General features: G+C 49.5%; 69 protein-coding genes and 1 tRNA gene (2 of these 70 cut by a window edge). 14 read left to right on the top strand and 56 right to left on the bottom strand.

The annotated features are described in order from the left end of the window. The 5 genes from gyrB to dnaA all read right to left on the bottom strand — a co-directional run. Positions 1-1,452: the 5' portion of a DNA topoisomerase (ATP-hydrolyzing) subunit B gene (gene gyrB / locus B5F29_RS10960; protein ID WP_087154668.1), read on the bottom strand. 465 nt of this gene lie to the left of the window's left edge; the window shows 1,452 of its 1,917 coding nt (coding positions 1-1,452); it begins with the start codon at positions 1,450-1,452; its stop codon lies off the left edge, out of view. Continuing rightward, on the bottom strand, positions 1,449-2,552 hold the full coding sequence (recF, locus tag B5F29_RS10955) for a DNA replication/repair protein RecF (protein ID WP_087154667.1): 1,104 nt from the start codon (positions 2,550-2,552) through the stop codon (positions 1,449-1,451). The genes gyrB and recF overlap by 4 nt, the downstream gene beginning before the upstream one ends. A 15-nt stretch (positions 2,553-2,567) precedes the next feature. Continuing rightward, a complete protein-coding gene (locus B5F29_RS10950) occupies positions 2,568-2,777 on the bottom strand; it encodes an RNA-binding S4 domain-containing protein (RefSeq protein WP_087154666.1) in 210 nt (69 codons plus the stop codon). Between the two features lie 12 nt (positions 2,778-2,789). Continuing rightward, positions 2,790-3,902: a DNA polymerase III subunit beta gene (gene dnaN, locus B5F29_RS10945; protein WP_087154665.1), complete on the bottom strand. Its 1,113-nt coding sequence runs from the start codon at positions 3,900-3,902 to the stop codon at positions 2,790-2,792. 280 nt (positions 3,903-4,182) lie between these two features. Further along, positions 4,183-5,547, bottom strand: a complete 1,365-nt coding sequence (gene dnaA / locus B5F29_RS10940; protein ID WP_087154684.1) for a chromosomal replication initiator protein DnaA — start codon at positions 5,545-5,547, stop codon at positions 4,183-4,185. A gap of 315 nt (positions 5,548-5,862) precedes the next feature. On the opposite strand from dnaA, the gene rpmH reads away from it, so the two are divergent. From rpmH to rsmG, 8 genes are read left to right on the top strand one after another with little or no spacing between them, the layout of a single operon-like run. Further along, positions 5,863-5,997 (top strand): 50S ribosomal protein L34, encoded by a 135-nt coding sequence (gene rpmH, locus B5F29_RS10935; RefSeq protein ID WP_087154664.1) that lies wholly within the window; start codon positions 5,863-5,865, stop codon positions 5,995-5,997. Positions 5,998-6,047: 50 nt separating this feature from the next. Beyond that, positions 6,048-6,383 carry a ribonuclease P protein component gene (gene rnpA, locus B5F29_RS10930; RefSeq protein WP_087154663.1) on the top strand — a complete coding sequence of 112 codons (336 nt, stop codon included), beginning with the start codon at positions 6,048-6,050 and terminating at the stop codon, positions 6,381-6,383. Further along, positions 6,380-6,589, top strand: a complete 210-nt coding sequence (gene yidD / locus B5F29_RS10925) for a membrane protein insertion efficiency factor YidD (protein ID WP_087154662.1) — start codon at positions 6,380-6,382, stop codon at positions 6,587-6,589. The genes rnpA and yidD overlap by 4 nt, the downstream gene beginning before the upstream one ends. 43 nt (positions 6,590-6,632) lie before the next feature. Then, positions 6,633-7,895: a YidC/Oxa1 family membrane protein insertase gene (locus B5F29_RS10920; RefSeq protein WP_242955647.1), complete on the top strand. Its 1,263-nt coding sequence runs from the start codon at positions 6,633-6,635 to the stop codon at positions 7,893-7,895. Positions 7,896-7,907: 12 nt separating this feature from the next. After that, complete coding sequence (gene jag / locus B5F29_RS10915) at positions 7,908-8,627, top strand: RNA-binding cell elongation regulator Jag/EloR (RefSeq protein WP_087154660.1); 720 nt, start codon at positions 7,908-7,910, stop codon at positions 8,625-8,627. 31 nt (positions 8,628-8,658) lie between these two features. Further along, complete coding sequence (gene mnmE / locus B5F29_RS10910) at positions 8,659-10,044, top strand: tRNA uridine-5-carboxymethylaminomethyl(34) synthesis GTPase MnmE (protein WP_087154659.1); 1,386 nt, start codon at positions 8,659-8,661, stop codon at positions 10,042-10,044. Positions 10,045-10,054: 10 nt separating this feature from the next. Beyond that, positions 10,055-11,950 carry a tRNA uridine-5-carboxymethylaminomethyl(34) synthesis enzyme MnmG gene (gene mnmG, locus B5F29_RS10905; protein ID WP_087154658.1) on the top strand — a complete coding sequence of 632 codons (1,896 nt, stop codon included), beginning with the start codon at positions 10,055-10,057 and terminating at the stop codon, positions 11,948-11,950. 2 nt (positions 11,951-11,952) lie between these two features. Next, a complete protein-coding gene (gene rsmG / locus B5F29_RS10900; RefSeq protein WP_087154657.1) occupies positions 11,953-12,675 on the top strand; it encodes a 16S rRNA (guanine(527)-N(7))-methyltransferase RsmG in 723 nt (240 codons plus the stop codon). Positions 12,676-12,714: 39 nt separating this feature from the next. Here rsmG and B5F29_RS10895 read toward each other — a convergent pair whose 3' ends face one another. After that, on the bottom strand, positions 12,715-13,677 hold the full coding sequence (locus tag B5F29_RS10895) for a hypothetical protein (RefSeq protein WP_087154656.1): 963 nt from the start codon (positions 13,675-13,677) through the stop codon (positions 12,715-12,717). A 496-nt stretch (positions 13,678-14,173) separates the two neighbouring features. Here B5F29_RS10895 and B5F29_RS10890 point away from each other — a divergent pair, with 496 nt between their 5' ends. The 6 genes from B5F29_RS10890 (at position 14,174) to B5F29_RS10865 (ending at position 18,740) form a co-directional block, all read left to right on the top strand. Further along, positions 14,174-14,950, top strand: a complete 777-nt coding sequence (locus B5F29_RS10890) for a ParA family protein (RefSeq protein WP_087154683.1) — start codon at positions 14,174-14,176, stop codon at positions 14,948-14,950. Further along, positions 14,941-15,813, top strand: coding sequence for a ParB/RepB/Spo0J family partition protein (locus B5F29_RS10885; protein WP_087154655.1), 873 nt, complete (start codon positions 14,941-14,943; stop codon positions 15,811-15,813). The genes B5F29_RS10890 and B5F29_RS10885 overlap by 10 nt, the downstream gene beginning before the upstream one ends. Before the next feature lie 26 nt (positions 15,814-15,839). Next, positions 15,840-16,364, top strand: a complete 525-nt coding sequence (locus B5F29_RS10880) for a DUF4446 family protein (protein WP_087154654.1) — start codon at positions 15,840-15,842, stop codon at positions 16,362-16,364. A gap of 84 nt (positions 16,365-16,448) precedes the next feature. After that, positions 16,449-17,726 carry a serine--tRNA ligase gene (gene serS, locus B5F29_RS10875; protein WP_087154653.1) on the top strand — a complete coding sequence of 426 codons (1,278 nt, stop codon included), beginning with the start codon at positions 16,449-16,451 and terminating at the stop codon, positions 17,724-17,726. A 10-nt stretch (positions 17,727-17,736) separates the two neighbouring features. Continuing rightward, complete coding sequence (locus tag B5F29_RS10870; RefSeq protein ID WP_087154652.1) at positions 17,737-18,621, top strand: DUF3881 family protein; 885 nt, start codon at positions 17,737-17,739, stop codon at positions 18,619-18,621. Between the two features lie 42 nt (positions 18,622-18,663). Further along, a tRNA-Arg gene (locus B5F29_RS10865) sits at positions 18,664-18,740 on the top strand. Positions 18,741-18,767: 27 nt separating this feature from the next. On the opposite strand, the gene B5F29_RS10860 is transcribed toward B5F29_RS10865, so the two are convergent. From B5F29_RS10860 to B5F29_RS10615, 50 genes are all read right to left on the bottom strand, one after another. Then, positions 18,768-19,841 (bottom strand): helix-turn-helix transcriptional regulator, encoded by a 1,074-nt coding sequence (locus B5F29_RS10860; protein WP_242955645.1) that lies wholly within the window; start codon positions 19,839-19,841, stop codon positions 18,768-18,770. 33 nt (positions 19,842-19,874) lie between these two features. Continuing rightward, on the bottom strand, positions 19,875-20,753 hold the full coding sequence (locus B5F29_RS10855; protein ID WP_087154651.1) for a DUF4261 domain-containing protein: 879 nt from the start codon (positions 20,751-20,753) through the stop codon (positions 19,875-19,877). Next, a complete protein-coding gene (locus B5F29_RS10850) occupies positions 20,750-21,625 on the bottom strand; it encodes a spondin (RefSeq protein ID WP_087154650.1) in 876 nt (291 codons plus the stop codon). Before B5F29_RS10850 ends, B5F29_RS10855 begins: the two co-directional genes overlap by 4 nt. Positions 21,626-21,642: 17 nt before the next feature. Then, complete coding sequence (locus tag B5F29_RS10845; protein WP_087154649.1) at positions 21,643-22,356, bottom strand: YjfB family protein; 714 nt, start codon at positions 22,354-22,356, stop codon at positions 21,643-21,645. Between the two features lie 11 nt (positions 22,357-22,367). Further along, a complete protein-coding gene (locus B5F29_RS10840; protein ID WP_087154648.1) occupies positions 22,368-23,147 on the bottom strand; it encodes a hypothetical protein in 780 nt (259 codons plus the stop codon). Between the two features lie 24 nt (positions 23,148-23,171). After that, positions 23,172-23,477, bottom strand: a complete 306-nt coding sequence (locus tag B5F29_RS10835; RefSeq protein WP_015544508.1) for a barstar family protein — start codon at positions 23,475-23,477, stop codon at positions 23,172-23,174. Then, positions 23,468-23,824, bottom strand: coding sequence for a hypothetical protein (locus B5F29_RS10830; protein ID WP_087154647.1), 357 nt, complete (start codon positions 23,822-23,824; stop codon positions 23,468-23,470). The genes B5F29_RS10835 and B5F29_RS10830 overlap by 10 nt, the downstream gene beginning before the upstream one ends. A gap of 51 nt (positions 23,825-23,875) precedes the next feature. Beyond that, positions 23,876-24,235, bottom strand: a complete 360-nt coding sequence (locus B5F29_RS10825; RefSeq protein WP_087154646.1) for a hypothetical protein — start codon at positions 24,233-24,235, stop codon at positions 23,876-23,878. Positions 24,236-24,253: 18 nt separating this feature from the next. Further along, entirely contained in the window at positions 24,254-24,766 is a 513-nt protein-coding gene (locus tag B5F29_RS10820) for an SF0329 family protein (protein ID WP_087154645.1), read from the bottom strand. A 74-nt stretch (positions 24,767-24,840) separates the two neighbouring features. Next, positions 24,841-25,326 (bottom strand): DUF2262 domain-containing protein, encoded by a 486-nt coding sequence (locus tag B5F29_RS10815; protein WP_206414207.1) that lies wholly within the window; start codon positions 25,324-25,326, stop codon positions 24,841-24,843. 51 nt (positions 25,327-25,377) lie between these two features. Then, positions 25,378-25,929: a DUF4304 domain-containing protein gene (locus B5F29_RS10810; protein WP_087154644.1), complete on the bottom strand. Its 552-nt coding sequence runs from the start codon at positions 25,927-25,929 to the stop codon at positions 25,378-25,380. A 54-nt stretch (positions 25,930-25,983) separates the two neighbouring features. After that, complete coding sequence (locus B5F29_RS10805) at positions 25,984-26,733, bottom strand: SMI1/KNR4 family protein (RefSeq protein ID WP_087154643.1); 750 nt, start codon at positions 26,731-26,733, stop codon at positions 25,984-25,986. Positions 26,734-26,758: 25 nt separating this feature from the next. Further along, positions 26,759-27,193 (bottom strand): hypothetical protein, encoded by a 435-nt coding sequence (locus B5F29_RS10800; RefSeq protein ID WP_087154642.1) that lies wholly within the window; start codon positions 27,191-27,193, stop codon positions 26,759-26,761. Positions 27,194-27,209: 16 nt separating this feature from the next. Then, a complete protein-coding gene (locus tag B5F29_RS10795; protein WP_087154641.1) occupies positions 27,210-28,319 on the bottom strand; it encodes a hypothetical protein in 1,110 nt (369 codons plus the stop codon). A 19-nt stretch (positions 28,320-28,338) separates the two neighbouring features. Further along, the gene (locus tag B5F29_RS10790) at positions 28,339-29,202 is read right to left on the bottom strand and encodes a CbrC family protein (protein WP_087154640.1); all 864 of its coding nucleotides are present in this window, start codon (positions 29,200-29,202) and stop codon (positions 28,339-28,341) included. A gap of 15 nt (positions 29,203-29,217) precedes the next feature. Next, complete coding sequence (locus tag B5F29_RS10785) at positions 29,218-34,803, bottom strand: immunity protein Imm33 domain-containing protein (RefSeq protein ID WP_087154639.1); 5,586 nt, start codon at positions 34,801-34,803, stop codon at positions 29,218-29,220. 15 nt (positions 34,804-34,818) lie between these two features. After that, positions 34,819-35,169, bottom strand: a complete 351-nt coding sequence (locus tag B5F29_RS10780; protein ID WP_087154638.1) for a DUF6547 family protein — start codon at positions 35,167-35,169, stop codon at positions 34,819-34,821. Between the two features lie 25 nt (positions 35,170-35,194). After that, the gene (locus B5F29_RS10775) at positions 35,195-36,088 is read right to left on the bottom strand and encodes a hypothetical protein (protein ID WP_242955644.1); all 894 of its coding nucleotides are present in this window, start codon (positions 36,086-36,088) and stop codon (positions 35,195-35,197) included. Positions 36,089-36,269: 181 nt separating this feature from the next. After that, on the bottom strand, positions 36,270-36,680 hold the full coding sequence (locus B5F29_RS10770; protein ID WP_087154636.1) for a DUF5071 domain-containing protein: 411 nt from the start codon (positions 36,678-36,680) through the stop codon (positions 36,270-36,272). 120 nt (positions 36,681-36,800) lie between these two features. Then, positions 36,801-37,355: an RNA 2'-phosphotransferase gene (locus B5F29_RS10765; protein ID WP_087154635.1), complete on the bottom strand. Its 555-nt coding sequence runs from the start codon at positions 37,353-37,355 to the stop codon at positions 36,801-36,803. Positions 37,356-37,371: 16 nt separating this feature from the next. Then, positions 37,372-38,343 (bottom strand): hypothetical protein, encoded by a 972-nt coding sequence (locus tag B5F29_RS10760; protein ID WP_087154634.1) that lies wholly within the window; start codon positions 38,341-38,343, stop codon positions 37,372-37,374. Positions 38,344-38,354: 11 nt separating this feature from the next. Beyond that, positions 38,355-38,765, bottom strand: a complete 411-nt coding sequence (locus tag B5F29_RS10755; protein ID WP_055270441.1) for a DUF6966 domain-containing protein — start codon at positions 38,763-38,765, stop codon at positions 38,355-38,357. Between the two features lie 14 nt (positions 38,766-38,779). Continuing rightward, the gene (locus B5F29_RS10750) at positions 38,780-39,466 is read right to left on the bottom strand and encodes a hypothetical protein (protein WP_242955643.1); all 687 of its coding nucleotides are present in this window, start codon (positions 39,464-39,466) and stop codon (positions 38,780-38,782) included. A gap of 2 nt (positions 39,467-39,468) precedes the next feature. Beyond that, positions 39,469-40,419, bottom strand: a complete 951-nt coding sequence (locus B5F29_RS10745) for a hypothetical protein (RefSeq protein ID WP_087154632.1) — start codon at positions 40,417-40,419, stop codon at positions 39,469-39,471. A gap of 21 nt (positions 40,420-40,440) precedes the next feature. Further along, entirely contained in the window at positions 40,441-40,734 is a 294-nt protein-coding gene (locus B5F29_RS10740; protein ID WP_087154631.1) for a DUF6881 domain-containing protein, read from the bottom strand. A 10-nt stretch (positions 40,735-40,744) separates the two neighbouring features. Continuing rightward, positions 40,745-41,008 carry a S6 modification enzyme RimK gene (locus tag B5F29_RS10735; protein WP_087154630.1) on the bottom strand — a complete coding sequence of 88 codons (264 nt, stop codon included), beginning with the start codon at positions 41,006-41,008 and terminating at the stop codon, positions 40,745-40,747. Then, the gene (locus B5F29_RS10730) at positions 41,005-41,445 is read right to left on the bottom strand and encodes an immunity 51 family protein (protein WP_087154681.1); all 441 of its coding nucleotides are present in this window, start codon (positions 41,443-41,445) and stop codon (positions 41,005-41,007) included. The genes B5F29_RS10735 and B5F29_RS10730 overlap by 4 nt, the downstream gene beginning before the upstream one ends. Positions 41,446-41,468: 23 nt before the next feature. Then, the gene (locus tag B5F29_RS10725) at positions 41,469-41,927 is read right to left on the bottom strand and encodes a C-GCAxxG-C-C family protein (protein ID WP_242955642.1); all 459 of its coding nucleotides are present in this window, start codon (positions 41,925-41,927) and stop codon (positions 41,469-41,471) included. Beyond that, positions 41,915-42,784: an NADAR family protein gene (locus tag B5F29_RS10720; RefSeq protein ID WP_087154628.1), complete on the bottom strand. Its 870-nt coding sequence runs from the start codon at positions 42,782-42,784 to the stop codon at positions 41,915-41,917. The genes B5F29_RS10725 and B5F29_RS10720 overlap by 13 nt, the downstream gene beginning before the upstream one ends. A gap of 10 nt (positions 42,785-42,794) precedes the next feature. Further along, the gene (locus tag B5F29_RS10715; protein WP_087154627.1) at positions 42,795-43,394 is read right to left on the bottom strand and encodes a hypothetical protein; all 600 of its coding nucleotides are present in this window, start codon (positions 43,392-43,394) and stop codon (positions 42,795-42,797) included. 31 nt (positions 43,395-43,425) lie between these two features. Continuing rightward, positions 43,426-44,025: a hypothetical protein gene (locus B5F29_RS10710; protein WP_087154626.1), complete on the bottom strand. Its 600-nt coding sequence runs from the start codon at positions 44,023-44,025 to the stop codon at positions 43,426-43,428. A gap of 12 nt (positions 44,026-44,037) precedes the next feature. Beyond that, positions 44,038-45,519 (bottom strand): hypothetical protein, encoded by a 1,482-nt coding sequence (locus tag B5F29_RS10705; protein WP_087154625.1) that lies wholly within the window; start codon positions 45,517-45,519, stop codon positions 44,038-44,040. Between the two features lie 15 nt (positions 45,520-45,534). Beyond that, on the bottom strand, positions 45,535-45,771 hold the full coding sequence (locus tag B5F29_RS10700; protein ID WP_071435111.1) for a hypothetical protein: 237 nt from the start codon (positions 45,769-45,771) through the stop codon (positions 45,535-45,537). A gap of 44 nt (positions 45,772-45,815) precedes the next feature. Further along, a complete protein-coding gene (locus B5F29_RS10695) occupies positions 45,816-46,271 on the bottom strand; it encodes a DUF4259 domain-containing protein (RefSeq protein WP_087154624.1) in 456 nt (151 codons plus the stop codon). Positions 46,272-46,304: 33 nt separating this feature from the next. Continuing rightward, entirely contained in the window at positions 46,305-47,264 is a 960-nt protein-coding gene (locus B5F29_RS10690) for an NTF2 fold immunity protein (RefSeq protein WP_087154623.1), read from the bottom strand. Between the two features lie 14 nt (positions 47,265-47,278). Next, on the bottom strand, positions 47,279-48,010 hold the full coding sequence (locus B5F29_RS10685) for a DUF4241 domain-containing protein (RefSeq protein WP_330397588.1): 732 nt from the start codon (positions 48,008-48,010) through the stop codon (positions 47,279-47,281). Between the two features lie 36 nt (positions 48,011-48,046). After that, positions 48,047-48,394 carry a hypothetical protein gene (locus B5F29_RS10680; RefSeq protein WP_087154621.1) on the bottom strand — a complete coding sequence of 116 codons (348 nt, stop codon included), beginning with the start codon at positions 48,392-48,394 and terminating at the stop codon, positions 48,047-48,049. A gap of 5 nt (positions 48,395-48,399) precedes the next feature. After that, positions 48,400-48,726, bottom strand: coding sequence for a DUF5713 family protein (locus B5F29_RS10675; RefSeq protein ID WP_087154620.1), 327 nt, complete (start codon positions 48,724-48,726; stop codon positions 48,400-48,402). Between the two features lie 16 nt (positions 48,727-48,742). Then, a complete protein-coding gene (locus tag B5F29_RS10670; protein WP_087154619.1) occupies positions 48,743-49,288 on the bottom strand; it encodes a hypothetical protein in 546 nt (181 codons plus the stop codon). A 36-nt stretch (positions 49,289-49,324) separates the two neighbouring features. After that, complete coding sequence (locus tag B5F29_RS10665) at positions 49,325-49,879, bottom strand: SUKH-3 domain-containing protein (RefSeq protein WP_087154618.1); 555 nt, start codon at positions 49,877-49,879, stop codon at positions 49,325-49,327. An 11-nt stretch (positions 49,880-49,890) separates the two neighbouring features. Next, positions 49,891-50,394, bottom strand: a complete 504-nt coding sequence (locus tag B5F29_RS10660; RefSeq protein WP_087154617.1) for a DUF2004 domain-containing protein — start codon at positions 50,392-50,394, stop codon at positions 49,891-49,893. 12 nt (positions 50,395-50,406) lie between these two features. Then, positions 50,407-51,027: a hypothetical protein gene (locus B5F29_RS10655; protein WP_087154616.1), complete on the bottom strand. Its 621-nt coding sequence runs from the start codon at positions 51,025-51,027 to the stop codon at positions 50,407-50,409. Positions 51,028-51,038: 11 nt separating this feature from the next. Continuing rightward, positions 51,039-51,524, bottom strand: a complete 486-nt coding sequence (locus tag B5F29_RS10650) for an SMI1/KNR4 family protein (RefSeq protein ID WP_087154615.1) — start codon at positions 51,522-51,524, stop codon at positions 51,039-51,041. A 10-nt stretch (positions 51,525-51,534) separates the two neighbouring features. Further along, complete coding sequence (locus B5F29_RS10645) at positions 51,535-52,500, bottom strand: ankyrin repeat domain-containing protein (protein ID WP_087154680.1); 966 nt, start codon at positions 52,498-52,500, stop codon at positions 51,535-51,537. A gap of 16 nt (positions 52,501-52,516) precedes the next feature. After that, entirely contained in the window at positions 52,517-53,104 is a 588-nt protein-coding gene (locus B5F29_RS10640) for a hypothetical protein (protein ID WP_087154614.1), read from the bottom strand. A gap of 37 nt (positions 53,105-53,141) precedes the next feature. Next, the gene (locus tag B5F29_RS10635) at positions 53,142-53,783 is read right to left on the bottom strand and encodes a hypothetical protein (protein ID WP_087154613.1); all 642 of its coding nucleotides are present in this window, start codon (positions 53,781-53,783) and stop codon (positions 53,142-53,144) included. Further along, entirely contained in the window at positions 53,780-54,169 is a 390-nt protein-coding gene (locus B5F29_RS10630) for a hypothetical protein (protein WP_087154612.1), read from the bottom strand. The genes B5F29_RS10635 and B5F29_RS10630 overlap by 4 nt, the downstream gene beginning before the upstream one ends. A 5-nt stretch (positions 54,170-54,174) precedes the next feature. Then, the gene (locus tag B5F29_RS10625) at positions 54,175-54,378 is read right to left on the bottom strand and encodes a hypothetical protein (protein ID WP_087154611.1); all 204 of its coding nucleotides are present in this window, start codon (positions 54,376-54,378) and stop codon (positions 54,175-54,177) included. 41 nt (positions 54,379-54,419) lie between these two features. Continuing rightward, positions 54,420-54,959 (bottom strand): hypothetical protein, encoded by a 540-nt coding sequence (locus B5F29_RS10620; RefSeq protein ID WP_087154610.1) that lies wholly within the window; start codon positions 54,957-54,959, stop codon positions 54,420-54,422. A gap of 13 nt (positions 54,960-54,972) precedes the next feature. Beyond that, positions 54,973-55,187: the 3' portion of an Imm17 family immunity protein gene (locus B5F29_RS10615; RefSeq protein ID WP_087154609.1), read on the bottom strand. Its footprint extends 10 nt past the window's final position; only the last 215 of its 225 coding nucleotides appear in the window; its start codon lies beyond the right edge, outside the window; its stop codon occupies positions 54,973-54,975.

Genomic DNA, 55,187 nt, shown 5'->3' with positions numbered 1-55,187 from the left:
AAAATCCTCATGGATTCCTGTACCAAACGCGGTGATCATGGATCTGATTTCTTCATTGGAGTAGATACGATCCAGTCTTGCTTTTTCTACATTCAGAATTTTTCCGCGCAGAGGAAGGATTGCCTGGGTATTCCTGTTTCTTGCAGTCTTCGCGGAACCTCCTGCAGAATCGCCCTCTACAAGATAAATCTCACACTTGGCCGGATCTTTGTCCGAACAGTCTGCCAGTTTTCCGGGCAAAGCAAGACCATCCAGAGCAGATTTTCTTCTGGTAAGATCTCTTGCTTTTCTGGCTGCTTCTCTTGCTCTCTGAGCTAAAATCGATTTTTCCAGAATCAGTTTTGCTACCTGAGGATTCTGTTCCAGGTAAATAGTCAGTTTTTCACTGACGATTCCATCTACCGCTCCTCTTGCTTCAGAATTTCCCAGTTTTTGCTTTGTCTGACCTTCAAACTGAGGCTCTTCCAGTTTGATGCTTATGATAGCGGTCAGTCCTTCCCTGATATCTTCACCGGTCAGATTGACATCACTGTCTTTTAAAAGTTTATTTTTTCTGGCATAATCATTGAAAGTTTTGGTAATCGCATTTTTAAAACCTGCCAGATGGGTGCCGCCCTCCGGCGTGTTGATATTATTTACAAAGCTGTAGCAGTTTTCCGAATAAGAATCATTATGCTGAAAAGCGACCTCTACATATACATGATCCTTAAAGCCTTCGCAATATATAATATCGTCATAGATAGGGGTCGTACTTTTATTCAGATACTGCACAAATTCTTTGATGCCGCCCTCATAGTGATAAGTTTTCTGGCGAAGAGGATCTTCTCTCTCATCAGTCAGAGTAATCCGCAGACCCTTAGTCAGAAAAGCCATCTCTCTTAAACGGGTCTGAAGCGTCCGAAAATCAAAAACTGTTTCCTCAAAAATATCTTTATCCGGCATAAAAGTTACCATAGTACCTGTACGATTAGGCTGACAGGTGCCGATAACTTCCAGAGGATAACATACTTTCCCTCTTTCATAGCGCTGGCGATATAACTTGCCCTCACTGCAGATCGTCACTTCCAGCCATTCCGACAGGGCATTGACCACAGAAGCGCCTACCCCATGCAGGCCTCCCGACACTTTATATCCCCCGCCGCCAAATTTGCCGCCTGCATGCAAGATCGTAAATACAACTTCTACCGCAGGCTTTCCTGCTTTATGATTGATTCCGGTAGGAATTCCCCTTCCGTCATCTTCTACAGTCACAGAATTGTCCTGGTGAATCGTAACCTGGATGTGTTTGCAGAATCCGGCAAGCGCTTCATCGATGGAATTATCCACGATTTCATATACCAGGTGATGGAGTCCTCTTGAAGAAGTACTCCCGATATACATACCGGGTCTTTTTCTGACTGCTTCCAGTCCCTCCAAAATCTGAATCTGATCTGCTCCATATTCTACGCTCATTCATCTGCCTCCTGTCCATTTTCCACTGTTACCATGCCCCCGGATACTCTATAGATCCTGTCTACAGAAAACCGGTTATTTATAAATTCATCCAATCCCGTACAGGTGATCAGGGTCTGGATATTGTGAATATAGTTCAATAAATAGTTTTGACGGCTGCCATCCAGTTCAGACAACACATCATCCAAAAGAAGAACCGGAGTATCATGAATTCTCTTTTTGACCAGCTCTATCTCGGACAACTTCAAAGACAGCGCGGAAGTACGCTGCTGCCCCTGGGAACCATACTTACGAATATCAATTCCATTCACCAGAAATGATATATCATCCCGATGAGGACCGATACTTGTCGTTTTTAATTTCAGATCTCTTTCTCTTCCCCTGGCCAGTTCTTTTTCAAACTCCGCTTCGCTGACATTATATTCATACCCAAGAGCCATCTTTTCCCGGCCTCCGGATAATTTGTCGTGAATGCGAACCATCAATCCATCCAGCTCTTCTACAAAATGTTTCCGTATGCGAATGATCTGTCTGCCGTATTTTACCAGCTGAAGATCCAAAACATCCAAAACTCCCTTATCATCCGGACGATATGCCAGATCTTTCAGCAGGCGGTTTCTTTGAAGCAATATTTTGTTATAATTGGAAAGTTGATGAAGATAAACTCTATCCAGTTGACATAATTCCATATCTATAAATCTTCTTCTTTCAGAAGGTCCGTTTTTTATAATACCAAGATCTTCCGGCGAAAAGAAGACAAAATAGATGATGCCGAACAGTTCCCCGGCTTTTTTTATAGGAATCCCGTCTATGGCAATCCCCTTTGTTTTATTCTTTCGAAGATGTATATCAATCTTATGTATAATACCGTTCTTTTCAATCCTGGTACAGATATGAGCTTCTTCTTTGTCAAAAGAGATCATCTCTCTATCTTTGGCGCCTCTGTGGGATTTTGTCGTGCCGCTTACATAGGCCGCTTCCAGAATATTCGTTTTTCCCTGAGCATTATCGCCGTAAAAAATATTAGTATTTTCATCAAACTGCAGATTCAGGCTTTCATAATTGCGAAAATTCTGAAGGCTCATGGATTTTATGATCATAACCGCATCAATTCATCACTTCACGATCTGGACTGTTTCTCCATGATATGTAAACTGATCTCCGTCGTAAAGCTTTTTTCCTCTCTGATATTCCGTCTCTCCGTTTACAGCCACAGCCCCGTCCTGAATCATTATCTTTGCTTCCACTCCGGAACCTACGAGACCGGCCGCTTTCATGGCCTGGCCCAATTTGATATATTCTTCTCTTAATTTTACTGTTATCATTCTGACTCCCTTTTAATTTACCGCCGCATTGAAATTTACCGGAAGGATCAGGTAAATATATCTGCCTTCCTCATCCTTGATATAACAGGGCGCTTTCGGATTGACCATATAAATATAAATAATCTCATCATCGATCACACGAAGAGCATCGATCAGGAATTTCGGATTAAAACCAATCATAATATCCCTACCTTCTTTCTGGATATCGATTTCCTCTTTCATGGATCCTAATTGAGAATTAATATTTATCTCCATATTTTGATCCGTGATACGGAAAATAATCGGCTTTTTATCTCCTTCTTTGATCAATAGAGTAGCCCTGTCTATACAGCTCAGAAATTCTTTCTTGTTAATCGTAAATTTCGTTTCATAATCGCTGGAGAGCATCTGGTTGATTTTAAAATACTCTCCTTCAATTAAACGGGATACTACGGTAGTTTCATCAAATTCAAATACGATATGATTGGCAGTGAAGAAAATACGCACTTCGTCTTCCATCTCGCCGGAAAGTATTTTACTTACTTCCTGCAATGATTTTCCAGGAACTACCACCTTTTTATCTTCATAGCTGTCCTTCAGTTCCACTTTACGTATGGAGATTCTGTGCCCGTCCAGAGATACTACTTTCAGTTCATTTTCATGAACTTCAAAAAGTTCTCCCGTCATCAGCTTATTGCTTTCATTATCCGCGATTGAAAAGATTGTCTGACGAATAATTTCTTTCAAAGTAAACTGGGAAAGAGCAATAAAGTCTTTCTTTTCAATATAGGGAAGATAGGAAAAATCTTCTCCTGATTTTCCCGAAATATGAAAATTTGCTTTTTCACACTGAATGGAAATCTGATAGTTATTGTCTGTTTCTATGGTAACATCATTGTCCGGCAGTTTCCTTACAATTTCAGAAAATACTTTTGCATCTACGGCAATAATTCCTTTTTGAAGAATTTCTCCTTCAATTCTGGTTTCGATACCAAGTTCCATGTCATTTGCCGTTAATTTTATCTCGTTTGTAGAAGCATCGATCAGGATACATTCCAAGATAGACATGGTGGTTTTAGATGGAACCGCTTTGGATACAATGGTTACTCCTTTAAGCAGATTGGATTTAGAACAAATCAATTTCATGTGTATAACTCCTTTCGCCTGTCACATCTATGTTATTATTTTGTAGATTCGTCTTCATAGTCGTAGGGGCTGTGGATTTGTGAATAAGCCGTACAAGCCCTGAAAATAAAGGAAAAAAAGCATTAAAAAATATGTGGAAATCTCCCCGGAAGCAGGTTCAAAAAAGAGGAGTTATAAACATCCTCAGAAAAATCATAAACTTTTCCACAAAAAGTCTACATGATATTCACATGAAGGTGTGAATAAAAATGAACATGAACTGTTTCCTATTATATAGAAGTCAGCTTGAACTCAGTTTTTTCCTGATAATATCAATATTATGCTTTAATTTGGTGTCATTGGCCTGCAATTTTTCCCGCACTTTGTTATCCCCACTGATAATCGTGGAGTGATCCCTGTTTCCAAGAAGGATACCAATGGCTTTATAAGGGGTGTCCGTGATTTCACGGCAAAGGTACATGGTAACCTGTCTGGGAGTGACAATATCAGCATTACGTTTGCTGCCTATAATATCGCTGGCAGAAACGCCATAATGTTCTGCCACCACATCCAGAATTACCTGAGGAGTTACTTCTCTTTTGCTGTTCGGAGATATAATATCTTTTAAAACTTCCTCTGCCATAGAGATATTGATTTCTCTTTTTTCCAGATTGGAAAGAGCGACCAGTTTGTTCAGCGCTCCCTCCAGTTCCCGTATGTTTGATTTTATATTCGTGGCAATATACCGGATTACTTCGTCGTCGATATTGTAGCCGTCAATTTCTTCTTTTTTACGAAGAATCGCCATCCTGGTCTCATAATCAGGGGATGAAATATCAGCGATCAGTCCCCATTCGAAACGTGACTGAAGTCTGGCTTCCAATGTTTCCATATCTTTAGGAGGACGGTCGCTGGAAATTATAATTTGCTTATTTGCTCCATGAAGAGCATTGAATGTATGGAAAAATTCTTCCTGGGTACTTTCCTTGCCTATGATGAACTGTACGTCATCGATCAGAAGAACATCAATATTCCGGTATTTTTCACGGAATTTAGTCATGCTGTTGTTGTTTCCGTTTCTGATGGAGTCGATCAGTTCATTGGTAAATACTTCAGAAGTTACATAAAGCACTTTTTTGGAAGGATCCTTCTGAAGAATATAATGTGCAACAGAATGCATCAGATGGGTTTTTCCAAGACCTACCCCTCCGTACAAAAATAGAGGATTGTATTCTTTTCCCGGGGATTCTGCCACAGCCACGGAAGCTGCGTGAGCAAACCGGTTGTTGCTGCCGATGACAAAAGTATCGAAGGTGTATTTAGGATTCAGATTAGTTTGTTGATCTTCCAGTTCCCGGGATACAGGAGAAGGTTTTTTTGGCTGGGATACAACAGGTTTTTCTTTGGATGCTTCTTCTTCCGTGATAATACGGATGTCATATTCTTCACCCATAGCCTCTGCCACAGCTACATACAGGATTGTTTTATATTTATTTTCTATGTAAGTGACGGCCTGTTCAAATGGAGCTGTAATTTTCAGAACATGGTCTTCAATGCGGAATACTTTTAACGGAAGCAGCCATGTCTTGAAGGCTACGTCAGAAAGTCCGTTATCCTGACGGATTGATTGAAGTATCCCGTCCCATTTTTCTTTTAACAGTTCCAGTTGTGTATCCATGATCTCTTATCTCCCAAAATAAATTGTTGATATGTTAGGCTGTAAGACAGCGAATATTGACATATATGGCTAATCTCTCATCCTAAATAATACAATAAAAAAGAAAATATATCAATGATTATCTGCTGTTTTTGAAGGTAAATGATGGACATATACACAAATTATCCACATGTTATCCACAAAAATGTGAATAACTTTTTTCTTGACTTACAAGAAGCTTATGTATATAATTGGAATAGTGCTTTTTGACAATTTGGAAAGTAGTAATTGATAATATTGAGAAGGTAAGGAGGTGCCTGATTTATGAAAATGACATTTCAGCCTAAGAAACGTTCAAGATCCAAGGTACATGGTTTCAGAGCAAGAATGAGTACCAAAGGCGGCAGAAAAGTGCTTGCAGCCAGAAGATTAAAAGGAAGAAAGAAATTATCAGCGTAGGCCGCATATATGTGGCCTTTTCTTCTATACATTTTTATTAAGGAGATCAAATGAGATTTTCAGAATCCTTGAAGAAAAATGCTGATTTTCAAAGGGTATACAGAGAGGGTGTATCGTTCGCAAACAGGTATCTGGTCATGTATGTGGCAGAAAATAAGACAGGCCGGAACCGTCTGGGGATTTCAGTCAGCAAAAAGGTTGGCAACAGTGTGGTGAGGCACAGAGTAACCCGTTTAATCAGGGAAAGTTACAGACTACGCGAAGACATGTTCAATAGTGGTTTGGATATGGTAGTTATTGCAAGGAAGGGCGCAAAGGGTAAAACCTGCCGGGAAATTGAAAGTGCGCTTCTTCACTTGGGAAAACTTCATGGGATATTAATATGAAAAATATTTTGATTTATTTGATCAGAGTTTATCAGAAGTATTTATCACCGTTAAAGAGCACGAAATGTCCGTATATTCCAAGCTGTTCTCAGTATGGTCTGGAGGCGATCCAGAAATACGGAGCAATAAAAGGCAGCCTGTTGGCGCTGTGGAGAATAATAAGATGCAATCCTTTTTCAAAGGGTGGATATGATCCTGTTCCATGAAGGTATGATTGCAGAAGATTGAAGGAGGTCTATTTTGGCAGGCGTGTTATTGACACAGAACAATGCGTTTATTATCGGAGATGTGGCTAGAATCCTTGGATGGATCATGAACGTGTTGTTTAATTTCTTGGATAGTGTATTTGGAATACAGAATATTGGCGTATGTATTATTTTATTTACGGTTATCGTTTATATGCTGCTTTTGCCGTTGACGATCAAACAGCAGAAGTTTTCCAAATTGTCCGCAAAAATGAATCCTGAAATTCAGGCGATTCAGAAGAAATACGCAAATAAAAAAGATAACGACTCTATGATGGCCATGAACGAGGAGACAAAAGCGATATATGCGAAGTATGGAGTGTCTCCTACGGGAAGCTGCGTACAGCTTCTGATCCAGTTTCCAATACTGCTGGCCATGTATTCAGTTATTCAGAAAATACCCGCTTATGTGGACGGAGTAAGAGCTATTTTTACGGAACTGGCAAATTCTATTCTGGCAGCGCCCGGCGGTTCTGAGTTCATGCAGGAACTGAGTACTACAGGAAATATGTATGGTGTGGGTACTGACTTTACTCAGGCAAATACTATTATTGATGTACTGTATAAGCTGCAGGAGACAGGAAACGCCACCTGGCAGATGCTGATCGACCGTTTTCCGGATATGGAGAGCCTGATCTTAAATACGCAGAATTCGATTAACCATGTCAATGATTTTGGTATTAATATCGCGAATTCTCCATGGAATATAGCAAGATCTGCTCTTGCTACCGGTTCTGTGCTTCTGCTGATCGGAGCGATCGCTGTTCCGGTGCTTGCCGCTCTGACACAGTGGTTAAATGTAAAAATGATGCCTCAGACGTCCAGCGCTTCTCAGGACGGAGAGAATACCATGGCTTCTACCATGAAGACTATGAATCTGATGATGCCTCTCATGTCTGCATGGTTCTGTCTGACGCTTCCTGCAGGTATGGGTCTGTACTGGATCGTCGGTGCGGTGATCAGAGGAATTCAGCAGTTTGCTATCAACAAACATCTGAATAAGATTGATCTGGATGAACTGGTAAAGAAAAACATTGAAAAGAATAATCACCTTCGCGAGAAGAAAGGTCTTCCGCCTCAGAAGGTTAATGAGATTGCCAGAACAAACGTGAAAGCAATCGATCATCCTAAAAAAGGAATGACAGAGGAGGAAAGAAAAGCTGCGATGGCGGCTTCTACGGAATATTACAAGAACGCGGATAAACCGGGAAGTCTGGCATCTAAAGCTGCGATGGTGGCAAAATACAACGAAAAGACAAAAAAATAAAGGAGAATGGGGATGGAATACAGAGAGTATACCGGTAAGACTGTAGAAGATGCCGTCATGGAAGCTGCGATTCAGCTGGAAACCTCTTCTGATAAACTGGAATATGAAGTTCTGGATAAAGGAAGCAGCGGTTTTCTGGGAATCGGAAGCAGACCTGCGAAGATCCGTGCCTGCAAAGTTCTGGACAGAAAAGGAATAGTAGAAGAGTTTCTGAAACAGGTCTTTGGAGCGATGAATATGGTTGTGCAGATTACCATAGAAGAAGATCAGGAAGAAAATACTCTGAATATTGATCTTGCCGGAGACGATATGGGCACGCTGATCGGTAAAAGAGGACAGACACTGGATTCTCTGCAGTATCTGGTAAGCCTGGTGGCAAACAAGGGGGAAGAAGAATATATCCGCGTAAAGGTAGATACAGAAAATTACCGCCAGAGAAGAAAAGATACTTTGGAAAACCTTGCGAAAAATATTGCCTCTAAAGCGAAAAGAACAGGAAAACCCGTTGTTCTTGAGCCTATGAATCCATATGAGAGAAGGGTGATTCACTCTGCTCTTCAGAACGATAAATATGTGGAGACACATAGTGAAGGAGAAGAACCTTTCCGCCGTGTAGTGGTTACCCTGAAAGAAGGCGTTCAGGTACGGCCTCACAATAACAACCGCAACCGCCGCTACGGAAACAACAATCGGAGAGGCAACTGGAAAAGTAAAAGTGGAGGACGCGAATAAGCGTCCTCTTTTTACATTAAAGGAGTTTAAGATGGAATTATATAAAAACGATACGATTGCGGCGATATCTACGGCTATGACCGGTTCCGGTATTGGTATCATCAGAATCAGCGGCGAGAAATCCGTATCGATAGCGGAAAAAATATTTCATCCGGGAAAAAAAGGAAAGAAATTATCGGAACAGGCTGCATATACGGCACATTATGGAATGATTAAAGATGGTGAGGAGATCATAGACGAGGTTCTTGTTCTTCTTATGAAGAAGCCTCATAGTTATACAGCGGAAGATACTGTAGAAATTCATTGTCATGGCGGCGTATATGTGATGAAAAGGATACTGGATCTGGTAATCAGGAATGGTGCGAGGCCGGCGGATCCCGGAGAATTTACGAAGAGAGCATTCCTGAACGGCAGGATCGATCTTAGCCAGGCAGAGGCGGTCATGGATGTGATTCAGGCAAAAAATGAATACGCGCTGAAGAGTTCTGTTTCCCAGCTGAAAGGTTCAGTGATGAAAAAGATCCGTGCCTTGAGAGAACAGGTTCTCTACGAGATTGCCTATATAGAATCGGCGCTTGACGACCCTGAACATATCAGTCTGGAAGGTTATCCACAAAAATTATGTGTAAAAGTGGATAACTTTCTGAAAGAGTCAGAAGAATTGTTGACAGGAGCGGAAGAAGGAAGAGTTTTGAGGGAAGGAATCCGTACGGTTATCGTAGGTAAGCCTAATGTGGGAAAGTCTTCGCTGCTGAATGTGCTGGCCGGAGATGAAAGGGCAATTGTGACGGAAATCGCCGGAACTACCAGAGACGCACTGGAAGAACAGATCCGGATCAGGGGACTTACGTTAAATCTGGTGGATACGGCAGGCATTCGTGAGACAGAGGATGTGGTGGAACGGATCGGTGTGGACCGCGCGAAAAATATGGTGAATGAGGCGGATCTGGTATTATATGTAGTTGACAGTTCTTCGGTTTTGGATGAAAATGATGAAGAAATCATATCGTTTTTGAAAGATCAGAATGTTATTGTTCTGTTAAACAAATCTGATTTGCCGTCGGCGGTCAATTCGGAAATGATTCAGGAGAGGCTTTCCAAACCGGTTATATCCGTTTCCGCCAGAGAAGAGACGGGAATTGAAGAATTTGCTGATCTTCTGGAAAAGATGTTTCTGGAGGGAAGAGTATCGTTTAATGACGAAGTATATCTGACCAATGTCAGACAGAAAAACGCCATGGAAGAAGCGAAGCGGAGCTTTGAAAGAGTAAAAGAGAGTATTGAAGCAGGTATGCCGGAAGACTTTTTTTCTATTGACTTGATGGCTGCCTATGATTCTTTAGGACAGATATTAGGCGAATCAGTCGGAGAAGATCTGGTAAACGAGATATTCAGTAAATTCTGTATGGGAAAATGAGGAATAGAAGATGCCATTTTTAGAAGAATATGTGGATGTAGCAGTGGTAGGCGCCGGGCATGCCGGATGTGAGGCGTCTCTTGCCTGTGCCAGACTGGGACTTGAAACAGCGGTTTTTACAGTAAGTGTGGACAGTATTGCTCTTATGCCATGCAATCCCAATATCGGCGGCAGTTCCAAGGGACATCTGGTGAGAGAAGTAGACGCGCTGGGCGGTGAGATGGGAAAAGTAATAGACCGTACTTTTATCCAGTCGAAAATGTTGAATGTGTCTAAAGGTCCGGCAGTCCATTCTCTGAGGGCGCAGGCGGATAAAGCAGAATACAGCCGTGCCATGAGACAGGTTCTGGAGAATACGGATCATCTTCAGATCGTACAGGCAGAGGTGTCGGAAATATTGACGGAAGAAGGCCATGTATCCGGCGTGCGTCTGTATTCGGGCGCGGTTTATCACGCGAAAGCCGTGATCCTCTGTACGGGCACTTATCTGAGAGCCCGCTGTATCTATGGAGATGTCAGCAATTATACAGGACCAAACGGTCTGCAGGCTGCCAATCATCTGACTGATTCTCTGAAAAGCCTGGGTATTGAAATATACCGTTTCAAAACAGGAACTCCGGCCAGAATCGATGGAAGAACTATCGATTATTCCAAGATGGAAGAACAGTTTGGAGATTCCAGAGTAATACCTTTTTCTTTTACGACAGATCCGGAATCCGTTCAGATAGACCAGGTATCCTGCTGGCTGACTTATACGAATGAAAAAACGCATGAAATTATACGCGCAAATCTGGATCGTTCTCCTTTATATTCCGGTGTGATAGAAGGAACGGGTCCCAGGTATTGTCCTTCCATCGAAGACAAGGTAGTGAGATTTTCGGATAAAAACAGACATCAGGTATTCATAGAGCCGGAAGGACGGTATACGACAGAAATGTATGTGGGCGGTATGTCCAGTTCTCTGCCTGAGGATGTACAGCATGCCATGTATCATTCGGTTCCGGGACTGGAGCATGCAAAAATCGTCAGAAACGCATACGCAATCGAGTATGATTGCATCAATCCGCAGCAGCTCTATCCGACTCTGGAATTTAAAAACATCAAAGGCCTTTTCAGCGGCGGACAGTTTAATGGAAGTTCAGGTTATGAAGAAGCCGCTGCTCAGGGATTGATTGCCGGCATCAACGCGGCTATGGAGGTGCTTGGAAGAGATCAGATCGTCATCGATCGTTCGCAGGGATATATCGGCGTTCTGATCGATGACCTGGTGACAAAGGAAAATCATGAACCGTACCGTATGATGACTTCCCGTTCTGAATACCGTCTGCTTTTGCGTCAGGATAACGCAGATCAAAGACTGACGCCTATTGGATATCAGGTGGGATTGATATCTGAAGAACGTTATCAGGCGTTAAAGGAAAAGATACGAAGAATTGATGAAGAAAAGAACAGGCTTGAAAGCCGGATGGTGGGAGCGTCCAGAGAAGTACAGGAACTTCTGACGGCCTGCGGCAGTACGCCTCTTAAGACGGCAGTCTCCCTGGCAGAGATTCTGAAACGTCCGGAAATTCATTATAAGGATCTGGCTCCCATCGATCCGTCCCGGCCGGAACTTCCTCAGGATATTATAGAGCAGGTGGAGATCGATATTAAATATGACGGTTATATAAAAAGACAGATGAAACAGGTAGAACAGTTTAAAAAGCTGGAAGGGCGCAGAATACCCGAGGATCTGGATTATGATCAGATAAAAAGTCTTCGGATAGAAGCAGTTCAAAAATTAAAATTATGTAAACCCATATCTCTTGGTCAGGCTTCCCGCATTTCCGGTGTTTCACCGGCAGATATTTCGGTATTGCTGGTCTATCTGGAACAGCGGCAGACAAAAAAACATGTGGATGAATAAATATGAAAGATCAAATAACATATATAAAGAATAAAATAGCAGAAATCGGGCTGGAAATTACAGACAGACAGGCGGAACAGTTTTTCAAATATTATGAACTGCTGGCGGAGTGGAATCAGTTTATGAATCTTACCGGTATTACGGAGTTTGAGGAAGTAGTACAAAAACATTTCGTGGACAGTTTGTCGATAATTTCCTATTTAAATCTGGAAGATGTAGATAACCTGATTGATATTGGTACCGGAGCCGGTTTTCCGGGTCTTCCATTAAAAATTGCGTTCCCTCGATTAAAAGTAACTCTTCTGGATTCACTGAATAAACGTATTCGCTTTTTGGATCAGGTAATACAGGAAACTTGTCTGCAAGATGTCGAGACGATTCACGGACGTGCGGAGGATTTCGCAAAAGAAGGCGTGAAAAGGGAGATTTATGACATATGTGTTTCCAGAGCAGTAGCAAATCTCGCGACTTTGTGTGAATATTGCCTTCCGTATGTGAAAGTAGGAGGAAGATTTGTATCTTATAAATCCGGCGATATAGAAGAGGAATTGCGGAATGCCTGTAAATCGGTTTCTATTCTGGGAGGCGAAACAGAGAAGTGTGAAAAATTCTATCTTCCGGGAACAGATATTGGAAGGTCTATGGTTATAATCCGAAAAATAAAAAAAACTCCCAAAAAATATCCGAGAAAATCAGGACTTCCCTCCAGAAGCCCACTTTCATAAAAGAAAGGATTGCTGTTTCTGTCACAGCAATCCTTATTTTTAATTATAAAGATATATATTCAGATATTTCATTATTTCTTTTGGGGCTTCCAGTTGAGGCAGTTCTCTGGTATAGTCGATGTACTCTGCTTCAATGGACGGATTATAATACTGATATTCCTTTATAATTCCTTTAATATCTGTAATTTCACGTCCTGCCAGAATGTGTATATTTTTGTTGGTTTCTTTCAGTACACGCGTTATATCAGTATTGAGATATCTGCCTGCAAGACTCCGGAAAAGATTTTTCGCGTTTCCATTGCCAAGATGTGCTGATTCGTAGTAAAAGTCAATACAGGTGTCGGATATTTTTTCTGTATCGTAATAGTATCGTCTTTCAAATGTTTCTCGAATTTTCTTTTTACTGGTAGCAATATGATATATAAAATTACCAATAATGGGCAGTTTGATAAAGAATTCCGCGGTTTTTGTTCTTTTCGCAGGTCTTTTACGCAATGTTCTTAAATTCTCCGGATTGATCAGAACAATATCTTCAAAAAGATTTTCGTTGATGCTGCACGCGTCAAGTACGATAGCGGCTGATTTACCTGTTGCGACTACATGGGTTTTTCTTCGGATCACATTTTGAATAAAGTCAATGATCAGCTGTGTGTACATGTAGCTGGTATAGGTGATATTGGAATGTTCGGAAAGACCGCAACCAAGCATATCGACTGCATAGACAGTATTTGTTCTAGAAAGTTCCGGTATAATAGAAGACCATTCTACAGAAGAACTGCCTGTTTTTAAATTGTGTATTAATAGAACCGGTTTTCCTTCTCCACAGACATTGTAGCATATATCTCCGAATCTCCAGTGATAAGTTTCTTTTTTCCTTTCGTCCAGAAGCCCTTTGGATGTAGCTAATTTGTCAATGGTTTTGTTAATAGCAAATATACCGCTCAACGCCGTTCCGGTCAACGTGAGAAGAGACACGGTCAGAGTGATTTTATTTGTTTTCATACAAATACCTCTTTTCGCTTGACAGTTTATTCTTGTGTCTATTTTATACTATATCATTCGAACCTTCAACAGGAAAATTCCGCAGTATGTTTCACGTGAAACATCTTAAAATGATTAAAAAAATAAAATCTCAATGTTTCACGTGAAACACTTTTATGATATAATGTCCCCGTAAGCAATGAGCAGTGCGGAATCCGCTAAAAACAGATTCTTCATGCTCGCATGAAAGGATCTGTTTTTAGCGGATTCCATAGGGCGAAGCCCGGGAGCGAGTCGAAGAGAAGCGGAGACGAGCGCGCACTGCGGGGTAAAACCGCGGAAGACAGCAAAACAGCCGCATCATGCTTGCATGAAAGGATCTGTTTTTAGCGGATTCCATAGGGCGAAGCCCGGGAGCGAGTCGAAGAGAAACGGAGACGAACGCGCACTGCGGGGTAAAACCGCGGAAGACAGCTACACTGCGGAAAACGTCATATTATATCAAAGGAGAAATATTGTGGGAAGAATTATAGCGATCGCAAACCAGAAGGGCGGCGTCGGGAAAACAACAACAGCGATCAATCTCTCCGCATGTCTTGCGGAAATAGGTCAGAAAGTGTTGACTATCGATATTGACCCACAGGGAAATACCACCAGCGGTCTTGGCGTTGATAAAAATGCGACAGAAAATAACGTATATGATTTATTGCTGGGGGAATGTGAGATAAAGGAATGTATTATAAAAACAGAGATAGACAACCAATATCTGGTGGCATCAAATGTAAATCTGGCCGGAGCCGAGATAGAGCTGATCGGTATTGAGGAGAAAGAGTACATATTAAGAAAACAAGTATCCAAAGTGGCGGATCAGTATGATTTTATTATTATAGATTGTCCGCCGTCATTGAATATGCTTACAGTAAATGCATTAACAGCTGCCAATACGGTTCTTGTACCTATTCAATGTGAATATTATGCGCTAGAAGGGTTAAGCCAGCTGATACATACGATAGAATTAGTACAGGAAAGATTAAATCCGGATCTGGAAATAGAAGGCGTTGTATTTACCATGTATGATGCCAGAACAAATCTTTCTCTTCAGGTAGTGGAAAATGTAAAGGGTTATCTTCATCAGAATATTTATAAAACAATTATTCCAAGAAATGTCCGTCTGGCAGAAGCTCCGAGTCACGGCCTTCCGATTAATCTGTACGATCCCCGTTCGGCAGGCGCGGAAAGCTATCGTTTGCTGGCACAGGAAGTATTGCATAAAGGAGAAACAGAATGGCAGTAAAAAGAGGAGGTCTTGGGAAAGGCCTGGACAGTCTGATACCTGATACCGGAAAGGTACCGGAAAAGGTTAAAGTGGTTGAAAAACCGGCAGAGATAAGATTAAAAATCAATCAAATCGAACCAAACAGAGATCAGCCCAGAAAAAAATTTGATGAAGAATCATTGCAGGAATTGACAGATTCTGTAAAACAGTTTGGAATTCTGCAGCCGCTGATTGTGCAGAAAAGAGACGATTACTACGAAATAATAGCAGGAGAACGAAGATGGAGAGCAGCAAAAGCAGCCGGATTAAAAGAAGTTCCTGTTGTAATTCGTGATATGTCGGATCAGGAAATAGTAGAGATATCTCTGATCGAAAATATTCAGAGGGAAGATCTGAATCCTATAGAAGAAGCCATTGCCTATAAGCGTTTGCTCACTGAATTTCATTTAAAACAGGAAGAGGTAGCGGAAAGAGTGGCAAAAAGCAGGACAGCAGTGACAAATTCTATGCGTCTTTTAAAGCTGGATGAAAGGGTTCAGCAAATGGTAGTGGATGGTATGCTGACAACCGGACACGCGAGAGCGCTCCTGGCAATAGAAGATCCCAAGCTGCAGATTCAGGCAGCGCAAAAGATCTTTAATGAGAAAATGAGCGTGAGAGAGGTGGAAAAGTTTGTAAAGAATATAGGAAAAGAAAAACCGCCAAAGAAAGCAGAGGATCCCGGACAGACTGCAGTCTATGAAAGTTTGGAAGAGAAAATGAAAGCGGCTCTCGGAACAAAAGTTTCCATAAATCGAAAAAATGAGCAGAGAGGCAAAATAGAGATTGAATACTATTCAGTGGAAGAATTAGAGCGTCTGATGGATATTCTGACAAAATAGCGAAATATTACAAAGGAGAAAATAGCATGAACAGTCCGATTTTAGAATATCTGGCATCTTATGGAATTGACCCGGCCTATATTATGATTGGCCTTTTAGTGATCACGCTGATATTGATTATTCTGTATATTGTAAATTTATGTAAAATGAAAAAACTGTATCGTAAGTATGATAGGTTTATGAGAGGAAAAGATATGGAATCCATGGAAGATACAATCCTAAACCAGTTTGATCGTCTTGATAAACTGGAGAATTCCAGTGAAGAAAATAAAAAGCAGATTCTGGATATCAACGACAATCTTCAAAGCGTTTACCAAAAAACGGGTCTGGTAAAATATGACGCGTTTCGTGAAATGAGCGGAAAATTAAGTTATTCTCTGGCACTTCTTGATAAAGAAAATAACGGAATATTGATCAATTCTATGTACAGCAGAGAAGGATGTTACTCTTATGTGAAAGAGATCATCAAAGGAGAATCATATATTAATCTGTCAGAAGAGGAAGCAGAGGCACTGAAACTGGCCGTTAACGGCGGAATTGCAGAAGAATGATATGGGAATACTTGCAAATTAAAGGATACTATTATATGATGAAAGAATGAGTTCAGATGTTTAGAGTGAAACAGGAGGATATGTATGTTAGATTTGAAATTTGTCAGGGAAAATCCCGAAGTTGTAAAGCAGAATATTAGAAATAAATTCCAGGATCAGAAGCTTCCTCTGGTAGATGAAGTGATTCAGTTGGATGCGGAGAGAAGAGCTTCTCAGCAGGAAGCAGACCAGCTGCGCGCGGAGAGAAATAAACTGTCTAAACAGATCGGTGCTCTGATGGGACAGGGAAAGAAAGAAGAAGCGGAAGAAGTGAAAAAACAGGTGGCTGCCCAGGCTGCCCGCCTGGAAGAACTTTCTGCGAAAGAGACAGAATTAAATGAAAAAGTAACAAAGATCATGATGACTCTTCCCAATATCATTGATCCAAGCGTACCCATCGGAAAAGATGACGGTGAGAATGTGGAAGTTACCAAATATGGAGATCCGGTGGTTCCAGATTTTGAAATTCCGTACCACACGGAGATTATGGAGCGCTTTAATGGCATTGATCTGGACAGCGCCAGAAAAGTAGCGGGAAATGGTTTCTATTACCTCATGGGAGATATTGCCAGACTGCATTCCGCCGTGATCGCATACGCGAGAGACTTTATGATCGACAGAGGTTTTACTTATTGCGTACCTCCTTTCATGATCAGAAGCAATGTGGTTACCGGCGTAATGAGCTTTGCCGAGATGGACGCCATGATGTACAAGATTGAAGGAGAGGATCTCTATTTGATCGGCACCAGCGAACATTCCATGATCGGTAAATTTATCGATACGATCATTCCGGAAGAAAAGCTTCCTTATACATTGACCAGCTATTCTCCGTGTTTCCGTAAAGAGAAAGGCGCTCACGGCATTGAGGAAAGAGGAGTATACCGCATCCATCAGTTTGAAAAGCAGGAGATGATTGTGGTATGTAAGCCGGAAGACAGTATGATGTGGTTTGATAAACTGTGGCAGAACACCGTTGATTTGTTCCGGTCCATGGATATTCCGGTGAGAACGCTGGAGTGCTGTTCCGGTGACCTGGCAGATCTGAAAGTAAAATCTTTTGATGTGGAAGCATGGTCTCCAAGACAGAAGAAGTATTTTGAAGTAGGAAGCTGCTCCAATCTGGGAGACGCTCAGGCAAGGAGACTTAAAATCCGCGTAGATGGGAAAGATGGCAAGTATTTCGCGCATACATTGAACAATACAGTAGTTGCGCCGCCCCGTATGTTGATCGCATTTCTGGAGAACAATCTTCAGGCTGACGGAAGCGTTCGGATTCCGGAAGTGCTTCGTCCCTACATGGGCGGCAAGACAGAATTGAGATAGGAGGTATCTCTTGCATCGTTATCTAAGAGCAGTGGGATTCAGCGGCATTCAAAAAAGAGAGGAATTTGAGGCCTTGTCCAAATTCACTTCCGAATGCTATCAGACGGAAGAAACTGCGGTCACGGAAGAGGGAGAGGATTTTTCCGAACGGAGAAAAGAATTCGCGGAACAAATGGGACTTCTGGTTCGGGGCGTATACGATGAAAATGATGAGTTTCAAATAGAATACTGTATCCCATATTTTTCCGGGACAACAGCTCATTATTACGAGGATATGGCGATCGAACGTCATGCTGAAAAAGAGTCTTACTCCGGAGTTTGTGATGATGTAAATCTGGGAGTATCCCTGATTTTTTATCTGCAGAATGTGACCGAATATCTGAATAAAAAAAGGTACGGACATATGGAAAGTACTTCCGCATCGTTGATTCTGTCCGGTCTTTCCGTAGAGGGTAAGATCCTGATGCCAGTTTATCAGAAAACACCGGTAGTATCTGAGATACGTTCAGATCAGGAACGCCGGAAGATGATACAGGCTGCGCGGGAAGGCGATGAAGACGCTATCGAAAATCTGACGCTGGAAGATATGGATACTTATTCTATGATTTCTAAACGAATCATGGATGAAGATGTCTTTTCAATTGTAACAACTCATTTTATGCCGTGCGGTGTGGAGTGTGACCATTACAATATCATGGGTGAAATTCTGGATGTGGATCTTCGGGAAAACAATTATACAAAAGAGAAGATTTACGCCATAACGATAGATACGAATGGTATTGTGATGGATGTATGTATTAATCAACAGGACCTGATTGGTGAGCCTATGCCGGGAAGAAGATTTCGCGGAATAATTTGGCTTCAGGGGCTTGTCCATTTTGAAGAAAAATGGTAGAATAAAAGACGGCTCTGAAAGAGAGCCGTCATATTTTTTAATGTCTCTGTAGCTCAGCAGGATAGAGCGTTCGCCTCCTAAGCGAAAGGCCGTGGGTTCGAATCCCGCCAGGGACGCCAGATTAAACGCCGAAAACCATTGATTTATCAGGGTTTTCGGCTTTTCTTATTATAAGGCGGAACAGGTGTTCGATTCAAGGCGAAAAAAGAAAAGCAGGGCGAGGTGTTAAATATCTTTAACACCTCGCCCCGATTCCTCAAATAAACAACCTTGCTGCATTTCTCATCTGGTTCACACACTCTTGGGGGGGAAAGAATCTTGATCTTCCCCATAAACTTAAATACCCATCCATAGAATGTGCCGCTTGGGTTTACTTTGATTGTTGCTATAAAACGATCCTCATCATAGGTTCGCACAGGGACATTCTCTCCGTAATGGTCAATGATAACTCGCATAAGCTCGTTATCACACAGCAGCTCAACATCCAGTGTGCCCTCCGAGGCAAACATATCAATCATTGTGTTGGTGTATGCAGCCACATCAAAATTTTCAAGCTGAGCAAACTCTGTTGTTAAGACATCAACGCCTGCCAAACGATCTACACGGAAGTGGGCGACTCTGCTGTGTTTATGTGAGTAGCCAATCAAGTAATAATGGTCATTTTTCCACTCCAGCGCATAAGGGTCCAGAAGGTAGCGGTATCCATCATGTTTCAGGATTTTTTCTTTTGTCTGAGTGTATTCATAGTATTGGAATTCGATTTGACGATGCTCCAAAATAGCAGAATGAATACTGTCGATTATGTAGTAGACTTTTTCATTTCCTGGTTTTACACGGCTGGATAAGCTGGCGAGCCTCTTGAGCTGTTCTGCCTGATGGATACTCGTCAAACATCCCAGCTTCTTTACCAGAGCTTCCGATTTTTTTGCAGAAATGATTTTGGAAGAAGCCACCGCATCCGCCAGCATTTTTAATTCCGGGTATTCAAAAAGCCTGCTTCCAATGAAATACTGATTTTGTGTACTTTTGACTATCACAATATCAAACCCAGCTGTAATCAAAGCGTTCAAATCAGCATAGACCGTTTGGCGCACTGCCTGAATGCCTCGCTCTTTCAAGTAAGCAGTAATATCTGTAACAGTAGCAGGATGGTTTTCATCTGTATGCTGATAAAGATAGCGAAGCATTTCAACAACTCTGATATTGCCTTGGCTTTGCATGGTTCCCACCTCCTTTGCTGGTATGATAAAAAGTCAGCGTCCTCCCGAGGCATATTTCCCCATGTTGATGTCCAGCACCCCTCTGGGCGGCTGAATCAGAGCATCCTCATATTGGCACTTCCACTGAATCTCCCGACACATCTGGCCATCCGCCACGCCGTCTATGGTTTCACCATCCTTAATGGGGTTATCATGTTCCAGAATGTAGGACGCCACATTGTAGGCATGGTTTACCACCCAATTTGGGTCCATGCCGTGGAAGTGGTACTGGAGATCCGGCAAAAACAGGGTGCTCATGCCCACCGTGTCGATGAGCATATCCTCCGTACCCTCAATGTTGAAGAATCGGACATTGACGCCAAAGCGGATGAACCGATCCGGGCCCTCAATCTGATGGGAGCGCACATCCTCTGCCAGAAACAGCTTGCCGCAGTTCTGGAAATAGAATGCTTCGCATGAGGGGTACAGCTCCGCCAGAGCCTCCAAGAAGTCGGCGTCCAGGTTGGCCCGCTCCAGCGCCGGAAGCGCCGCAGCCAGCATATCGGTGGCCACCACTTGATACCGGCACTCCCGGAAGATCCGCTCCCGGTCCTCCTGGCAGTCCCACATCTGGCTCATCAGGAAGGCGTCAAAGCCTTTGCCCTTGAACTTATCGCATTTCATCACCATCAGCTGTACCGGGCACTTGCCGTCCTGAAATTCCGCAATATGATCCAGGGCGGCAAAGCCAGCCATTTTCTTATCATAACAGAAGCACTCTGCTGATCCGATATGTTTCCCCATTACGGCAGTCATTTTCTCTTTGTCCGGCATGTCCACCGGCTCTTTGAACAGCATCTGAATGAGATAGGGGCCGCCGGGCTGGGGGCCTTTTTTGTCATCCAGGTTCTGCTGGAACAATTTATTGCTCATTTGCTTTCCTCCTTCTTCTCCGGGAACAGCTTCCACCGGAATTCCAGTTCTTTCTGGACAAACTCTTTCGGCAGGCCCCGGGGATTGGCAATGAGATACCATACCCGAAAGGTGCGTTTCTTCGGATCAGTTTCCTGCTGGTAGAGCTGATAGCCCACCTCATCCTCCTGCGTCCACTGTCCTGTCTGCCGCTTGGCCTGCACAAAGGGTTCCACCACCTGGTCCAGTTCCTCTTTGGTGCGGCTTGAGGCCCAGGCTTGATCCACATCATTGGCGTGGGAGAGATGGAACAACATCGAGCCCATCCCGTTCCTTGCCTTATGCTCCGGTGTTCCGCGCAATTTCACCTGATGTCGGTACTCCTCCAGCTGTTCCGCTGTTCCGTACCGTTCCACCATCTGTTCCCGCACATAGATGCACCAGCTGTAATCCTCCGGCTGGGTAAAGGGGGTGCAGACCGACTGGAGCGCCCCTACTGGGTCTGCTTCAAAGCAGTCAATAAAATTGAGGTAGTGGGCTTTGATCAGGGGCAGGAAGGTGTCCAGCAGCCCGGTGTCCAACCGCAGGTCCTCTGTCAGCATCCGAAAGAATGAACCGCCTGTTGTGGGTTCAATTCTGAAAGTGTAGAGGTAGTCATCTCCCTGCTTTATGATACAGCTGAAGCCCACCTCCACATTTCCATGGCCGATTTCGTAGTCTATGTAGTTGTAGCGGCTCCGGTCAAACCAGATCTGATAGGTCAGCCCATTTTTCATTTTCTTTTTGAAGTCGCCCTTTTTCAGACGCTTCCAGCCCTTTTCCTCCAGGCCCAGGCCGTTCCACAGGTAGTCCAGAAGCTCCTGAAATATATCTGCCGGGCGTTTTTGTTCCATAAAATTCTCCCAACCGCTTATGCTTGTTCCTCACTTCTTCCAATCACATCCGCTAATTGAGCACTGACAGTATCTATGTAGAGATACACCCCGTCCCTGTCGCAGTGATACAGGTTGGAATAGCTTGTACTCTCATTTGGACTGATGGGGTTTGGCTCTACCACTTCAGTGGCTTCCAGCAGGCCGGCGCCCAGTTCTGCAGCGGCAGAAAGTGCTTTTTTCAGCACAGCAATCTGTCCATTGCTCCAAATCCTCTCCAGATCTTCACACACTTTGGGGTCCTGCTCCATGTCTTTGAGAAGCTGCATAACTTGATCCGGAGACAGATATACACCGGAGCAATAGTTTTCGATGATTCGGTTCTGCATGGGGTTTGGAAAGGAAACAGGAGTCACTTGACCCCATGAGGTGAAGTACCGCTCATATTCCGGCTTTTCTTCCGCCAGGAAAGAAAAAGCACTGCCTCTGGTGTAATAGTAATCCCGGAAAAAACCTTGGATCACTGCAATATAGAAACCATGGCTTTTGTCAAACAGCTCGTTGGATTCTGTTTCAGCCCCAACCCGCAGGGTATCCAGATATTTTTCTGCATAGAAATCCTCTATTCCGTACTGTGCGGCGAGTGCCAGCACCTTTTCCTCCTGTCCCTGCTGTATCCAGGTTAAGGGAGTAAAATACCATTCCCGCATTTCCTCTGGTGAAATCGGGTGAAAGCTCACATCGTATCCCATAAAAAACCTCCTTAGTAATCCAGCAGGATGGGTACCTGCTGTTCCTCGGCAAACCGCATGGCACGCCAGAACATGGAGAAGGCAAACTTGGCCAGGGATTGGGTGTCATACCGGGTGTGTTCCGAGATGTCCAACTTGCTGTACTGCCCATCCGGGTCTATGGTTCCCTCTATCGGGTATCCTTCAGTATCTGCCCAATCAAGGATGGTATCCTCATCGGCCTGCCATGCCAGCTGGTTCAGCTTCTCCAGCTCCTTCCGCAGTCCGCCCACTGTGCTGATGGCGGCGGTGTTATCAGTGGGCAGAGGTGCCTGAAAGAAGAAGGCATCCGCCAGAGGCAGCCACCAAGTTGCCCCACGGAACAGAGACCACACCCGCTCCTCGTCCGATGCAAGACGGGCGACCAGAGGATGCTCCCCGAAGTTCCAGTCCTTCTCCACAGTGGAAGGCACCGGCTCATTGTATGTATGGCAGGCAGCCACCAGCAGCATAGCGCCGAAGGCATCCCAATCCGGCTTGTCGGTGTAATAGGGCTTCTCATTATCCTCCGGCCAGGGAGCATAGGGAGGCTGGCCCGGCTGAGAAATGGCGCTCAAGATCTGATCCCGCCAGTTCTCCACCACCGCCTGGACCTCAGCCGGGGACATTTCTTCCTCGTTATCAGCAGCTTCTCCATCCGGTGTGATTTTTTGAAAGCCCCATCCATTTTCCTCCGCCCACTGCTGAACAACAGTTTTCCAGTTGTGAGAATAGTACCGGGTCAATGTTCCGGCGTAGATGTCAAGTCCCATAGTGATGCCTCCTTTTTTGCTTGGTCAAAGCCGTTCCAGGGTACAGTCGTGCCCGGAATGGTCCGTATCCAAGATGATTTCCACAATGGTGTCCATAGTCTCTTTCCCGAGATTACGGACGCTTTTTTCATAGGCCAGCCACTGGATGTGGATGGGTTGTCCATACTCATGCCGCCCAAAACCGCCCCGGAGAATATCGTTGAAAGCGTTCAGGTTCCGACCGATCTTCCAGTCCAAACCGAATGTAAATACCCGCTCCACTTCGTCATAAAACCCGGCCATGTTAGAAAAGCGGCGGCCGTCGATGGTGAACACCTCTCTTATGTCCATATAAACGGCTCCTTTAAGTGGTATTTCTCCATGATCTTATTTTCCAGAGTTTCATAGGCATCCATATCCTCTGGCTGCGCTGGAATACCCTTGTCCCCCAACCAGTAACCGTTCCCATAGTAGAAAAACATAGCCCAGTAATAAGTCAGTTCATGGCTGAATATCGCCACGCCCATAACATTATCCACCGGTGCTGCCAGCGGTGAGCGTTCCACGATTTGGGATGCCTCCTCATAGGAGATCCCCACCAGCTCCACCAGCAGGTGCTTCACCAGTTCGCAGAAACTGTACTGGTTGAATATGACCTGACCATCCTCGTCTTTGAACACAAGTCCATCTCTTGCCATGGTATTTCTCTCCGTTTCTTAACCTGCATCCTTGGCTTGGGCATAGTCTCGTCAAGTCATTTCATACAGTAGGGCAATGTCGCCCCGCACCAGTTCCAGATGGGAGCGCAGCGTTTCAAGCCCGCTTTGCACCGCCTCGGTGGGCAGATCCCAGTCTGGGGCAATTTCAGCGGCCAGCTCCGGGAGGTCCTGCTCCCGCAGGGCTGCCAGCACATTAGACGCCAACTCTCCCTTCAGCAGAGCGCAGTCCAGGGTGTCCTCCGCCTGGGGAGCAGGAAAACGGACATCCAGATCCAGCTCACTCTCACACCAGTCCCAGATGGCCATATAGACCGCGCCGGAGCAGTCGCCGTTGGACAGTTCCTGCCGCCGGCCGTCTTTGAGAAGATAAAAGGATGCGATCTGTGACATAGTGGTTCCTCCTGTATGTTATTCTTTTTCCATCAGCCCTTCTGCCTGCATCCGGATCACATAGAAGGCCCGCACCCAGTCCAGCTCCTGCTCCATGGATTCCTCCAAAGCAAGCAGGCGGCGCTTTCCCAGCCTGCGGTCCAGAAGGGCAAAGACACGGACAAGCGGATTCTCGCTGGTAAGGCTTTTCTCGATGCTCTGGTTGTCAAATTCGTGAAATGCCTCATAGAAAAAAATGTTGTCAAAACAGCCGTCGTTCAGCGTCCCTTCATGGGCCATCCGGAAGGGGGCCTTCGGGTCGTCCTCTCCGACACCCTCCCACCGCAGGGCCTGATATCTGTTCCAGTAGTTCTGTTCATAAGCGTAGTAGTTACTTCGCAGCACCTCCACGCCGTCCAGTCGAATGGCCGCCCGGCCTGTTTGGTCATGGCTTTCCCAGTAACTGGTGGCAAAATACTGGATGCGGCCCCGGAGCGCCGGGCACAGGTAGTCATTCTCCAGTTTGTTTCGGATTCCGTTCCAGGTTGACATAGGTACTTGTCTCCTTTCTGATGCCGTTGCGGGCGTTGCCCTTTCCGCAGAATTTGCCTTTTGTGTTTGAAGTGTTATCCGTTGAATCCGCCGACTACAATTTTATATTTGCAGTCGACCTCGATACAAACTAAATGTCCCATGAAATAGTCGGGTTCCGCATCCAAATCGATGTAAAAGCCAGTTTCACTTCCATTTACAAATACCGTTACATTGTTTACAAACAGTGCTTTTACAAACTCCTCTTCTGAAATCTTCCCATCTGCTTCCAGCGTTCCATCTTCGATCATTTCATTCACGACGTCTATACAGTCATCGTTCTCATCCAAAAATGCTCGGATAATGGTATCTTTATGGTCATTGACCCAATTTACCTTTTCCAAAACGATATCGCCTATATTTCCCTCTGTGCTCTGAAACTCAAGGAGAATTTTAGTCTTTCTATCCCATACGGTCCATTCTCCAACATGAAAGCCGAGTTTGCGGTCAAATACAAATTCCGTATTCCCCAAAATGATTTTATCCGGCATTTCGACCCTTTTCTTCAAAAACAGTCCCATAATACACCTCTAAAAGTTCCAATTTATTGTCCAGTATGATAGCCCATTCGATTACTGCTTTTGGAGATACTTCCGGAAGCATTCGATGAACTCCCGATTCCGCTTTGGAACATCGAATCCCTTCCGATGGGGAAAGAACCCTTCCCGTTCCACATCGTCCAACAGCTTCGACAAGTCGGAAAACCGGGCAAAGAACGGTAGTGCATAGTCCTGGATCTGCCCGGAAATCTCCTGGATGGAGCGTTCCCGCTCCAGCAGAGTAGATACCTCATAGCGGGGGAAGTCATCATACCGGCGGGTCAGTCGGGCGATGGAGGTACCCACGATACCATCATAGGTATCCTCCGTCCCTTCCTGCTCACTGCGCCACTGGGCAATCACCGGGGAACTCACATCGAAGAAAGCAGTAAAAGTGGTGGAGCCAAAGCGGATGGAGGGGGAAAAGTAAAAGGAGAACACAAAGATGCCGTCTTTTTTGTAGATGTCATTTTTGCTCTTGCGGTATTTGTAACCCAGCGGGATCAAGGGCTCCGCGATCCGCTCACAGGTATAGACGAAGATCTCGCGGGGCTTGGTTCCCTTGGGGAAATCCTTCTTCTCCATGTTGCCACCTTCCTTCACTCATTTACCGTTCCAATCTCAACCGCCGCATTGTTTTTATTGCTCATTGAGATACCTCGCCAGTTTCTTCTCCAGCAGTTCTGTCATATCATTGCAGAGGCGTTTTACCTTGTCCTGCTCATGGGCGTAGTACCAGATGGTTTCCTCTCCGGGGCGGAGCAGGAGCTGGTCGCCATCCGCTTCTTTCCAGAACTCGCCCAGCACACAATACCGCTCTCCATGGATGGTCAGATCAAACATCCCGGAAAGGGTAAGGATCACGCCTGTGGATACATTGATACCTGCGGTCAGCAGGAAAAACTCCCGCACCTGGGACGGGAGCGTGAAGTCCAGCACGCTTTCTTGAGTCCCAATCTGCTCCTCCGTGGCGGCGGGCTTGATCTCATCAGAGGTGTCCAGCACCTTTGCCAGCGTCTTGGAGAACTTGGGGTAGCGTCGAAACATCTCCGGGTTGTCGGCCTTGAATTTCGCTTGCTTTTCCCGCTGCACCCGCTCCTGTTCTTTGCAGAAAGCGTCCAGCTCGGCCAGATACCGCTCCTGGTAGAGATTGCTGGCTTCAAATGCTATGCCGCTCTTTTCCAGAATGGTGATGGCTCCCTTTTGGCTGCCAAACACCGGGACCCACTGGAAGCCATGCCGGCAGGGCTTTAGCTTCAGAAATTCGCCCCGACTCAGCAGGGTTTCCAACTCCGTCTCATGTTCGTCCCACCAGTTCTGCCAGGTTTCAGGTGTTTCCCGTCCCTCAGCCAAGTCCAGGAGTTTTTCTGTCAATGATTCTTTGTTCATAGGTGTCCACGCTCTTTCTCCGCCATCACGATACTTGTGATTCCATGACTTCGCCATTATCGTTGATATAAGTGTAATGAATAAAATCCTCGTCCACAAGCAACAGGTATGGACTGAAAACTTCCCATGCATCATGATCGCTCATAATGTCAGAATATTTGCCAAATACATAAATCTCAAATAAAGCGTCTGTTCCCATTAAAAAGCACAAGTAGACATTCCCATGGGGATATGGGCAAACTTCTTGGATCGCCAGCTGCCCCGGCTGCTCAAAATTGAGTTTTGAGATAAAGGTTTCAATTTTGAGCACTTCAGCTTCATCCGCGCATCGGTATTTTTGAGAAAAATGTTCAATGCTTTTTGTAAGACGGTCCTTGTATTGCTGTATTTCTGCTCTTTTCTGCCTTTTCTTGAGTTGCGCTTTTTTCTGAGCCAATAGCTCTTTCCTATCATGATCCATAGGTCACTTCTCCGTTTCAGAGGGCGCAGGAATAGATGCTCATGGCCCCGTAATCGGTGTGCAGGACAAGCCCGCTTTGGGTAAAGGCAAAATTCACCTGCCGCACCACAAAGGGGTCATCAATGGTGGCCAACAACTGGCCGCTTCCGGTATCCCACAGTTCTATGGGGGAGCTGCCACGATCCTGCTGAACGGCCATCAGGCTGCCCCTTGTCCTCACCGAGCAGGTATCCGAAAAACTCAGCCCCTGCCGGACAGAAAACGGGAAAGGATTGGCTATCTCCTCTCCGGTCTGGGTCAGATAGAACCTGCCGCCCACCGAGAAGCACTGGTCATCCGGAGAGAAAAAAGGATGCCAGCCTGCATTGGGGATCACTACTTTTTGGGCGGACTTCAGATCGACCAGCACATACTCACCATCGGTGACGCGGTAGGCCGCTTTGCTATGCCGGGGAGAGAGCATTCCAAAGCAGTAATAGGCAAAATTCGGATCTTTTGACTTCTTGCATTTTACCGTTTCCCGCCACACCTCCGTGTTGCTGCCAAAGTCAAAGACGACAATCTCCTCGCCTGTGTACCACAAGGTCAGGCTACCGCTCTGGTCCAGCATAGTCCACATGCTGTTTTTCTTGTTGGAAAAGGGCGTGATCTCATGGGTGTGGAGTGAAAACTGCTGGAGAAGATAGCTGTTGTTCAGCAGCAGGGTATCATTGGGGCAGAGGACCTGCTCATAGGTCATCCGTTTGGCACCCAAGGAAACTGTTTCGAGGATCTCCCCGCTGCCATCGAAGTGATAAAGGATCTCGTCCTCGAAATCGCCAGCCACCCTCGTCAGGAAGAAGTCATCCCGTGTGAGGGTGGTAGCCAGGGGCATAAAACCGTTGCTGTCCTTTCCGACAAACCGATGGCACCGCGCCTGCCCAACAGCGGCATCCGGATTCTGATAGACGAATCCTTTGCGCATCTGGCCCATCATGGCGCTGGACGCCTTGCTCCTGACTTGGAAGGTGGAGTCGCACAGGATCTCCTTGACCTTCCCGCCATTCAAGCAGGTTCGGATAGCAAGGCCGTCAATTTCAATCCGCCACTGCTTGCTTGTGGCGGGGTTGAGGAAGGTTTTTTCCATTGGCGCAGGCACCTCCTTCTTAATCAAAATCCATCCAGACCAGATGTTTTCCGCAGTGGAGGCACTGGAACAGATAGCATTGCAGATGCCCGCCATTGACGGATTTCTGAATCATTTCCCTCTGCTCATCGTCCCACATGGGATCGTCCATCACATCCTCCAGCACACCCAGCGCCCACAGTTCTCTGGCACCCACAGGGCCCAGGTAGGCGCAGTAGTCGCCACAGTGGGCGCGCCAGTATTCCTGCTGCCAACCGGAGTAGCCGGGAGTTCGGTGGATGAGCTCGTCCAACTGGGCCGGGTTCTCCACGCCATCGTCCACGGAGCAATCGTCCTGGAAGCAGCCGTCATATTTCCGGGCTGCTTCGCCACTGGAGATACACTCCGGGCACAGATACTCAATATCCTCCACAGCGTAAAAGGGGCCTGTATAGAAAATATGGGTCGTCTTGCCGCAGCAGTCACAGGCAACGCCATCCGCGGACTCCTCAAAAGCGCCGGTTTCCAGAGGGTTGGGGTGATACCGGAAGGTGGGCAGGCCCAGCTGGGCCTGCCGCTCCTTCTCTTTCTGCGTCTCCTCCGGCGTTTTGGGTCTGGGGAGGGCATAATGATTGCCCCAGTTTTCCGCATATTCCTTCAGCGTGTCCAGCCGCTTGAGTGTCTTTTTATCGGAACGATTTCCGATTTGGCAGAGCAGTTCGTAGGCATCCTTCTTGAAGTCCAGCAGATCATACACATCCACCAGCACTTCCTTGGCCTGCTTGTCTTCCGACTGCTCCAGTTTCTCCTTGAAGGTATAGAGAGCGCGGACACTGTCCGGATTTCCTTTTGTCTCTCGAAACTGCTTTTGGAGTTCAATATATTGCTTCAGGTATTCGTTCATGGTCACAATCTCCCATCAATCCCACCAGAAATACCAGACGGAGGACTGCCACAGGGCATCTGCCAAGGAGCCAATGCTTCCATCCTCATTCTGATCCAGATCCGGGCAGAAGCCATACAGTTCCACCGCCGTGTCCATGGCCTTCTCCTTGGGGACGGGGGCCGGAAGCAGGAATTCCAGCTCATCGTGACTCATCGCGGCAGGCACCGCGCCGTACTGCTCGAACCAGTATTTGGCCGCAGCCATCAGGTCCGGTGTGTCGGGACAGTCGTTCCAGTTTCCGAAGGGCAGGTACGCGAAGATCTCCCAGGGATTCTTGACCGGAATCTTGGCCAGGATGAGCGGATAGGTCATCTCCGTATCATCATCCCAGTAGCTGGAGAAGCGGTCGTTTGGTTCTCCGCCCTCCATCTCGCCCAGGACTTCCTCCTCCCAGTCCATATCGTCATCCTCGGCTTCTTCCTTGCGCTGGCCGGTCAATTCCTGCAAAACCGCCTTTCCGTCTTTGACGGAGGTGGAGAGCATCTTCTTCCGGTACTCCGTTACAGTTTTGAGGTCAAATTCGTAAATGTCTGCATCATTCTTCGGGTCGGCGTTCATCACCAGACACTCAAGCAGCGTTTCGTCATCCGCCTTGATGAGTACCGGCACAAAGCCTTCTTTGACACTTTCCCGTTTGGCATAGCTGTATGCCGACATGATGGGATCATCGTCCTTCATGGAGGGGAAATAGGTGCATTCACAGTCCAGATACTCCATCAACGCCTCAGCCAGTTCAGAGGGCTCCAGTGTGTCCTCGTCGAAGTCCTGTCCCTGCCAGTTGGTGAAGCGTTCCTCGATCACCTCTGCCATGGCATGGTAGTAGTCCTCGTCAAAGGGGATGAACAGATAGGCTTCGTCCTGGATCTCGTCGGAATAATTGCGCTCCTGCCCAATGATGCCAATGGCATAGTCGTCGATGTCGCTGGGGAAATAGGGGCTGTCCGGCTCCCCATAGTAGTAGGAGGCAAAGGCTCGGCCGATCTTGTTAAACATCGGGCCCACCAGCTGCCCGTCCAGTTCATCCCGGATAAACGCCCGCAGATCCACGCCGGCAGGATCAGCCTTGACCTTTTCTACTACCTCTTTGTACTCCGCGAGGAATTCTTCACCCATCAGGTCATGCTCCATGCACCAGCGCAGGTAAATGGCCATGTGATTGTAGGCGCTCAGCTCATCCACCGGCAGATTCTTTTCCTGAATGGTTTCCAGGTGCCAGTCAGCGCAATCCATTTCCATCACGCCGCCGTCCTCCACACTGCCAAGTTTGCCCATGGTCATGGCGTTGGGACGGGTATTGTAAGTCACAAAGCTTATGCCGTCCATTTTGTCCAACAGAGCATCTGCGTCATGCTCCATTTTATATTCCAATTCCTCTCGGTAGAGGGGGATCACCTGATAGAAGTTGACCTCCTCGCCGCCCGGCAGGATGCAGACCTCGCTGCCATCTTCGGTGTCCTGGGGACCAGTCAGCATGGCGGCGCACAGCTTTGTGCCCTTTGCGAAGTCCTCCTCATTGTCCATGGTATGGCCGAAGCCCAGCCAGGTATCGCTGGCAATGGGCAGGCGGGCCAGGGTTTTCAGCAGGCGGATAGGCCAGTACCACCGCTCATTCTTCAGATCCTCACGCTTCAGCTTCCAGTTCCCTGGCAGCGCAATGGCCAGTTCCGCCCGCTCCAGCTTGTATTCCGCCAGTTCTTCGGGCACATTCATCCGGTGAGCGCCCATACCCATGGTGACCAGGGTGTAGTAGTTCCGTTCCTTGGAGGGCGGCACCACGCAGATGTCAACATGGATGTCCGGCGAAGACAGCTCATGGAACACATTCTCGAACTCACCGAAATACTGCTGGATGTGCCCCTCGATAGCTTCCATTTCTTCCTCGGTGTAGACCTCGGGAACACCGGATTCCTCATCCTCGGGCGCTTCGCCATCCGGGTCATCGTCATCATCGTCAGGGTCACCGTCCGATGACGCCCAGGAGATTTTCAGGGTCATCTGCTCCTCCGGCAGTCCGATGCCAGGGCTGCGGGTGATGGTGTGCTTATCATCCTCCGCAAAACCGATGGTCTCTCCATCGTGCAGTTCCACATCGTTCTCCAGCACATAGGAGGCGAGACTGGCCAAAAAGTCCCGCAGATCGCTCGGCTTAGCATCGGTGCCCAGCACCTCCATCTCGTCCTTGCCAAACGACGCCATGCCGTAGGTGTAGCCGTTCATGCCATTCTCATCACGCCAGAGGCCGAACCAGATCCAGTTGAAGATGGGCAGCTCGTCCTTCTGCATCATGTCGGCAAATCCCTCATAGAACCGGGGCTCAAACACCACGCCGCTGGTGTAGATGCCGGTGGCATATTCCTGGCGGCAGCAGGCGGCAACCACCTTGGTGAACAGCTTGCCCTTTTCCAGCAAATCCTCCTCTTTACCCAGCACTGCTACCATCAGGTGGGCACGGTGCTTTTTGGCTACCTTGACCGCATCCTCCCACATATAGTTGTTTTCCGCATTGCCCTCGGCCTCGCCTCCGGGGATGGGATAGTTATTCAGGCTGACGGCGGCGAGCATATCGCCTACTTCAAACACCAGCGCGTCATCGTCCTTCTCCTCGCTGGCGTCATATTCATCCACGGCGATGTCCCACTTTTCCTTCATATCCCGGATGAACTGCTTTTTATCCCATTCTGCCTTAGACAGCAGCACAAAGCCGGTGAAGACGCCTGTGTGGTCACTCTCGTCCTCGGACTCTGCCTCGGCCCGCTTTGCGATTTCTTTCTGGCACTCCTGGATCACCGCTGGGGCATTCTCGTCCTCCGGGTCCAGCTCCGCCCACCTCTGGGCGTAGGGGATGGCCTTTTCCTCCTGACCATAGAGATACTGATAGGCATAGGCCATGCGCATATTCCACGGAGCCTTATCCTGTCCTTCTTCTCGGACAGACTCCATCACCTCGATGGCTCGGTGCAGGGCCTTATCTCCCTTATAGTTAGGAGTACCCTCGTCGTGGTCCCCGATGATGGCGTAGTTCTCCAGCGCCCGTGCCAGGGCGAAGGCGGTGCGGTAGTTCCGCTGATCCTCCGGGATGGCATTCAATGCCTGGATGCAACGGGTGTACTCGTCCTCGTCGTTCCACTGCTCCAGCTGCTGGAAAAATGCTTCTTCGTTCTGCGGGGTGTAAGAGATATAGTCCATGCCCGTCAGCGTCTCGTCCAGCTCAGGGGCCTGCTCCTCCTCGGACGGCGTTTTCAGGTTCACTGTGCCTGCCTCCCGGCGGAAGGTGTGGAAAGTGGCCCAGGGGATGTCGCTGTCCTTAAAGAATTCCTTGGCCTTCTGCAGAACAGCCCGGATGTCCCAGGCGATGAAGTCCACATAGCCGCAGAAAAGTCCGGTGGCTCCGCCGGTGAGGGTGAGGATCTCCGGGCCATCGCCAGTGGTGAACACTTCCTCCAGCTTGTCCCGGAAGTCGAAGATCTTATCCGTTCCTTCTTCTTCCCGGAGGGTATCCAGGGGATAGCAGAAGAAGCCCGCCACTGCGCCGTCGGCATGGAGCGCGTCCATGAAGTCATTGTCGGCATCCAGATAGCCGTTGATGAGCGGCACGCAGTTGGTGGAGCCGGCCATCACATCCAGCCGCCAGTCGGCTTCCGGGTCTTTGTTGGGTTCCATTTTGTAGCCAAGATAGCTGTTCAGATAGGCTTCTGGGTCGGTGGAAAGGTTCGCTCCCTTTTCTTTCAGTTTGTCAGGCAGCTGGGACAGGAGGAATGACTGCTCCGCCTTGGGCTCCTCCAGCACATTGAAGTCATCAATGTACCACATGTGGGAGATCTCGCCCAGCACTTGGTCGGTGAGGGTGGTGAGCATCCACCAGACCCGGCCTTCCGCCTCCCGGAGCATGGGCAGCAGCTTTTCGCAGTAGGCGGAGATGGCGAAGCTGTTTTCACCCTGCTCCTCCAGCCAGATCTGCACATCATCCCCGGAGATGTCCCATCCATCCTCGGTACGCAGACCGATGTTCTGGAGGGGCTGACGGCCCACCAGGATGTTCCAGTGCTCCAGCACCTCCTTGGGGGCGTGCTTCTGGAAGTAAATCAGCTCAAACAGCTTGACCTTGTCACCCTCCGGGGTGAGGATCAACTCATGCTTTTCGCCGTTGAAACCCATCTCGAAAGAGATCTCATCAAAGACCAGATTCAGAGTTTCCTGCATTTGGGCCACGAGTTCTGCACCGCGGGTGTGATCCTTGTCCTCATCCATCATCTGGCGCAATTCTGCTTCCATCTCGGCAAAGGTTTCCCACCAGTCCTCTGTCCTTTCCCGGAAGCAATCCGAGAATTGCGGCAGAGAAATGCCCTTCTTGCACCCGTCGATCAGCTGCATGGTGTCCTCGTCGTCGGGGCGGGCCTCCAATGCCTTTTCAAAGTAACGAAGAGCCCGGCCCTCCTGATCCAGATAGTAATAGGAATAGCCCATGCGAAAGTTCCAGTAGTAGTCTCCCTCAAAGTATTCCTCATGAGGTTTCAAGAGAGCGATGGCCTTTTTGAGCATAGCTCTGCCTTCCGGCGTTCTGTGATCTGCCTCGTTGTTGTACGCCCTTGCAAGCTGGCTGTCCATTTCCGGAGTGCGCTCCTCAATGCCCTCCAGTGCTTCAATGATCTTGTGATGCTCGTTGTTCTCATGCCACTTCTGGCACTGCTTCAAAATATCCATATCCGGGTCCTCCTCGTCCTCATCCGGTTTCCAGTCTTTGATTTGTTGGAACACGCCGTTCTCATCCCGCTCAAAGGCGCAGGGGGCGGGGGTGTTCAGCAGAGGAATGATGTCGGAATCGTCGTTGCAGATTGTGTTCAGCTTGTAAATCCCGGCACTGTTCGGATCGTCCATGTACTCCTCACTCTCATCACCGGCGGTGAAGCGCCAGCCACTGTCCCAGTCGCCGTCCGGCTTCTCCCGGTAGCAGTAGCCGACCTTGTAGCCCTCCACCGTGATACGGTTGGTGGCAATGCAGCCATCGGCACCCTTCCAGTCAGGGAGCAGAGATTTTACATCCTCCGCTTTCACATGGTAGTCCCGGTTGCGGCCAGCGGCCTCGTACAGCTCCTTCCGCAGCGCCTCCACATCCCGAGCCATCTCCTGGATCTCCTCGTTGTCCATCATCTCACTGAGGTCATATTCCAGCGGATTCTGGGCAAAATCCGCCAGTGCCTTGTTCATGGCGTCATGCTCCTCTGGCGTGACGGTGATGCGGATGCGGCGGGCAGGGGTGTTGTACTCGTCCAGATCCTGAAGGTTTACACTGCCGCTGACGCTGCACTCCAGCAGGATGGCGGCCAGATCAGTGACCACATCAATGGCGAAGTGGAAGTCCATCTCCACGCCATCGGAGTGTGTAAACTCCAGATACTCCACGGTCTGGCGGAAGTCCCAGTTCTGATTGTCCAGCCCGATCTTGGCGAAGATCTCGCTGAGGGGGATCTCCTCCTTCTTCTGATCTACCAAAAAGGCCACAAGGTTCAGGCTGTCATCCGAGCCTCCGATAAAGTTGCCCCAGTATTTTTTGATATACATCTGTCACGCCTCCTTTTATTCCGGCCACTCATCTCCGTCACAACGGCTGATGAAGTCATAGTGCAGGCTCTCAAAATAGTCGTTGGGATAGGATTCACCGTCCTGATGAAGCTCCAGCCCCTCCAGATCCATCATCTCATTGATATATGCAAGGGTATCGTGGATACCCGCAATATGTTCGTCCTGAAGCATCTCAGCCAGCACACCTTTCTGCTCCGGGGTCAGTGCGGCGAGAAGTTCATTTTTCGCCTTGTTGTCCTCTGTCTTAGGAAAGCCATCGCCCTTGACCCACAGGGCCGTCATGCTGTCTTTCCGCTCCACAAGGCCGTCAATAAATGCTTTATATAGTTCCAGTTCCTTGCTCATGGCAGATCCTCCAATTCCAAGCAATTTACTTTCGAATCAAATCCCCGTTATCAATGAGGGCAGCTTCCCGGATGCGCCGGAGGGATTCCGGCTCCAGTAGGAATTCCCGCAGGTTCGGATCCCCAAAGAAAGACATGGGGCGCACCTGGGTCGGCCCGGCCACCGCCCACAGCCGCGATGTCGCCAGCCGCTCCGCGGTCTGGAGCGCCTTCTCCCGTTCACCCAAGTAGAGATAGCGAGCGATGGCGTCCCGATAGGAGGAGTCCGCCATGGGCACGCCCTGAATCTCCTCGAATAGCTCCACCGCATCCTTGGCAGTGCCGAACATACAGCAGTGGTTGTAGAGCTTCCGCCTGGCATCGAGATCGTCCGGCGAGAGCTTTTTATTCTGTTCCACCAGCTTTGCCCAGAGCTGCTCCTTCGTTTGAGGTTCCTCCGGTTCATGGTAGGGGTAGTTCTTGTCGTTGTCCGCAAAGGGCATCACGCCCCGCTTGAGGTAATCCATCAGGATGTCACAGAACCGATCCCGCTGGGAAAGGCCGTTCTCAGCCCGGATGCGCATCTGCTCCTTCGTCAGCGCCTCAATCAGCTCCTGCTCTCGGTGGAGTTGGATTGCGGCCACCGTCATGGCAATCATGTGTTCATCGCTCACATTGCTGTAATACCACTCCTCCAGCCAGGGAAGGATGGTCAGATCCAAAGCAAGCGCCTTTTCATAGTCCAGGTTGAAATAGGCGACCTCGGCCTTGACCGCTGCTACCTGATGGGGGTATTTATCGGCAAAGGATTCCAGCGTGTCCAAGGCTTCTTCTTTGCCATCCATGATCTCATAGCAGACCATACGGACTTTTTTGGGGAGTTTCACGACATCCATATTGACGCCTCCTTTATCCTTTTTTCTGTAAGTAGTAAGTTCCACACCGGTCTCACAGCCGAGTGTCCAGATTTTCCTTTTTGATATCTGCCATCTGCCGAAAGACCGGCTTGATTGCCTATCAGCAAAGACAGTCGAGGCTGTCAGCGGCGGCTCATGAAATGTGCAGTTCATCTTGACCGTTGCTGGCTCGGTTGGCTTTGCTATCTCCCCGATAAATGGGAAGTTATCGACCTGTTTTTGATAGTCTGTTCTGCAAGAAGATAACAGCGGCTTCATGTACTTCTTCTCTTAATTCGCCCTGTGTAGGACTTTTTGCAATCCTCTGTATATCTGAGAGAATACAATTTATGCTCTCATCGGAAAAAAGAGGTGCCAGACAGGTGATAATCCAATACTTCCATATGTCGTCTTTTTCATGTGGACTTAAAACTCTATGAATTAAAGGGACAAGGGCTGATTGGTGTAAAGCGAGCACCGGCAAAATATCACCAGCAACAGGCCAATTACAGTCCTGTATCCACCCCAAAAGAGAGGGTAATATCGGCTCAATCTCATTGTCAGTAAGGTGTTTTAGCCTCTCTATATTTGAACTATCAAATTTACTTTTTGGCACTAAGTCGTGAATATCTGTCATATTAGCTCTTAATCTCCATCTCAAATATTATTTTGTCGTTCTCCAAATACTTTTTTCTTTCTTAAAGAAGACGGAGCGTGTTGTTCACCTTGTCTGTACCATACGCGGTACGCATGGCATTCACTCCTCTAAGCGTTTCAGGTACGGAGCAGGGACCACCTTTGTCAGCCACACTCCATTGGCGGATAAATAAAAGAGATATCCGTCGCGGTGCATCTGTCCGGCATCCACCAGGTAAATCACAGGCTGGCCGTGCCGTTGGCCTACTTTTTCGGCGGTTTCGGGATCTGGGGACAGATGGACATACAGGCGGCTTTGGGGAAGCAGTCCCTGGACCTCGATGGAGGCGGCAAACCGCTGGGCTGTTCCGTGGTACAGCGTCTCCGGTGGTTCAGTCACGGGGAGTTCCACATCCACCTGAATGGAGTGGCCCTGGTTGGCCCGGATTTTTGTCCCGTCCTCGCTGAAGGAATACCGCTGCTTTTCATCACTCCGCACGATTTCCTCCAGAATGTCCCGGTTGATGGGGTATTTTCTGCTGATACCCGCCAGCAGCGCATTGACATCCGCCCAGCCATGGGTATCCAACTTGATCCCAATAACCTCCGGCTTGTGCCGAAGGATCAAGCTGATATACTTGCTGATCCTTGTAAGATCGGGTGTTGTTTCTCTCATGGTGCCCTCCGCATTCTCAAATTGCCTCCACCCGGATAATAGGCCGGTAGAAGTCATAGTCGCCGTTTAGTTCCTTGTCTTCCTGCACTTCCGGCTTGTAGTGGGGCGAACAGGGCAAGAAACCGAGGAAAATTCCAAGTCCGCCGCAGATGCTGCGCCCGCCATCCCCGCCGCAAGTGGTAAGCTGCCCGGCCTTCACCACCTCCCGCATATAGGGGTCATAGGCGATGGACAGGCCGAAGAAATTGGGCTCCTCCATGTCGTAGGGCCGGTCCTCGTCCTCCTCCGTGTCCTCGAACCAGTGCAAACGCATGGAGTAGTCCATTCCATCCCCCCAGGGGAACAGGGTGCGGCACCCTCCGCCGCACAGATAGGCCCACTCGTCCGCTGTAGGCAACGAAAGCCCCTGCTTTTCCAGCCCGGCAAGGAGTTCATCGTAATCAGTGCGGTTATAGATACAGATCTGAAAGCCCTTTTCCGTCCGCTCAATGCGGGCTGACTGGTGCATAGTAAGGCTGTCAAGGTCGCTCCAGGCAAACTCCCGGAACTGCTTCAGCCAGTCAGGATGGGCGGTCAATCTGGGATCGGCCATTGTGACCGGCTCCCAGCACAGTTCCTCCAACTCCCGGCCCACCAGCATAGGGCCAATAGCTGCCTGCCGAACGGGAGCCATGCTTTCCCGGATCATCTCCTCTGGGTCCTGTTCCATCTCCCATTCCTGGAACAGATAGTCCAGTTCCTCTCGGCTGTCCTGATCCAGCCCGACGGCGAACCGTTCCCAGCCCAGGGTGACGGTATCGCCGGGAACGAAAACATACTCCCGGCCATCTTTCTCGAATATGCCGGTGGTGCTGCTCTGGCCCCAGCGGTCAAAGGTATGCAGGCCAAGAAAGGTCATATCATAACGAGTAGCCAAGCTTTCCATCAGCGCCTGCTTCTCGGTGGTTTCCATTTGATTGAATTGGGTACGAAATAGTCTTTCGTTCATAGCAAGTCCTCCTACAGCCTATCCAGATTCTCCTGTAGATCGCCCTGCATCAAGTGTTGGGCAATGGCTTGGTTCAGTGCCTTATGGGGGTGATAGGCTGCCTGCTCTACATCGTGGAGGCACTCCGCCATCAATGCCTCTGGCGAAATGCCTTCCCGTTTGGCATAAAGATGGCCGAAGGCATAGCACACAGACTTTAGAAAGTCAAAAATGTAGTCGTGATTTCCGCGCATACTGGGCAGATCATTGAATGAACCCATACCACCGTATGCCCGAAGATGATGGGCAACCTCCCGCCGCTGGTTCCAGTCCTGAATGTCCCGCTCCAACCAGTCGATCCAGTTCTTGAATTCCGGATGGTCTGCCTGAAGGATTGAGCGCAGACAGATCAGAGCCTCAGTATAAATATCTGTCTGTTTCATCAGCTTCCTCCCAACTATTTTCCGAAATGCTCCAGATATAAATCCCGCACAGAATAAGGACCTACAAGGTTCGTTTCCTGCCGGCCATCCCAGGAATACACATGAATTTTGCCTTCATCCCCAATGTATTGCTGATCCTCAAAGGGCGCAGGAAAGGGAAATCTCTCTACCACGCTCCAGTCAATCTTGAGTTTCAGCCCATCAAGCTCCTCGCGCTTGAGCCTTTTGAAGTTAAACACCAATGCGGCCCCAATCCCATCGAACAGCAAGTCTGCGTATTCTCTGGGGGTGATGCTTTCGCTCACATTGGCGGCATCAATATTGACATCCAGAACCTTGTTGCCGCAGTTTGTCCAGATTTTATCGGGAGAGAACCAGGTGGTGCGTTCCTCAGAGTCTGCAAAGTCCTCACGGGGATACCATCCGTTTGCGCTGTCCGGCTTGACGCCTTCCCGAAGCGGCCCGTTGTACGGGGAAAGCGGATAATACCGGTGCCGCACCGAATCAAATCGGCCAAAGGCAATTTTCAGCAGATACTTGTGCTTTTCACTACGCATGAGCTTATGGGGCTTCACGATATGTTCTTCGATCAAGCTCCAAATGTACTCATCTACACGGATGGATACACGGGGACGGCTGAATAGTGTGATTTTGTTGGTGTCTGTATCCACATTGAGCCAGACACGATTGATTTCAACCATTGTCATTCCTCGCTTTCACCAAGTACCCCGCCATAGAGAACGCCGTTTTTCCCGAGGAACAGCATCTGGCTGCAAAGCAGGCTGCACTGCTCCACAGCGACTTTGTTTCCATCACAGGTGGGAATAGCCTCCCGCTTTTGCTCAAGGCGATCACCATGAGCGGTAAGGAAGTAGAATTTGTTATGTTCCTGATACCCGCCCTGAAACAGAAAAGTATCACCAGACGGGGCAACAGAAAAAGCTCCGCTTCCTTCGATTGGCAGTTCAAACACAAGATCCTCTTTGAAGGTCGTCCGCACCAGCTGGAATTCATCGTAATAATAGAACCACAGGTTTTCTTCTTCGTCCAGGCTGATGGCATAGCAGTCATAGATGGAATACTTCTCATTCTTCCAGAGAGGAGTTCCCTCCGATGTCCATGCAATCAGGCCGCAAGCACCCAGAGGTTCATCCCAACCGTAATTACCAAATACACCTTCGTCAAAGTAGCTGGTAATGATGGTGCCATCTTTTTTTACCACACAATCTTGAATGCCATCCCCCAGGCAGAAACGGGACAGCACAGTTCCATCCCGGCTGACGATCCAGGCGTTCTGGTCAGGGCCGTTTTTCCGATAGGCGCATCTTGCCCCCAGCAGAAGGAAGTGATCACCTGCGGGCCGCAAATAATGGAACTGGAACTTCAAGAGGCCAAGAGGAAACAGCGTCGTTTCCAGCACCCGCTGTTCCGCCCAATCCAGCTGGATTTCCACTGCGGTATAGGTGGAAGGAGTGCTGAGCCAGTCCTTACCCTGTGTTTCGGACGGCTGTTCCATGAGAAGATAGACTTTTCCATCCCTTGCCGTGAAAAAGTCTGTCACCTCTGTGCCCTCCAGACGGTTTTCCCGGCGCAGCTGGTCCAGGTCAATGATGGGGAACAACGGCAGATTTTTGCCTTTTATAGGTTTGTTCATAGTGTCTCCTCCTGGTTCCTTTCATGCTCCATCATAGGTGTGGCTTTCCCAGATGGCCTCAAATTCCGCCTGCTCTATGATGCAGGTGTGGAATTCCTCGCCCCAGACATGGGCGTTCAATTCCTCCACGGTGGGGATCGGCGTGATCTCGATGACACCGTCGTAAAGGTCAGGGATGTTGCGGGTGCTGCCATCCGCAAAGATGTCGATGGAGCGGAGGGCCAGCCGCGCATTTTCGGTATCCACTTCATAGAGGATGATGGTCGGCTCTCCCTCTGGTGCGTCCTCCCAAAAGAGCTTGATGTACTCGATCATTCCATTTCCCTCATTTGAACCAATGCCACCCCGTCATGGTGCCAGTTACCTCATCGATCTGTATCGCAATATCGTAATCGCCCCGGCAACCCAGCAGGGCCGTGGGGTGATCGTTTTCCATAACCAAATCATAAAACTCAACTGCTATGTCTTGGAAGCTCTCCGGGATCTTCAGCACAGAAAAGGCATCCGCTGACTGAGCATTTTGGAAAAATTCAATGGCCGTTTTCCTGCATTTTACGATGATCCCTGTTTGTGTGGTCAGCTCTTTCATGCTTTCGCTGCCTCGCTCATGTTCAGATACATCCCCATCGTTTTTTCATCAGCACAGGCCGCCCGGATCATTTTAGCCAGCATCATCAAATCGTCGATGTATTGGGAATACACGCAGAACACATCTTCGTCAGAGTCGAAGTGAAACAGACCCACACCGCTGTTGTTTTCCTCAAACTCCCGTATCACGCCCTGGACCAGCCGCTCCCAGTCCTCGCTGCTGCCGGTCAGTCCCAGCCGGCAGAACTCCTCTGTCCGGAACCTATCGCTGATTTTCAGCAGAAGGGAGATCGCATAGGGGTGGTGGGGAATGAGAAAGAATGGCGCGATCTGCTCCGGCTTGACCCAAATTTTGAAGGGCGGGCGCGGATCGGGTATCCAGGGCAGCATCTCCCACTGGTCGTCCGGTCTGTTTCCGTATTGGGAAAAGTCTTTCATGTAATCCCTCGCTTTCCGGCACATCAGCAGCTCAGTTGTCCTCCGTTTGCCGGGCAAAAGATCCTGCGGCCCGCCAGCAGTTCCTCCAGCTTTTTGGCCAGCGCCTCCACAATGGCGTGGCAGGGGTTTTCGTAGCCCACGATCTCCAGCCTTTGCAGCTCGACACAGTGGAGCGTTCCATAGAAGCCCAGCATAAACTCCGTCAATTCAGCAATCATCTGGTAGCCTTCCATGTTGTCCACATCCGTCTGGCCCTCCTTGGCGGTCATCAGACCGATGATCCCCACCGCCACGGTGAAGGCGCCGCAGCAGGACTGCTCAGTCTGCATCCCAAGTCCCATGACGGAGAACATCTTCCGTGTCTCCTCAGATAAATTCAGGTGGTAATATTCATTGCAGGCCAGGAACATGGCCTCGGCGCAGGTCAGTTCCGTGCCGATGTGGTAGTGGTTGACCAGTTCATAGAGTTTCATTGTTGCCATACCATACTCCAATCGCAAAGCATTTCATTCTGTGTCACTCTGCGCAGCTCGTCCCGCATCTCCATCAGCGCAAAGCCCAGCAGGTTTTGTCCCCGCCACTTCATGGGGTCCTGGGCCTCCGGCGAACTGGCCGCGAGGCGGATACCCCAGATGGCATCGTAGGGGCTGGCCTCCACCAGCACGCTGTCCCCGGTGGAAAGGAGAAACTCCCGCAGTTCGCGGTTCTGGCTGAATTTGTGCCAGTTGCCAAGCAGCACAATGGCGTACTTGAACTTGTCCCATACCTTCTGCTCAAAGCCCCGCACCTTGCGGCCCAGGGCCTTGATCTGCTTTTGGTCGCTGCATTTCAAAATCTGGTCCCGGATCTCTTTGTCGCCAAACAGTTCGGCCTTAGCAGCCATCATATACTGCTCCATGCAGAGGTAGGAGTCAGCCGTCGTATAGAAGTCCTCCATCCACCACTGGCTGAGGCAGCTTTTTGTCAGCTGGCCGTCCTCGGATGGCTGATGGCCCCAGAACAGGCACAGCTCTCGCGTTCTCCCCGCAGCAAACTCCTGCTGGAGCCACTGGCGGGTGTACTTGGGCTGGCCCTCCGGCTGCCACGCATCCACCAAGAAGTCACCATGCTCCAGCACCTCGCTGCTGTCCTCGTCATCCCACCAGCCCTTCCAGGTCACTGGCTCGGGAAAGAGAGTGCGGTATTCCGTCCGCTCCTCCGGGGAGAGGGTGTCCAGCCAATCGCCAAATCGGTCTATGTAATCCTCCCCATAGCCCATGCGCCAGCCAATGGAGTATCGCTCGATCTCCCGGTGGGCCAGCCAAGGGGGAGGCATGATCTTCTTATCTTGTAGTGCCATATTGTTTTCCTCATTTCTCTTGCAGCTTCTTCAGCAGCTTCACGATCCGCTCCCGATTCTTTGCGGTTTTCATGAAAGTGGGGAGATGGTCGGCCTGAGTCTTTTTCTGGCTTCCCGATGGCTTTTCCCGCAGGTCGGCACTGAGATAGCCGATCAGATAGGCAAGGTGCTCCCGGTTGAGGGCCCAGACCGGCTTACCCTGGAATGAGGTCAAAAACCACAGTTCCAGGCCGAACCAGGGGTCCTTGCCGCCCTGAATCTCCGCACCATAGGAGAAAGCCTCCGCCGTCTTATGTACCTCGCCCGGCATGGTTGTTCCGCAATAGGGGCAGGCCACATGGAGGACGGGAAAATGCTGCCTTGCCTCATCTTCAATATCCACCCGATAGTACCTGCCGCAGTTTTTGCACTGGTTATGGACATCATAGCGGTAGATCGTCCGGTCGCGTGTCTCCTGATGGCCGCAGCTCAAGCAGCGGAAATAGGCGTTATCATCGTCCGCTGTCACCACACCCGCGCCATGGCACTTGGGGCATTTTACCTGGATGCCGGTGGTGAAGGCGCTGTAGGCACTGTGGGTGAAATAGGGTTCATCAACGATTCGGCTCATGCGCCCACACACTCCTTTCAGGTAATTACATTCACAGCCGAAATCGGAATGGTTTCAAATCTTTTGTTTTGATTGTCAGATCCGAAACGCTCTCCTGCAGGACATTTACCTGTTCCAAATACTCCGCAGGTGCGTGGATCTGCTCCAGATAGCCTGCATAGCGGATAATCTGATCCAGCGTCCGTTTCCTGTATTTTGCGATTTCCCCCAAATGGGAATAACTGCGACCTGACACATAGCTTGGAACATCGATAGACCGAATTGTTTCTATATCAAGCGTCCCATGCTCCTCTTTCTCAGATTTAATGGTGGCCAGCATATCTTCCGCAGAAAAACGGATGCCGCGTTCGCAGAGAAACCGCAGTTCATCAAACAGGTGGTTCGCCACAAAATGTTCAGCCAAGGGCTCAAAAATTACATCATCCTGATACCAGCCTCCGTGGGCGCAGGAGATCAGTTCACGGTAACGCTTATCTGTGATCCACTGGCGCAGTATCTCTTTGCTCCCGCGCATCCATGCGTCCAGCCGGGCTTTTGTTTCTTCGGGGCTATCATAGGCTGTTCCATAGCAGGTCAGGCCATTGGCTTTCAGCCACTTGGTCACTGCCTTGCTGAATTTCGTGTAACTCATGTGATGCCCCTTTCAAAAATCTCGCACATGATCAAAGTGTTCAATTAGGGCATCTTTCTGGAGCATATCGCCCGGCAGGGCATCCAGAATACCCCGCAGGGCCATGTAAATTTCATCCCGCTCCTCGGTTTCGATAAAGCCCATCTTGTTGAAGGTCTGAGTGTAGGCTGCCACCGCCTCCAGTGCCTGGGCCTGGGCGTCCTCGCCCGGTTCAGCGGCCAGCTTCATCAACTGGGAACGGGTCTTGCGGTATTGATTGGCTGCCTTTTTCGCAGCGGAGGTGGGAATATGCTCCGCACCGTCCCAGCCTCGGAATGGATTGTCCAGGTTTTGCGCCAGCCACTCCGGTTTCCGGGGCTTGGTGATCCGCAGATCCATTCCCGGCTTGCTTTTCCAGAGCTGCTTTGCCGCTTTTGCCGCCGTCTCCGGCAGGCTGGTCATCCAGAACCAGCGAAGCTCCGGCATCTGCTCCGGGGTGGGGATGTCAGCTGCGCCGAAGCCGAACAGGTCAAAGGTGGAGAGATTCGTCAGTTCCCGGAACCCTCGCACGGCGGAGAAGTTCCCCAGGTTTCCCGGCGCGCCCCAGAGCCTCAGTTCCTTCAGGTGGGGATGGACAGCGGCCAGTCCGGTCAAATCAAAGTCCTTCAGCTCGATGCCATGCAGCCCTCGTAGGTTCGGCAGTTCCGTGTGCGGGCGGTATTCCCCGATAAATTGGAGGGTCAAACCGCTGCCATCTTCGGGGGCATGGATGGCACAGGCGTCCGCCCCCTTGTTCTGGAACAGGAGCAGCTCCGTTCCCTCACACAGCCACAGTTCCTCCAGCCCAGTCATGTCCAGCATCAGCTTTCTGATGCTGGTGCCCCGCAGATCAAGTGTCCTCTGACCGTGGCTGAGCAAAGTCACTTCATCAACAAAGGGGTTTTCCCGCAAAAACTCCAGCAGATCCGGGTGCCACCGCTCGCAGATAAGGGTGGAGAGGCAAGGTAGCGCCTTTAGTTCCAGCGCCGAATCGAATGGTTCGTACTGGTCCGTCACACGATGGCTGCTGACCTTCACCGGGATACCGCCGATTTCCGTTTGCTCGTCACTCTCCATGGCCTCCTTGAAGGCCCGCCGCCGCTCCTCCGGGATGGCCTGCCACCGGATCTGGAGATACACATCATAGCCGTCGTTCCAGCCGCCGTAGGAGCGGCAGGGCTCATCGGTGAAGGGGGGCAGTGTGCCCACAAGCGTGTACTGGGGCGGGACTTCCACCGGCACCCGCAGCAGGTGGAGCTCCCGGGGCCAGTACATGAAGTCCTTGTAGAGCGGGCGGAGATGGGGCAGTTCCTCCGCAGTCAGAGGGGCGTCGCCTGTCCAGTCCAGGGAGAGGACCACCGCCCAGGGCTCCTTGCTCACCGAGTCCGGCGGCGCGATATAGGCCACCTGGCAGGCGGTGTAGCGTTTCAGATATTGGTTGTAGACCGTATAGACCTCTCCGGCGGTGGCTTTCATGGCGCTACGCTCCTCTCATCCGTTCTTTTCCAGATAGAATCCCCATACACAGTTGGAGAACTCCCCGGCGGCAAAGCGGTGGATCTGCCCGTCAATCTCCACCTGCCAGACCTCGAAGGTATGGTCTTGGTGATAGATCGGGTCTTGGACTTTTACTCGCTTGCCGGTGGTTTGCCAGTCGTAGTTAAAGATGTTCACACCGAACAATTTGCATTGACCGTCTGGGCCAAAGGTTTCATATTCCCATGCCATGTGATGCCTCACAATTCAACGCACTTACCTACAAAGCAACAATTTTATTCCTGCTGCAAGAGTTCTATCAAAGAATCCAAATGCTTATCCCACGATTCCCAGTTATTACTTTCTTTCCAAAGTTCTACGATTTCTCTTTCGCCATCTTCATCAGGAACTTGATTTTTAATACTCCTCAATCGCCTAAGAAGGTCTTTTCGAGCAGTAGCTGAAGCTGAGAAATTCGTTATTGCTGACCAAACATTAGAATCCTCATCATCGTAGTTTAGCTTTCCTGTTTCCCGCCATTCAGAATAAAGTTCTGCGAGAGCGATGGCGGTATTATCATAGAGAAAGTCAATTTCGCTCACTGTTTCTCCAAGAAAACCTTCCTCTTTCAGAAAGCCGATCAATCCACCTAAAGTCAGTTTCTTATGTTTGGGTAAATAATCTGTTTTCAAAAGGGAAATTAGGTCTAAGCCATTATCACTTTCCAATGCTTTTACACCCCATGAACCCATCTTCCTGTACCTCCAATCTGATTCTCATGAACTTCACAATCCCGTGCGCTGCCAGCCGGCCAGCCGCTCCTGCACCGCGTCGATTCTCCAGCCTTCGCCCACCCGTTTCATGAGAAAGCGGCGGTCAAAGCCGGTGTTTTTCTCCCTGGTGTAGATGTAGAGCTTGTTCTTGGTGATCTGCTCCGCGTCAAGGAATTCTTCCCCGTTGTAGGTGCCCTGGGCGCTGTACGAGAGGCCCAGAGGCCGGTAGCCCGGACGGGGCTTTTCGCTCACATACTTTTCCCAGATCGCCAGCAGGCGGGGCACAGCCTGAGCGTCCTCAAATCCGGCCTGCTCCATATACCGCTCCCATTCCGTCATCTCGGCAAAGAAGGCGGACAGCACTCTGCGGCATTCCGCCGCAGCCTGCCCATCCAGCTGGATGGGCTTTTTGGCCTTTTCACGCTGGAGCTGGGAGAAGTGTTCCATCTGCTCCTGGGAAAACTGCACATGGGCCACCGGCTCGATGCGGTTGTTGCCAGCGATGGCCAGCAGGCCCTCATAGGTAACGGCGGTATGGTCGATCTGGATGTGGGAGAGCCTGGGGATGGAGGCTGCCTGAAGCAGTCCGGCGTCATCCAGCCCGGTGCGGTTGAGGGTCAGCAGGTCTATTTTACACTCCCGCAGGGCGGACAGACCGTTACCGTTAATTCCGGCGTTGCCGTCCAGCAGCAGATAGCGCAGCTTGGGCATGGCGGAAAAGATGGGGAAGCAGGCGTCGGTGAGAGCCCCGTCCTCCACGCCGAAGTTGGCCATGCTTTTGTGTCCGGCGAAGGGGGCAAGCAGTTCATCCGTCACCGGATAGCCCTTCACATGAAAGCCCACCAGGGCGTAGCCGGCCAGCCGCTCCATGATCTCTGCGGTCAGCTCCGGGATTTCCAATTGCTTCTCTCTATCTAAGGCCAGGACACCGTTTTCCCAATCCGCTGTCCGCGCCCGTCTCGGCCATTCCATCGCTGTTTACCTCCTTACGCCTGCTCCTTGTAGCTGGCTTCAATGTCGATGAAGCGCACATACACGGCGCAGATTTCACCCTTTGCGTCGTAGCCGAAGTAGACCGGATAGTAGCCGTCCCCCCAGCCGGAGGCGAAGATGGGCAGATTGCAGTCTGTGTCCGGCACCGTCCAGTTGAGCCAGTCGCCGTAGCTGCTCTGATACTTGGGATTGGCTTTGGCGTTTTCCTCCAGAAGATCGCAGAACAGGTCGTTGTAGGGGTCGATGTCCGGGTCTTCCTCCAGCCGCTTGGCCCAGTATGTCTGAAAAGCCGCCTGAGTCTGGATGTCCGCAACGCAGCCCATCCCGGCGTCTACGCCAAATCCAAAATACTCGTCCTCGCCCAGTTCCTCGTCCAGATCCTCTTTGCCGGTCATGCCCAGCTCATAGCGGACAGGCTTTTCCCCGCTGACCTCCACCTTGACACAGGCGTAGCGGTCGCCGTATTTCTCACTGGGCACCACACAGATCTTCACGGGATAAGTCCCCGCGGGGATCGTCTGAATAAAGGGCGGTGTATCCTCCAGCTCCACCAGCGGATCGCAGGCAAAGATGGTTCCGGTGGGGAAATGGACGGACCCAATGTCCAGCACATCCACACCCATATTCCCAATCACTTTCTCTGTGAAATGCGCATCCAGGTCCGTTTTGCAGGCCAGTTTGTCCTTAACGGATTCATATTTGTTCAGCCATTCTGTTGTCGGCATACTCGTTTTCTCCTGTTGGTGTGGTTTAAGCATCGGTCAGCTCTCTACAATGCGGACCTGTTTTCCTCCAATTTCAAATTCCAGCTTTACGCCATAGCCCGCCGCCCAAGCAGGGCACTTGCTGAGCAGGGCCAGGATGCGCTCATCCGGCTCCCGGCCAAAGGTCACCCGCAAAATCACAGGCCAGCCACCATATTCCTTTTGAAATTCCTCGCTCTGGGTGTGGTTCAGATAGCCCTCCATCTTATCCAGCAGGGCCTTCTGCGTTTCCGGAGAGCCGTCAATGAAGCCATTGCAGACCAAAACCATGACCACTTCCCCTGTTTTGGTTTCCGCCAGAATGTCGATCTTATCCAGGTCGCCAAACATTTTTTTAATGGACATTGTCTTCACCAGTCCCTTTCTCGGATGGCCTCCTCCATATCAATGGGAATGCCAAACCACTTCAAAATGTAGTCCACAGTTACGCCAATGCAGTCCCGCGCCACCGTTTCGATCTCGCTGTCGTGCTCGTCAAACTCCTCCTGGAGATCATTGATGCCGCAGACCGCCTCGTCCAGCGTTTCCTGCACCACTTCGGTGTCAGTTTCACCGCTCTCCAGCAGGTCGATGACCTTCTGAAGCTCGTCTTTTACCTTGTCCACCAGGAAATCAGGATAGTAGTCGTCCTGATACATTTCGTCCAACAGTTTGTAATTGGGGTCAAAGGTTTTCATAGGAATTGCTCCTTTCTCATTCAAACATCAGGCCATAGGATTCGGTCAGGCTGCCGTCGTCCTCATGGAACACACACTGATACAGAGGCTGTCGCTGCGTCGTTTTGCGGAACCGCTCCAGAACGGGGGCCAGAGGCGCATTGGTAGGGATGCCGAGGGCATCAGCAACCCGCCGCCAGCTGTCCATATCAATATCTTCCAAGTTGATATTACGCTGCCTCTGCCCGTATTCCTCCAGTGTTTTGGCATCCGCATATTGCTTCGCGTCACAGTAATCCTGCCAGCAGACGCAGCTCACGATCAGGGAAAAGAGGTCGTCCATGCTCTCGGCCAAGCGGCCCGCCTCTCCCTCGCTGCTGTAATAGCCGATGGAGCCGTCCTCCAGCAGGTGGTATTCCCCGCCGGAGCCGTCTCTGGCAAAGGCCATACCGGGCAGGGAGAAGGTGCATCGGCCTTCCGCCTCATCCCGCTCTGTCAGTTCATCCAGAAGGAAAAAGTCAAACAAAACATCAAATTCCTTTGCCAGATCCGGGTTTTCCCGCAGTTTCTTCAAATAATCCATCGCCGTTTTCCTCCATTTCCAGTTGCAATTACTTTCTTATGACTTTCCGTCCAGTGCCTCCACGGTTTTCATGGCGGCGGAATCGAATTTACACTGCCCCAGCTCCCGCTCGATCAGGGCAAACACATCCGGAAAGCACTCAATCTCATCCTGATACTCATATTTCGCATACAGTTTCCCGTGCTCGGAAATCCAGACCTCCGCTGGGTAGTAGTAGCCGATGTGTCCAATGGGCTGGCACCTCTGGCCGGCCGCCCGCTCGATCTCCACCAACTCACAGCCGGACATATCCCGGAAATAGGCATCTTCCAAATGGTTCTTGATTCCGTTGATGAGGTATGGAAACAGCGCGAATTCAAAGTCGGCCGCCCAACTCAGCTTTTTCTGCGCCAGGTACCACTGACAGCACAGACCGAAATATTTCCGGTAAAACCGCTGGGTGGCCTTCATCATGGGCACGCCGTGGTCGGCGTAATACCGCTCCGCGAGGGAGATGTCCACGCTTCGCCCCTCGTGCCACCCGGCGTACTCCATCAGCTGTTTGACCTTGCTTTTTAGTTCACCGGAAATGGGGATGCGTTCTTTGATCATGGGGTGCCTCCTCAGCTCTCATGGGTGATACAGAAAATCTCCTGGTTCAAATCAAAGTAAACCACCATCAGCTCGTCGGTGATCTTCGGGTTGAAGGACAGATCCAGGATGAAAACTTGCTGGTTCATCTCGCTATCCACCAGGCTGCCGAACCGCTTGAGCCGCAGAAAGTCCACCATCTCGGCAAAGGACAGCTTGGCCGGGTCGTTCCCCGGAAAGAGCTCCGCCGCAATCTCAGGGGGCACCTCATCCCGGTGGAACTGCATGAAGTAAGTCACGATGCCGTGATAGGGGTTACCCTTATCCGCCAGCGCCGCTTGGATGGCGGCCTTGGCCTTTTCCGCCAGTTTCTCCGCCTCATCCAGCATTTTCCCCACCGCATCCATGGCGGCGGGATCAGCCGTCAGTTCTTCCTCTACATCGAAAATAAAGGATAGTCCTGATTCCTCGGGAAAGGTGAAGATCTCCTCGCCGGGCGTGTATTCAAAATCAATGCGTTTACAACTTAATTTCATCTCTGCGCCTCCTTATCCCGTGATCTGGCTGCAGTACTCCTTCTCCAGCGCGGTGTACCACCGTTTCAGCATGGTTTCCAAACTGGTTTTCCCGCCGCGGTCTGTAAAAACAAGGAACTTTTGCAGTAGTCTGGGGAACAGAACTTTGCCCGCTTCTGTCAGGTCCTGGTTGAGATAGACCATCCGAATGATCCGGTCCCGCCGGTCCAGCGGGTTCTTTTTCAGCAGCTCCTTTTCAAAGCAGAACCGCAGGAACACCACATTCTCGTCGTAGAAGTCCTCCATCACAGCCGCGCCAATGCTGGTGTAGGTGATGTCGTACACCAACCGGCTCCAGTCGAATTTCTCGGTATAGAGCAGTTTCAGCGCCTGCGCCCAGTGCTCCTCCGGGATCACCAGCATCCGGTGCTGGGCGGCGCTGGAGTAGCCGCGATAGACCGGCTCCGGGTGTCCCAGCAGGTCGCTCACACTGTCGGCATAGACAAAGCACAGCTCCTCATCAAACAGGCCGCCGATAAAGTTGCCATTGCAGTACAGCATATAATTCTTGGACTTGGCCGGAGAAAAGGAGAGGTTATATTCCTGGGAGTCCAGGCTTTTATGTACCTTGTTCAGAAAGTCTATTGATGTCATAACTGTGCTCCTTATTCCAAATCCAACACGCCATTGCAAAGCATTTGCAGAAAATCTCGAAAAGAAGAGGCAACCTCCGTTGTTTCCTCAAACTCCGGTTCTTCTCCGGTGACAATGGTTCCATCTTTCAGGCAGAGGGCATAGTAGGAATATCCATCTTTCAGTGACAAGCAGATAGGCAGATGGTCGTTCCAGAATGATTTGATTTCCGCTGTCCAGCTGTTGTCTCCTTCGGCGGCATCCAAACTCATTTTTTCAAACTCGTTCCAGTCAAATCCGTTTTCTCCCTGTGGAGCAAAGTCATCCGGGCAAAGCATCCACACGGTTTCTGCACTGTTGACACACGCTTTCATGTTTCGGAGAAAATATATATAATCTGTCGGAAGTGAATCATAACGCTGAGCAATCTCTGCTGGAATTTGATTGTTTTCCTGCATCTCGACTTTCCAACCCTGTTCTGTCAGAGATTTGGTCAGGCTTTCAAGTAATGCGTTCATCGACTTCTCCTCATTCCTCAAACTCGCCCTCGATCATTCCGTTCAGATACCGGCCGGGATCTGCGATGAAGTCATCCCATTTGGCCAGAGGGTGGAATTCCTCATGCTCAATGTCCAGATACCACAGCTTTTTGTCCCTGGGGCTCCACAGCAGCAGGTAGTCGCTGTAATTGTCCATTTGCACCATCAGAGAGAGCAGCTTTTTCCGTTTCCAGGTCATCTCCTGCACATCAATAAAGGAGTAGAGCTCCGCCCACTTCACCCATTCCTGATCCGGGAACTCCAGCCGCAGGGGGCCGGTCTTCAAGTATTCTACCAGCTTGGCGGGCAGCTTGTAGGGCATGAGCTGCCGGATCTTTTCCTGCTCGTTGTGCCATTCCTCCGGCTCCAGCGCCTTCAGGTAGTCGGCCATCTCCTGATTCTTGTTCTGAACTGCCACGGTGTAAGGCCGGTCGCCGTATTTGTCAACAATGGTGATGTCCGCCCCTTTTTCCAGAAGCAGTCGGGCAAGTTTGGTATTCCCCTCGGACACAGCGGCCCGGAATGCCTCGCCGCCGAATTTAGCGACGCTAATCCCTGCTTGCTCCAGCACGGGGATATTCTCCGGGTGTTTGCCCCAGCGCACCTCCTGGAAGGCACGCTCTTTCTGCTTCGGGCTGAGTTTTGCGGCCTGTCCAGCAAAGAGCGCCACCACCTCCGGCCCGCAGCAGCGGGCGGCGGTGAGCAGCAGGGGCTGTTCCTGGGCTAAATCGGGATCAGCCCCATGCTCCAGCAGGAAGTGGATCATGGGCACATCATTCCGAAAAACCGCGATCTCCAATGGCATCATCTTGATGTATTCGCTGAGCTGGATGGGAACATCTAAATCCAGACCGCCTTGGAGCAGCGCCTCCAGCTTGGGAGTGTCATGGTCACAGATGGCGGCAGCCGTTTCCGGGAGGGTCTCCCAGCGGCCAATATATGCAATTTGGTACATCATGCACCTACTTTCTCTATCCTACAATGGTGGTTTCCTTGACGGCCAGATTGTCGTAATCCATGGCGATCAGTTTCTCGGCGGCCTGTGGGGTACACATGAACCAAGTGCTCTCACCCCAGGCATCCAGCCTTGTGACGGTGAAGAAGTCGGTTTCGGCGGGAGTGGGATTTCTGGCGTCAAGATAGTGGTCGGAGTAGAGGTACACCAGATCCACCTCCTGTTCCGGCAGCCACTTGGCCCGGCGCACACGGGGCTTTCCGTTTTTCAGCGTCTTTTTCCTGGGGTTCTCAAACCACGCCAGCTCCTTGACCTTCAGGCCGGTGAAGGTATCCATGAGCCGCTGGGCAATCTCCCGGTGGGTAAATACCCCGCAGTTCCAAGAGCCCATCAGCCAGGTCTGGATAAAATCGCCCACCTTGCTGCCGGGAGCAGGCGGCCCATAGACGCTCTCATCCGCCCACATGACCTCCAGCTTTTCGCATTGATCCGGCCGGGGGCAGGACTGCTTGCCGCCATAACGGTACATGATATTCACATAACCGAAGTCCCTGCCGGTCCGGTCATGGCCGACGGCTTCCACTTTATAGGCGGTTATGGACATTGTGGCTTCTCCTTTCGCTTAAGTGATTCCTATAGCTTTACTTTTTCTGACAAAACTCTTTCACATAATCGTATATGCTCTTTATTCCGTCATCAGTTACTGTATTAAACAGGCCATAAGATCCATTCTCCAGTTCCTTTTCTGCAAGGAGCACTGCCTGATGGAAATTTCCTTCTGCGATTTCACACAGTACGACATTCAATCTGGCGGTCGGCGCAGTATCATGGAGAATCTCCGCTTTGAAATCGGAGACTGTGCTGCAACGGCTATGGTGTTCTTGAATGGCCTCGTTCAACCGACGAAAGGCCTCATTCATGACCATGGTTGCTGCGTCCACTGTGGGGACAGGTAGTTCCATTTCCTCGATGATATGAGCGGAAGGGGAATGTGCCGCTGTGATATGGAAACTAAATGGTTTATTCCGGGCTACCTCACCCATTTCATATACATCCCAAAAGACATTGTCAATGGCGCATGGCTTTGTGGAAACAACTGCTCTTATGGCAGTGCCACGCCGGATAGGAGGCGCAGATAGAAACACTTCATATAAGAAATCACCCAGGACCTTATAGGCGCAGTCTGAAACCACTTTGAAACCATGCTCTCTAGCAATTACTTTTAGGTTTTTGGAAATCATCTCGCTTAATTCCTTGACTGCCTTCTGCTCCTGCCGTGTCATGCTATTTCCACCTCCTGAGCCAGTACAAATCCGCACAGCCCAAGGGAGGAGTCGATGACAAACACCTGGATGTGCTCCCGGTCCATGCGCTCCCGCAGTTCCTCGATACTGCAACAGGCAGGAAAACCGTAAGAGATGGTTCCGCCCAGCAGGTCTTTGTACTGTTCAAAAAATCCGCCCACGGTGATCTCATCCATGCCAAAGAGGATGTTATCCTGGATTACGTTCTCAAACCAGTGGGCCAGCAGGCCGGTAAAGCGAACTGATACTTTCTCTCCGGCCTCGGTCTGGGTATCCATGTGCAGGGTATGGGCTTCAAAGTCAGCGCAGCAGCGCAGGACTCGGTTGTCGTGCAGACTATCAAAAGAGCAAATCAGTGTACTCACAGGGATTACTCCTCGTCCATGAGCTGCTCCTGCACCTCTTTGGGCAGATCGTTCCATAAAATGTCGTATGTAAAATCCCGAATCTCTGGGTAACACTCCCGTGCGATCTTTTCCGCCGTCTCCCGGTCCAGGTAGTGCATCTCCTGGTGGAAAAACCAGTTGAGCTTTTCCATCAGCCGATAGAGGCGAATCTGTTCTTCTTGGGTCATGAGACACCTCCTCGGTTTGTCAAAGGACAGAATGGCAGTATTTATGCCAGCTCTTCGTCCAAAATCTGAACCTTTTTTCCTTTTTCGTTCACATAGTAAAGGGAAATCCAGTCAAGGCCATCCCGCTTGATCTGCTCCCAGGGTATCCACTCGCCGTTAATCAGCTTCACGTTACCGCATTCATCCATCTCATACATGTCTTTTTCGTCTTCATAGTCGATGTCGTAGCCCAGCTTCAGCACCAGCTTGGAGGCGGGAATAGGATACTGTTTGAGAGGGCGGTGTTCGAGAGCTTCCGAATCGTGTTCATCGCAGAACATATTGTCATATCCGTGCCGTCCACCGTCGAAGATGACGAACTCCTCGCCGGTCTCCGGGTCACGGGCAACCACCAATCCAGGAGCATCATTATCATCTACCATGTAGGGCTGAGACTCTCCCTTCACCGTGAGCAGGTCTCCATAATACCAAACCTCCAGCAGTTCATTGCCGGTGGTGGAACAGAGTGTCACGGTAGGCATGCGCTTCTCTGTCCACTCTTTTACATGGCCGATGAGCCAGGTAGGATATTTTTCACTCATCGTTTCGTCCTCCTTACATTACCCAAGACATGATGCTAGTGACGATCAGCACGATTCCCAGCAGGAAGAAGATCACCCGCCGGGAGCCACGGCCATAGCGGTGGGAATCCGGTTTGCCGGTAGGGTCACAGAGCCAGTTCCAGTTCATGATGGCTCCAATCAGCAGGACAGCACCGATGATCAGGGTCACCCAATTCCAATGCTCCTGCAGAAAAGCTGTGATTTGTT

Origin of the sequence: Lachnoclostridium sp. An196 (genome assembly GCF_002160135.1) — a bacterium.
Classification (GTDB): Bacteria; Bacillota; Clostridia; order Lachnospirales; family Lachnospiraceae; genus Hominiventricola; species Hominiventricola avistercoris.
This window is presented reverse-complemented; position numbering and strand designations above follow the sequence as displayed.

Coding starts and splice junctions, on each gene's coding strand:
- B5F29_RS10655 (WP_087154616.1), bottom strand. CDS start 51,027: ATGACATCAATAGACTTTCTGAACAAGGTACATAAAAGCCTGGACTCC.
- B5F29_RS10645 (WP_087154680.1), bottom strand. CDS start 52,500: ATGTACCAAATTGCATATATTGGCCGCTGGGAGACCCTCCCGGAAACG.
- B5F29_RS10735 (WP_087154630.1), bottom strand. CDS start 41,008: ATGAAAGAGCTGACCACACAAACAGGGATCATCGTAAAATGCAGGAAA.
- mnmE (WP_087154659.1), top strand. CDS start 8,659: ATGGAATTATATAAAAACGATACGATTGCGGCGATATCTACGGCTATG.
- dnaN (WP_087154665.1), bottom strand. CDS start 3,902: ATGAAATTGATTTGTTCTAAATCCAATCTGCTTAAAGGAGTAACCATT.
- B5F29_RS10860 (WP_242955645.1), bottom strand. CDS start 19,841: ATGCAAAGCCAAGGCAATATCAGAGTTGTTGAAATGCTTCGCTATCTT.
- B5F29_RS10620 (WP_087154610.1), bottom strand. CDS start 54,959: ATGAGTGAAAAATATCCTACCTGGCTCATCGGCCATGTAAAAGAGTGG.
- B5F29_RS10795 (WP_087154641.1), bottom strand. CDS start 28,319: ATGGAAAAAACCTTCCTCAACCCCGCCACAAGCAAGCAGTGGCGGATT.
- rsmG (WP_087154657.1), top strand. CDS start 11,953: ATGAAAGATCAAATAACATATATAAAGAATAAAATAGCAGAAATCGGG.
- B5F29_RS10755 (WP_055270441.1), bottom strand. CDS start 38,765: ATGAAACAGACAGATATTTATACTGAGGCTCTGATCTGTCTGCGCTCA.
- B5F29_RS10815 (WP_206414207.1), bottom strand. CDS start 25,326: ATGGGACTGTTTTTGAAGAAAAGGGTCGAAATGCCGGATAAAATCATT.
- B5F29_RS10850 (WP_087154650.1), bottom strand. CDS start 21,625: ATGGAACAAAAACGCCCGGCAGATATATTTCAGGAGCTTCTGGACTAC.
- B5F29_RS10635 (WP_087154613.1), bottom strand. CDS start 53,783: ATGACACGGCAGGAGCAGAAGGCAGTCAAGGAATTAAGCGAGATGATT.
- B5F29_RS10715 (WP_087154627.1), bottom strand. CDS start 43,394: ATGAGCCGAATCGTTGATGAACCCTATTTCACCCACAGTGCCTACAGC.
- B5F29_RS10740 (WP_087154631.1), bottom strand. CDS start 40,734: ATGATCGAGTACATCAAGCTCTTTTGGGAGGACGCACCAGAGGGAGAG.
- B5F29_RS10835 (WP_015544508.1), bottom strand. CDS start 23,477: ATGGACATAAGAGAGGTGTTCACCATCGACGGCCGCCGCTTTTCTAAC.
- B5F29_RS10730 (WP_087154681.1), bottom strand. CDS start 41,445: ATGAAAGACTTTTCCCAATACGGAAACAGACCGGACGACCAGTGGGAG.
- B5F29_RS10825 (WP_087154646.1), bottom strand. CDS start 24,235: ATGTCACAGATCGCATCCTTTTATCTTCTCAAAGACGGCCGGCGGCAG.
- B5F29_RS10895 (WP_087154656.1), bottom strand. CDS start 13,677: ATGAAAACAAATAAAATCACTCTGACCGTGTCTCTTCTCACGTTGACC.
- B5F29_RS10950 (WP_087154666.1), bottom strand. CDS start 2,777: ATGATAACAGTAAAATTAAGAGAAGAATATATCAAATTGGGCCAGGCC.
- yidD (WP_087154662.1), top strand. CDS start 6,380: ATGAAAAATATTTTGATTTATTTGATCAGAGTTTATCAGAAGTATTTA.
- B5F29_RS10700 (WP_071435111.1), bottom strand. CDS start 45,771: ATGGCATGGGAATATGAAACCTTTGGCCCAGACGGTCAATGCAAATTG.
- B5F29_RS10790 (WP_087154640.1), bottom strand. CDS start 29,202: ATGAACGAATACCTGAAGCAATATATTGAACTCCAAAAGCAGTTTCGA.
- B5F29_RS10845 (WP_087154649.1), bottom strand. CDS start 22,356: ATGGGATACGATGTGAGCTTTCACCCGATTTCACCAGAGGAAATGCGG.
- B5F29_RS10625 (WP_087154611.1), bottom strand. CDS start 54,378: ATGACCCAAGAAGAACAGATTCGCCTCTATCGGCTGATGGAAAAGCTC.
- B5F29_RS10750 (WP_242955643.1), bottom strand. CDS start 39,466: ATGGTTGAAATCAATCGTGTCTGGCTCAATGTGGATACAGACACCAAC.
- B5F29_RS10685 (WP_330397588.1), bottom strand. CDS start 48,010: ATGCCGACAACAGAATGGCTGAACAAATATGAATCCGTTAAGGACAAA.
- mnmG (WP_087154658.1), top strand. CDS start 10,055: ATGCCATTTTTAGAAGAATATGTGGATGTAGCAGTGGTAGGCGCCGGG.
- B5F29_RS10830 (WP_087154647.1), bottom strand. CDS start 23,824: ATGGCAAGAGATGGACTTGTGTTCAAAGACGAGGATGGTCAGGTCATA.
- B5F29_RS10675 (WP_087154620.1), bottom strand. CDS start 48,726: ATGAAAACCTTTGACCCCAATTACAAACTGTTGGACGAAATGTATCAG.
- B5F29_RS10800 (WP_087154642.1), bottom strand. CDS start 27,193: ATGGATCATGATAGGAAAGAGCTATTGGCTCAGAAAAAAGCGCAACTC.
- B5F29_RS10640 (WP_087154614.1), bottom strand. CDS start 53,104: ATGTCCATAACCGCCTATAAAGTGGAAGCCGTCGGCCATGACCGGACC.
- B5F29_RS10880 (WP_087154654.1), top strand. CDS start 15,840: ATGAACAGTCCGATTTTAGAATATCTGGCATCTTATGGAATTGACCCG.
- rnpA (WP_087154663.1), top strand. CDS start 6,048: ATGAGATTTTCAGAATCCTTGAAGAAAAATGCTGATTTTCAAAGGGTA.
- B5F29_RS10840 (WP_087154648.1), bottom strand. CDS start 23,147: ATGGGACTTGACATCTACGCCGGAACATTGACCCGGTACTATTCTCAC.
- B5F29_RS10820 (WP_087154645.1), bottom strand. CDS start 24,766: ATGTCAACCTGGAACGGAATCCGAAACAAACTGGAGAATGACTACCTG.
- B5F29_RS10665 (WP_087154618.1), bottom strand. CDS start 49,879: ATGATCAAAGAACGCATCCCCATTTCCGGTGAACTAAAAAGCAAGGTC.
- jag (WP_087154660.1), top strand. CDS start 7,908: ATGGAATACAGAGAGTATACCGGTAAGACTGTAGAAGATGCCGTCATG.
- B5F29_RS10805 (WP_087154643.1), bottom strand. CDS start 26,733: ATGAACAAAGAATCATTGACAGAAAAACTCCTGGACTTGGCTGAGGGA.
- serS (WP_087154653.1), top strand. CDS start 16,449: ATGTTAGATTTGAAATTTGTCAGGGAAAATCCCGAAGTTGTAAAGCAG.
- B5F29_RS10810 (WP_087154644.1), bottom strand. CDS start 25,929: ATGGAGAAGAAGGATTTCCCCAAGGGAACCAAGCCCCGCGAGATCTTC.
- B5F29_RS10855 (WP_087154651.1), bottom strand. CDS start 20,753: ATGAGCAATAAATTGTTCCAGCAGAACCTGGATGACAAAAAAGGCCCC.
- B5F29_RS10705 (WP_087154625.1), bottom strand. CDS start 45,519: ATGAAAGCCACCGCCGGAGAGGTCTATACGGTCTACAACCAATATCTG.
- B5F29_RS10765 (WP_087154635.1), bottom strand. CDS start 37,355: ATGAGAGAAACAACACCCGATCTTACAAGGATCAGCAAGTATATCAGC.
- B5F29_RS10745 (WP_087154632.1), bottom strand. CDS start 40,419: ATGAACAAACCTATAAAAGGCAAAAATCTGCCGTTGTTCCCCATCATT.
- B5F29_RS10780 (WP_087154638.1), bottom strand. CDS start 35,169: ATGAGCAAGGAACTGGAACTATATAAAGCATTTATTGACGGCCTTGTG.
- B5F29_RS10770 (WP_087154636.1), bottom strand. CDS start 36,680: ATGACAGATATTCACGACTTAGTGCCAAAAAGTAAATTTGATAGTTCA.
- B5F29_RS10670 (WP_087154619.1), bottom strand. CDS start 49,288: ATGGATTATTTGAAGAAACTGCGGGAAAACCCGGATCTGGCAAAGGAA.
- B5F29_RS10720 (WP_087154628.1), bottom strand. CDS start 42,784: ATGGCACTACAAGATAAGAAGATCATGCCTCCCCCTTGGCTGGCCCAC.
- B5F29_RS10760 (WP_087154634.1), bottom strand. CDS start 38,343: ATGAACGAAAGACTATTTCGTACCCAATTCAATCAAATGGAAACCACC.
- B5F29_RS10680 (WP_087154621.1), bottom strand. CDS start 48,394: ATGTCCATTAAAAAAATGTTTGGCGACCTGGATAAGATCGACATTCTG.
- B5F29_RS10690 (WP_087154623.1), bottom strand. CDS start 47,264: ATGGAATGGCCGAGACGGGCGCGGACAGCGGATTGGGAAAACGGTGTC.
- B5F29_RS10650 (WP_087154615.1), bottom strand. CDS start 51,524: ATGAACGCATTACTTGAAAGCCTGACCAAATCTCTGACAGAACAGGGT.
- B5F29_RS10785 (WP_087154639.1), bottom strand. CDS start 34,803: ATGTATATCAAAAAATACTGGGGCAACTTTATCGGAGGCTCGGATGAC.
- B5F29_RS10710 (WP_087154626.1), bottom strand. CDS start 44,025: ATGAGTTACACGAAATTCAGCAAGGCAGTGACCAAGTGGCTGAAAGCC.
- B5F29_RS10695 (WP_087154624.1), bottom strand. CDS start 46,271: ATGGGTTCATGGGGTGTAAAAGCATTGGAAAGTGATAATGGCTTAGAC.
- B5F29_RS10725 (WP_242955642.1), bottom strand. CDS start 41,927: ATGGCAACAATGAAACTCTATGAACTGGTCAACCACTACCACATCGGC.
- B5F29_RS10660 (WP_087154617.1), bottom strand. CDS start 50,394: ATGAAATTAAGTTGTAAACGCATTGATTTTGAATACACGCCCGGCGAG.
- recF (WP_087154667.1), bottom strand. CDS start 2,552: ATGATCATAAAATCCATGAGCCTTCAGAATTTTCGCAATTATGAAAGC.
- B5F29_RS10885 (WP_087154655.1), top strand. CDS start 14,941: ATGGCAGTAAAAAGAGGAGGTCTTGGGAAAGGCCTGGACAGTCTGATA.
- rpmH (WP_087154664.1), top strand. CDS start 5,863: ATGAAAATGACATTTCAGCCTAAGAAACGTTCAAGATCCAAGGTACAT.